Genomic DNA, 57,671 nt, shown 5'->3' on the forward strand with positions numbered 1-57,671 from the left:
GGCATCGCGGGCACGTGTGTCGGCGGCGGCGCGACCGTTGGTACGGCACAGCTTGCGGCGATGGCCGGCCTCTCGGCCTGGTGGTTCACCATCGGCTCGGGCGTCGGCCTCATCATCATGGGCCTTTTCTACGCCAAGCCGCTGCGCCGCACGGCCCTTGAGACGATCCCGCAGTTTCTCGCGCAGAACTTCGGCCTGACCTGTGGCGTCTTCTCGAGCATCGTCTCGTCCATCGGCATCCTGTTCAGCGCCGTGGCGAGCTGTCTGCCGGCCATCTACATCATCGCTGCAATCTTCGGCATCTCCTTCCTGCCCGCGACAATCCTGCTCGTGCTGGCCGTCGCGGCCTACGCCTTCTTCGGCGGCATGAAGAGCGCCGGCGTCGGCGGCATCCTCAAGATGATCGTCATCTGGATCACGATGGCCATCGCCGGCACCATGGCGGCGCATTCGCTGTTTGCAGACCCCGCCATCTCCGCGGCTCTGCCAGCTGGCGCCTTCAACCTGCTGCACGGCGACATGAGCCATATCCTCGCGAACTTCTCGTCCGTCGTCATCGGCATGCTCTGCACGCAGTCGTACATCCAGGCCATCTTCTCCGCGTCGAACCCGCGCACGGCGTCCGTCGCGGCCTTTACGGCGGCGCTCATCAGTCTGCCGGTCGGTCTGCCGTGCGCGATGGTCGGCATCTACATGGGCGCGGCCCATCCAGAAGTTACGCCAATCCTCTCGCTGCCGACCTACCTATTGACGGAGCAGCCTTCCCTGCTCGGCGGCATCGCGATGGGCGGCATCATGCTCTCACTCATTGGCTCGATTGCCGGCCTCTCGCTCGGCATCGGCACGATGCTCTCGCGCGACATCTTTCATCGCGCGCGCGTGACGCTGCGCGCCCGCAAGATCCACAAGATCGCCGAAGACCCCGAGAGCCAGGAGATCGACATCACGGAGATTCCGACGGTCAACCATCCGTACCATCTCTCTGAGCTCTCCGTCACGCGCCTGATTGTCCTGCTGACGATCGCGCTCGCCGCCTTTATCGCGATGGTCAACGAGGGCAGCCAGGTCCTGTTCTGGAACTACCTGTCCATGGCCCTTCGAAGCGGCGGCATCTTCCTGCCGCTGAGCTTCGCCATCTTCGCGCCGGGCACCATCACCAATCTGAGCGCCACGCTCTCGATGGTGCTCTCGACCGCCGCGGCCCTCCTTGCCGTCTTCCTCGGCGCCGCCGGCAACCCGCTGTTCTTCGGCCTCGCCATCAGCGCCCTCTGTCTCGTCCCGTGCTGGCTGCGCCATCGCTGAGATGCGCTCTCGACACAGGGGAGAAGTTCACGCGGGCATTCGCCATCTCGCTGTTCTTCGGGTAACAGCCTTTCGAAAAAGTGCAGTGAGACTGCAAAAGTGAGACTGCAAATATGTTATTGATTTCACACGCTCGGCGTCGTATAATCTTATTGGTGATATACACGAACCACATTTTTATGGTTTTTAATTGGGAGGATCTTATCAATGAAAAAATTCCAAGTCGTCGTGAAGTGCTCACTCGGTATCCATGCGCGTCCCGCAGCGCAGATCGCGCAGGCATGCAGCAACCTGCGGGCAGCGGTAACGCTCGAGGCCGACAATGAGACTGCCCAGGGCAACAACGTGCTGGAGATCCTGAATCTCCATGTCGCGAAGGGCGCAACGGTCAATGTTACGGTGGACGGCCCCGACGAGGAAGAGGCTGCAAAGCAGATCCAGGCAGTCTTTGAGGCGATGGGTCCGAAGGATAAGAAGATCCCTGTACTCAAGGTTGCCTTCTTCGGCACGAAAGACTATGACCGCCTCTATTTCAGCGAGCTCGCGAAGGATCGTGGCGAGGGTACGTACAACGTTGAGCTCAAATATTTCGCGAGCCGCTTGACGGATGAGACGGCACATCTCGCCAACGGCTATGACGCCGTCTGCATCTTCGTCAACGACGAGGCACCGCGCTCTGTCATCGAGCAGCTGCACGATGGCGGCGTCCGCCTGATTCTCCTGCGCTGCGCCGGCTTCAACAATGTCGACAAGAAGGCCGCTGCCGAGTACGGCATCACGGTCCTGCGCGTACCGGCTTACTCCCCGTACGCGGTGGCAGAGCATGCGATGGCGACGCTGCAGGCCGCGAACCGCCGCCTGCACAAGGCGTACAACAAGGTGCGCGACAACAACTTCGACCTCACGGGTCTGCTCGGCGTCGATCTCCACAACAAGGTCGCTGGCATTCTCGGCACGGGCCGCATCGGCCAGTGCATGGCGCGCATCTGCAAGGGCTATGGCATGACGGTCATCGGCTGGGATGCGTTCCCGAACAAGAAGCTCGAAGAGGAGGGCCTGCTCACCTATGCCTCGAAGGAGGAAGTCCTGAGCCGCTCCGACCTCATCTCCATTCACGCACCGCTCATCATGGGCGAAGGCGGCACGTATCATCTCATCGATGAGAAGGCCATCTCTCTCATGAAGGACGATGTCATGCTCACGAACGCTGCACGCGGCGGCCTCATCGATACGGAAGCGCTCATCGCTGCTCTCAAGAAGGGCAAGTTCCATGCGGTCGCGCTCGATGTCTACGAGGGCGAGGACGCCAATGTCTACACGGATCACAGCTCCGACGTTCCGACGGAAGACATCACGGGCCGCCTGCTCATGTTCCCGCAGGTCATCCTCACGAGCCATCAGGCATTCTTCACGCGCGAGGCCCTGCAGGCCATCGCAACGGTGACGATGGAGAACGCCCGCAATTTCAACGAGGGCTGCCCGCTCGGCGCTGCTGAAGTAAAATAAGCATAAGTTCAACTGGTCCTGTCTGCATGAATGCAGGCAGGATTTTTCTTTTTGCCGTGGAATTAGATTATTAGATTAAAAGAATACGAAAGAGTTCAAGAGCCCCTGCTGTCTCTCACAGCGGGGTCTCGTGCTACATGATACAATGCGTGATAGGACCAGGATGGGGGGGAGTGGTATGGATAAAGATTGGACGCCGGACATCTACGGCGATGTCCCGGTGGCGTATGCTGTCTATAAGCTGCTCTTTGCGAAGGACGGCAGGACGGTCCGGGACACGGAGTACGTCTTTGTCAACGAGATCTACTGCGAGATGGCGGGGGTGAAAAAGGAAGATCTTTTGGGGAAGTCTTTCTTCTCTGTCTATGCGAATGGAGATCCGATCTGGATGACGTACTGCACGAAGGCCTACCAGGAGGGGAAGGCCTTTCATGACTGCATCTATGCGCCGGAGATCGGGCACTGGCTCGACTTCACGATCATGCCGCTCAAGATCCCGGGCTATGTCGCCTATACGTTCACGAATGTCGACCTCGACCGTGCGCAGCAGCTCAAGATGAAGCGCGAGTACACGACGAATGATGTGATCCTGCGCATCTCGAAGATTCTCAACGGCGAGGACGACTATGAGACGGCGATGAACCACGCACTGCGGGAGCTCAGCCGCGTGCTGCGTCCCGACCGGCTCTACATCCTCGAGACGGACCGCAAGACCGTCTCGAACACCTTTGAGTGGTGCGCGGCCGGTGTCAAGTCGGAGCTGGCGACGCTGCAGCAGCTCGACTATGCGAAGTACATCGGCGGCTGGGAGAGATTCCTCGAGACGGCGTCGAGTGTCGTCATCGATGACATCGAGGTCCTCAAGGATGACGACCCCGTCGACTACGAGAACCTCAGGCGGCAGGGCGTCGAGCGCCTCATCGCGACGCCCATCTACCACGGTGGCAGGCTCATCGGCTATCTCTGTGCCGACAATTACGAGTGGGACAGCCGCGTCAACACGGTCGCCGTCTTCGAGACGGTGTCGTACTTCATCGCGGCCAAGCTCGCGAACCACCGCCTCTTGGAAGAGCTCGACCATCTGAGCCGCTACGATACGCTGACGGGCCTGCGGAACCGCAATGCGTTCAACCTGGCGGTCGACACGCTGATGCAGCGGCGCGGCGCTGTGGGCGTCGTCTACGCCGATGTCAACGGCCTCAAGGAGATCAACGACAAGTACGGCCATCGGGCTGGCGATGAGGCCCTAAAGCGCACGGCCGACCTGCTCGCGGACTGCTGCGGCCGCGAGCATGCCTACCGCGTCGGTGGCGACGAGTTCCTCGTCCTGATGCCGCAGGTCGCTAGGCATGAGTTCGAGGCGCGCTTCGCGCAGCTGCGCGCGCGTGTCGCGGACGACGTCTCGCTGGCCATCGGGGCCGACTGGCTCGCCGATGCGGCCGAGCTCGACGAGGCCATCTCCAAGACGGACCGCCGCATGTACCGCGACAAGGTCGCGCACTACGAGCAGGTCGGCAAGAAAGAGCTGCCGCGCCATGAATTCTATCTGACGGTGAAAAAAAGTTTACAAGATAAGGTGAATGATGTTAAGATAGAATAAGAAAATAAAAGCGGATTGTTTTGTTCGGATTGCAGAGCATGACGTGATTTTAGGCAAGGTGATCACGATGGAGAATCTTTGGATGCCGGACATCTATCACGACGTCCCGGTGGCGTATGCAGTCTTTGACTTGATCTTTGCGGAGGATGGCAAGACCGTTCAGGACACGAAGTACGTCTTTGTCAACAAGATTTACTGTGAGATGGTGGGGAAGACGGAGGAGGAGCTCGTGGGGAACTCCTTCCGGTCCATCTACGAGAAGGTGAACCCCATCTGGATGACGTACTGCGCGAGAGCCTGTCACGAGGGCAAGGCCATCCGCGACTGCATCTACGCGCCGGAGATCGACCATTGGCTGGATTTCACGATCATGCCGCTCGCGCAGCCGGGCTATGTCGCCTACACGTTCATGAATGTCGACCTTGACCGCGCACGGCAGATGGAGATGAAGCGCGAGTACACGACGAACGACATCATCCTGCGCATCTCGAAGATCCTCAGCGGCGAGGAAGAGTATGACGTGGCGATGAACCACGCGCTGCGGGAGCTCAGCCGCGTGCTGCATCCGGACCGGCTCTACATCCTCGAGACGGATGGTAAGACGGTCTCGAATACGTTCGAGTGGTGCGCGCCGGGCGTCACGCCGGAGATTGACACGCTGCAGAATCTCGACTACGCGCAGTACATCGGCGGCTGGGAGAAGTTCCTCGAGCATTCGACGAGCGTCATCATCGAGGACATCGAGATCCTGAAGGACGATGATCCCGTCGACTACTGGAACCTCAAGCGGCAGGGCATCGAGCGCATCATCGATGCGCCGTTCTATCACGACGGCAAGCTCATCGGCTACCTCGGCGTCGACAACTACGAGAAGAGTGAACTGGTCAATACGGTCACAGTGCTCGAGACGGTGTCGTACTTCATTGCCTCGAAGATCACGAACCACCAACTGATGGTCGAACTCGAGCATGCGAGCCGCTATGATGCCTTGACAGGGCTGCACAACCGCAATGCCTGCATCGAGAAGATCGACTTCCTCATGCAGCACTCGAGCTCGATCGGCATCGTCTACGCCGATGTCAACGGCCTCAAGGAGATCAACGACACGCGCGGCCATCAGGCGGGTGATGAAGCGCTCAAGCGGGCGGCCCACCTGCTCGCGAAGTGCTACGGCAGTGAGAATGCCTACCGCATGGGCGGTGACGAATTCCTCGTGCTGATGCCGCTCGTCAAAGAGCTCGACTTCAAGGCGAGCTTCCGCCGCCTGCGCGAGATGGTCGGCCGCGAGCAGGAACTGTCCATCGCCCTCGGCAGCGACTGGGTGGCAGACACCACGCACCTGAACGAAGCCATCTGCCGCACCGATCGGCGCATGTACGGCGACAAGGTCGAGTACTACAACCGCCGCGGCAAGCAGTACGAGAACCGCCACGACATCCGCAGCTGCCGCCGCATCCTTGACACGACCCTTCCCCTCGAAGACTGACGCGGCACGGTCGGACTCCTGCGCGGCTTTGCGTTGCATTTTGGCGCGCGTTGTGATAAGATGGTTCCGTATAAGGCAAAGACGATGACGAAGAGGAGTAGGGATCTTCCCTGGCAAAGAGACGGGACGGCTGGTGCGAGTCCTGGCAGGGAGATGCGGAAGGTCGCTTCGTAGTCGCTCCGCTGAGGCTCGTGCTTAGGCGGGGACGTGGGCGGCGTTAACGCGAGAGTCATGCGGCAGTGCTGCATGAGAAGATTGGTGGTACCACGAAGGCAGGCGCTTTCGTCCTTTTGGACGGAGGCGCTTTATTTTTTGAGGAGGATTACAATGCCAGAGAAAGAAGAGCTCGGGAACAACATCCCGAAGGTTTATGACCCGCAGTCGTTTGAGAAGAAGTGGTATGAGTTCTGGGAGAAGAATAAGTTCTTCCACGCGGAGGTCGACAAGAGCAAGAAGCCGTACAGCATGGTCATCCCGCCGCCAAACGTCACGGGCCAGCTGCACATGGGCCACGCGCTCGACAACACGCTGCAGGACATCCTGATCCGCTACCACCGCATGCAGGGCTACAACACGGTCTGGATCCCGGGCTGCGACCACGCCGGCATCGCGACGCAGGCGAAGGTCGAGGGCGCGCTGCGCAAAGAGGGCACGAACCGCTATGAGCTCGGCCGCGAGAAGTTCCTCGAGCGCGTCTGGGACTGGAAGGAGAAGTTCGGCAGCCGCATCATGTTCCAGCTGCGTTCGCTTGGCTCCTCGCTCGACTGGGACCGCGAGCGCTTCACGATGGACGAGGGCTGCAGCCGCGCCGTCCGCGAAGTCTTTGTGAGCCTCTACGAGAAGGGGCTCATCTATCAGGGCACGCGCATCACGAACTGGTGCCCGTCGTGCAACACGGCCATCTCGGACATCGAGGTCGAGCACGAGACGGAGCAGGGCCATCTCTGGCATCTGCGCTATGAAGTCGAGGGCGAGCCGGGCAAGTACGTCGAGATCGCGACGACGCGCCCAGAGACGATGTTCGGCGATACGGGTGTCGCCGTCCATCCGGATGACGAGCGCTACAAGGACCTCGTCGGCAAGACGCTGATCCTGCCAATCGTCGGCCGCCGCATCCCGCTGTTCGCCGACGAGTACGTCGACAAGAACTTCGGCACGGGCGCCGTCAAGGTCACGCCGGCCCACGACCCGAACGACTTCGAGATGGGCCAGCGCCATCACCTCGAGGAGATCAAGGTCATCGGCAACACGGGCAAGATGCTCGAGGGTGCCGGCAAGTATGCGGGCATGGACCGCTATGAGTGCCGCAAGGCGCTCGTCAAGGAGCTCGAGGAGACGGGCGTGCTCGTCTCGGTCGAGGAGCATGAGCACTCCGTCGGCCACTGCTCGCGCTGCCATTCGACGATCGAGCCGCTCGTCTCGAAGCAGTGGTTCGTCAAGATGGAGGGCCTCGCAAAGCCGGCCATCGAGGCCGTCAAGGACGGGCGCATCCAGTTCGTGCCGGAGCGCTTCACGAAGACCTACATCAACTGGCTCGAGAACATCCGCGACTGGTGCATCTCGCGCCAGCTCTGGTGGGGCCACCGCATCCCGGCCTGGTACTGCGACGACTGCGGCGCGACGAGCGTCTCGCGCACGGACCTCACGAAGTGCCCGCACTGCGGAAGCCACCACATCCATCAGGATGAGGACGTGCTCGACACGTGGTTCAGCTCGGGCCTCTGGCCGTTCGAGACGTTCGGCTGGCCGGACAAGACGCCGGAGCTCGAGCAGTTCTACCCGACGGCGACGCTCGTCACGGGCTACGACATCATCTTCTTCTGGGTCGCGCGCATGGTCATGATGGGCCTCGAGTTCGGCAAGGATATCCCGTTCCACCATGTCTTCATCCACGGCCTCGTGCGCGACAGCCAGGGCCGCAAGATGAGCAAGTCGCTCGGCAACGGCATCGACCCGGTCGAGGTCATCGAGAAGTACGGTGCTGACACGCTGCGCTTCATGCTGATCACGGGCAACACGCCAGGCAACGACATGCGCTTCTACTGGGAGCGCGTCGAGAGTGCGCGCAACTTCGCCAACAAGATCTGGAATGCCTCGCGCTACATGCTCATGAACTTCGAGGGCTTCGACAAGAGCTTCAAGCCGGAGGCCGCGGACTTCACGCTTGCCGACAAGTGGATCCTCTCGCGCTACGCCAAGACGGCGGAGGGCGTGACGAAGAGCCTCGACAACTTCGAGCTCGGCGAGGCTGGCCGCATGATCTACGAGTTCATCTGGAACGAGTTCTGCGACTGGTACATCGAGCTCACGAAGGCGCGCCTCTATGACAAGGAGAATGAGCGCGCGAAGAACACGGCGCTCTACGTCCTCTCGTACGTCCTCGAGCACACGCTGCGCCTGCTGCATCCGTTCATGCCGTTCCTCACGGAGGAAATCTGGCAGAAGGTGCCGCATGACGCGCAGTGGAAGAGCATCATGATCGCCGACTGGCCGACGGCCGACGAGGCACTGCGCGACGACGCTGCCGAGGCGCAGATGACGGCCATCATGGAGACGATCAAGACGGTCCGCAACCTGCGCGCCGAGGTCGGTGCGGCTCCGGGCCACAAGAGCGAGGTCATGCTGCACTTCACGGAGAGCAGCCTGCGCCCGGTCTTCGCGGAGAACGAGGGCTACCTCAAGGCACTAGCCGCAGCTGAGCCGGTCACGCTGCTCGCAGACGATGCCGAGAAGCCGGAGAACGCCATGGCCGGCGTCGTCGGCGGCGTCGAGATCTACCTGCCGCTCAAGGGCCTCATCGACGTGGAGAGGGAGACGGCCCGCCTGCAGAAGGAGCTCGACAAGCTCGAGAAGGAGATTAAGCGCCTCACGGGCAAGCTCAGCAACGAGGGCTTCCTCAAGAAAGCGCCGGAGGCTGTCGTCGCCAAGGAGCGCGAGAAGCTCGCTGGCTATGAGGAGAAGAAGCAGGCGGTCGAGGGCCGTATCCAGGACCTCGCCAAGCTTTGAGAATGGAGCGACGCGCTATGAATTATCAGGAAGCCATTTCCTATCTGGAAGGGCTCAAGATCTTTGGCATCCGCCTGGGCCTCACGCGCATCGAGCGGCTCTTGGAGCTTTTGGATATGCCGCAGGACCGCTACCGCACGATCCACGTGACGGGCACGAATGGCAAGGGCTCGGTCTCGGCGATGGTCGAGGGCGTCCTGCGCCGCAGCGGCATCCATACGGGCTTCTACAGTTCGCCGCATCTCGTCTCGTACACCGAGCGCATCCGTGTCGATGGGCAGAACATCAGCGAGCAGGACTTCGCCGAGGGCATGACCGTCATCCGCGCGAAAATCGATATGATGCTCGCGGAGGGGGCGGAGTGCCCGACGCAGTTCGAGGTGCTCACGGCACTGGGCTTCTACTACTTCGCGAAATGTCAGGTCGAGTACGCCGTCATCGAGGTCGGCCTCGGCGGCACGCTCGACTCGACGAATGTCATCACGCCGGAGGTCTCGGTCATCACGAATGTCACGATGGAGCACGCCGACAAGCTCGGCGGCACGCTCCAGAGCATCGCGGAGAACAAGGCCGGCATCATCAAGGAGGGCGTGCCCGTCGTGACGGCCGCTAAGGGAGAGCCGCTTGAGGTCATCCGCGCGGTGGCTGAGGAGAAGAACGCCGACATCTTCGTGGCCGGCGAGGATTTCTGCTCGCAGTTCCTCTCGTGTGATGGACGGACGCAGAAGCTCGAGTTCACCTCGGAGCTTTTAGGCATCGACCATGAGCCGTACGAGCTGCACCTGCTCGGCGTCCATCAGGTGGAGAACAGCGCCGTCGCGCTGATGACGATACGCCTGCTCCACAACATCGATGACCGCATCACGATGAAGACGGTTACCGAGGCCCTGCGGCTCGTGAGCTGGCCCGCCCGCTTCGAGCGGCTCGAACTCGGGCAGCAGGCCATCGTCGTCGACGGCGCGCACAACCCCGCCGGCATGAAGGCCCTGCGCGAGAGTCTCGACGAGATTTTCCCGGCCGAGGAGCGCGTGCTGCTCTTGGGCATCCTCAAGGACAAGGACATCGACACGATGCTCGATATCCTCTTGCGCCCGAATGACACCGTTGTCGTGACGGTGCCGCAGTCGGAGCGCGCCGACTCGGCCGCAGATCTCTTGCGCCGCGTCGCGCCGGCTGTGCAGCACGTCGAGGCTTTTGAGAACAACACAGAGGCGCTCAATCGCGCCCTGGAACTCGCCAACGGTGAGAAGCTGCTCGTCATCGCGGGCTCTTTATACCTCGTCGGCGGCGTGCGCCAGATGCTGCTGAAGCGGGAGGGATGAGTGCATGAAGCGAAATAAGACAAGTGAGACGGGCACGCACATCCGCGAGAAGCGGCGTGCCCTCGCGCATGACCGCTGGAAGCGGCGCGCGACCGCGATTGCCTGGTATGGCCTCTTGGCCGAGGTGTTCTTCCTGCCACTCTCGCCGAGTGTGGCGACGGTCGCGCTGCTCATCGGCATCGCGGGGACGGCCTTGCGGTTCTACGTGGACAAGGAATTCCACTTCCGCCACCTGCGCTTCGACGTGCCGGCGGTGCTCTTCGTGGCCGTCAGCGGCCTGTCGGTGCTGTCCTCGCCGGACCGCGGGTTCAGCTTTTACAACTATTACAACCTCGTCGGCGTCTACGTGCTGACGTATCTCCTGATTGGGCAGAACGTCCGGGAGCCCGGGCAGATGAAGTCCATCCTGCGCATGGCCTGCGCGGCGGCGGTCATCGTCCTGCTCTACGGCTACTACCAGTTCCTGTTCGGCATCGACATCAGCTCGATGAAGTGGGTCGACGGCGATGCCTTCCCGGAACTGCGCAAGCGCGTCTTCTCGACCTGGGAAAACCCGAACATCCTCGCAGGCTACCTCGACATCATCATCTGCCTGGCCTTCGGCCTCTTCATGAAGTGCCGTGACCGCGAGCGCCGCATCCTCCTGGGTGCCTTCATGCTCGCGGCGGCGGCATGCCTCGCGATGACGTACGCGCGCGGGGCCTGCCTCGTCATCGCTGTCATCCTCGCGGGCTACGGCGTGCTCCGCGACCGCCGCGTGCTCGTCGCCTGCATCCTCGTCGTCGCCATCCTCTTCGTCCTCGACCCGATGCTCTACGAGCGCATCACCTCGGTCTTCACGAAGGTCGACACCTCGACGGAGATGCGCCTGGCCTTCTGGGAGAGCACGGTCGCGATGATCCAGGACCATCCGTTCCTCGGCATTGGCTGGGGCGCGTACTGGATGGTCTATCCCGAGTACGACTTCTACCTGCAGGGCGCCAACGTCCTGATCGTCCATGCCCACAACATCTACCTCAACTACATGGCAGAGATCGGTATTCCCGGTGCTGTCGCGTTCTTCTGGTTCTTCTTCGGCACGATGATCATGGCCCTGCGCACGCACTTCCCTGCGGATACTGGAGCCGCCGAGCAGGCGACGCCGTTTGGCAAGTACCAGATGCCGTTCCGCTGGAACCGGCTCTGGCATGACTGGAAGGAACACGACATCCTCGCCGGCCTTAGCCTCGGCATCGGTCTCGCCGTGCTGTCCGTTGCGCTCAACGGCCTGACGGACGACCTGCTCTTCAACATCCCGTCGTCGATGCTGCTCTGGATGCTCGCGGCGCTTGCCGGCGCGCTCTCCTGCATGTGTCCCGAGAAAGTGGACACAGCGGAAAACGAAACCAGCGGCAACGACTTCCTGAAGAAATTCCAAGTGACGGTCCGCAAAGGCGCCAAGGACGCAAAGGAAGCCGCAATGGATGCGAAGGATAAGGTGCAGGACAGAGTCCAGGACAAGGTCCACGGCATGCTCTACCGCGAGCTGCCGGCCGACGCCGATGCATCCGATAAGGATAAAGCGGAGGCATCTGCGGTCAAGCCTGCTCCGCGCAAAGAAGCGCCTTCAGGCGATAAGGCACCGGCAGCAGAGCAGCCGGAGACGCCGCGCGACCCGATGGACGAGCTGGCCGAAGAGGTCCGCAAGGCCCTCTTGCAGCGCAAGCAGGAAGAAGAAGCCGCGGCCAAGGCTGCAGAGGAAGCCGCAAAGCCGGCAGAAAAGGCAGCTGAGACTGCTGAACCGGTTGAAGCTACTGAAGCCGCGCCGGATGACAAGCCTCAGAAGCAGGAACCGGCAGAGCAGTCCGCAAAGCCGGCTGAGCCGCAGGAGGCAGAAGCAGAAGCGCCGGAAAGCGATACTGCTGCAAAAGACACAGACGAAGTAAACGAAGCAGCAGAAGAAAAAAATGCAGAGAAGAAAGCAGAGAAGGAGGCAGGCAGCCATGAAGAAACCAAACGCGATATCAAAGGCGACGATTGACCGTCTGCCGCTCTATTTCCGCACGCTGCGCCTGCTGCAGGATGAGGGCCGCGACATCATCTCATCGGATGAGCTCGGCCGCCGCCTCGGCATCACGCCGGAGCAGATCCGCAAGGATCTCGCGTCCTTTGGCCAGTTCGGCAAGAAGGGCGTCGGCTACTACGTCAATGAGCTCAAGCGCAACATCGGTGGCATCCTCGGCCTCGACAACCACTGGAATATCGCGATTGTCGGCATCGGCCATCTCGGCGTCGCGCTCGCGAACTACCAGAATTTCGTGACGCTCGGCTTCAACCTCGTCGCGCTCTTCGACCAGGACCCCAACGTCATCGGCCGCACGGTCAACCACGTCAAGGTGGAGGATGTCCGCCGCCTCAAGGCCATCGTCAAGGAGCGCAACATCCAGATCGGCATCATCGCGGTGCCGGCTGCCTTTGCGCAGGGCGTGGCCGACCTGCTCGTCGATGCCGGCGTCAAGGGCATCTGGAACTTTGCGCCGATCAAGATGAAGGTCCCCGAGACGATGCACATCGTCAACGAAGACCTCTCAATCGGTCTCAGCACGCTCTCGTATCACATCACGCGCATGTGATACCGCAGACAAGAAGCACGCTCTTAGGGCGTGCTTTTTTGCTGTCAGGCAGGAACTCAGAAGAAAAGCGAGAATAATAAGAAGCAGGATACATAGGCAATGTCAGAAACGATAAATCATTTTTATGGAACTGCCCGGAGCGCGGCTCTGAGCAGGCAAATAAGGAGGTCTTTCTATGGTTGATATTCTCGATCGTGTGCGCAACAAGGCGCTGCAGTCCAAGATCGTGACGCCGGAGGAGGCAGTGGAACTCATCAAGCCGGGCATGACGATCGCGACGAGCGGCTTCACGTCCTCGGCCTACCCGAAGGCGGTGCCGCTCGCGCTCGCGGAGCGCATGAAGAAGGACCCGTTCACGGTCAACATCATGACGGGTGCCTCGACGGGACCGGAGTTTGACGAGGCGCTCGCCTCGGTCCACGGCATCAAGAAGCGCCTGCCGTTCCAGACAGACCGGACGCTGCGCAGCCAGATCAATGACGGCACGGTCGACTACATCGACATCCATCTGTCGGAGGTCGCACAGCTCTCGCGATGTGGCTACCTCGGTCATATCGACGTCGCGGTCATCGAGGCCTGCGCCATCACGGAGGAGGGCAACATCATCCCGACGACGGCCGTCGGCAACTCGGCTTCGTTCATCCAGTCGGCGGACATCGTCATCGTCGAAGTCAACAACGCGCAGCCACTGGAGTTCGAGGGCATGCACGACGTCTATCTGCCGCTCGACCCGCCGAACCGCCTGCCCATCCCGATCATTCACGTCGACGACCGCATCGGCACGCCGTACATCCCGTGCACGCCCGACAAGATCCGCTGCATCGTGCCGTGCGACATCGCGGACCACACGCGCTCGCTCGCGCCGCTCGATGCGACGTCGCAGAAGATGGCTGACCTGACCATCGAGTTCCTCAAGCGCGAGATCGAGGCGGGCCGCATGCCGAAGAACCTGCTGCCGATCCAGTCGGGCGTCGGCAATGTCGCCAACGCCGTCACGGCGGGCTTCGTCCACTCCGACTTCCGCGACCTCACGGTCTATACGGAGGTCATCCAGGACGGCATGCTCGACCTCATCGATGCGGGCAAGCTCAGCTTCGCGTCGGGCACGGCCTTCTCGCCGTCGCCTGAGGGCATGGCGCGCTTCTTCAAGGACATCGATAAGTACAAGAAGTACATGATCCTGCGCCCGCAGGAGATCTCGAACAGCGCGGAGGTCATCCGCCGCCTCGGCGTCATCGCGATGAACACGGCCATCGAGGTCGACATCTACGGCAACGTCAACTCGACGCACATCGCGGGCACGCAGATGATGAACGGCATCGGCGGCAGCGGCGACTTCGCGCGCAACGCCTACCTGACCATCTTCTACACGCCGTCGGTCGCCAAGGGCGGCGCCATCTCGGCCGTCGTGCCGTTCTGCTCGCATGTCGACCAGCCGGAGCACGATGTCGACGTCATCATCACGGAGCAGGGCGTGGCCGATCTGCGTGGCAAGTCCCCGCGTCAGCGCGCCAAGGAGATCATCGAGAACTGCGCGCATCCCGACTACCGACCGCTGCTGCGCGACTACTTCGAGCGCGCCGACGCGAAGACAAACCACGCGCACACGCCGCATCTCCTCGATGAGGCGTTCTCGTTCCACCAGCGCTATCTGGAGACGGGCAGCATGAAAATGTGACGTGTGACCAGAATTTAGTATCAGCTTGCAATTTCTGGCGAAATAGTGCACAATAAGAGAGCAGAACTATGCTCATGACTCATATAGGAGGGTTCTAATTGGCAAGCGTCCAGGAAAAAATCGCTCAGATGAACGCGATGAAGGAGCACATCCGTCAGGGTGGTGGCGCCGCTCGCGTTGAGAAACAGCATGCTCAGGGAAAATATACGGCGCGCGAGCGCCTCGAGAAGCTCTTTGACGAGAATTCTTTCGTCGAGCTCGATATGTTCGTCAAACACCGCTGCACGAACTTCGGCATGGACAAGAAGGACATGCCGGGCGACGGCATCGTCACGGGCTACGGCACGGTCGACGGCCGTCTGATCTACGCCTATGCGCAGGACTTCACGGTCTCGGGCGGCAGCCTCGGTGAGAAGCACGCCCACAAGATCTGGAAGGTGCAGGACCTCGCGCTCAAGATGGGTGCGCCGTGCATCGGCATCAACGACTCGGGCGGTGCCCGCATCCAGGAGGGCGTCGATGCGCTCTCGGGCTTTGGCGGCATCTTCTTCCGCAATACGGCCGCCTCGGGCGTCATCCCGCAGATCTCGGTCATCATGGGACCGTGCGCGGGCGGCGCCGTCTACAGCCCGGCCATCACGGATTTCATCTTCATGGTCAAGAACACGAGCCAGATGTTCATCACGGGCCCGGCCGTCATCAAGTCGGTCACGGCTGAGGAAGTCACGCCGGAACAGCTCGGCGGCGCGCTGACACACAGCACGCGCTCGGGCGTCGCGCACTTCGCCTGCGAGGATGAGGACGACTGCATCGCGAAGATCCGCGAGCTGCTCTCGTACCTGCCGAGCAATAACCTCGAGGATGCGCCGGCTGTTGAGCCGACGGATGACCCGAACCGCCAGGATGAGAGCCTCAACTCCATCGTGCCGGACAATCCGAACATGCCGTACGACATGAAGGAGGTCATCCGCTCGCTCGTCGACAACGGGGAGTTCTTCGAGATCCAGAAGCTCTTCGCGACGAACATCATCATCGGCTACGCGCGCCTCGACGGCAAGGTCGTCGGCATCGTCGCGAACCAGCCGAAGGTCATGGCGGGCTGCCTCGACGTCGACGCCTCGGACAAGGCAGCGCGCTTCGTCCGCTTCTGTGATGCCTTCAACATCCCGCTCTTGACGCTCGTCGACGTCCCGGGCTTCCTGCCGGGCGTCAACCAGGAGCACACGGGCATCATCCGCCACGGCGCGAAGATGCTCTACGCCTACAGCGAGGCGACGGTGCCGAAGGTCACGGTCATCACGCGCAAGGCGTACGGTGGTGCCTACATCGCCATGTGCTGCCACGAGCTCGGTTCGGATCAGGTCATGGCTTGGCCATCGGCTGAGATTGCCGTCATGGGTCCGTCGGGCGCGGCCAACATCATCTTCCGCCGCGACCCGGACAAGGAAGCCAAGACGCAGCAGTACATCGATGACTTCTCGAACCCGTACGTCGCAGCTGAGCGCGGCTACGTCGACATGGTCGTCGAGCCGAAGGAGACGCGCCCGCTGCTCATCACGGCCTTCAGCGCCTTGGCGAGCAAGCGCGAGGTCGGCCCAGCGAAGAAGCACGGCAATATCCCGCTTTGATTTGGATTCGGAGGATATACGATGAGATTTGATGTAAGAGGTGTCAAGCCGGAGGTCGTCGCGGCGATTGCGGCAGCCATCCAGATGATGACACGGCCAGAGCACAAGGTCGTCGCACTGCGCATCCGCCGCAGCGACGAGTGGTCGCTCTCCGCGCGCGGCGGCAGACGCGGCTAAGCGATAAGGCAAAGCGTAAACGAGTAGATTCAGGGAATCGACAGATATACAGGTTGGAGGAAACGTTTCATGAAAAAGTTCAACATCAAGGTCAACGGCATCTCGTATGAAGTCGAGATCGAGGAAGTCAAGGAAGGCGCTCCGCAGGCTGCCGCACCGCAGGTCACCAAGGTGACTCCAAAAGTTGCTGCTCCGAAAGTCGCTGCCCCGAAGGTCGAGGCACCGAAGGCCCCGGCGAAAGAGGCCGTCGCTGCAGGCGCTGGCGAACACTCCATCGATGCGCCGATGCCGGGCAAGATCGTCAAGGTCCTCGTCGAAGAAGGCCAGAGCATCAAGGCCGGCGATGTGCTGCTCGTCCTCGAGGCCATGAAGATGCAGAACGAGATCACGGCCGATGCCGACGGCACGGTCAAGGCCGTCAACGTCGAGGCGGGCCAGAACGTCAAGGTCAAGGAATCCCTTGTGATCCTCGGCTGATTGGGCAAACGGTTATAGGGCAATGCGAGAAGGGGCTGTCAGGGATGATGGCCTCTTTTTCTTGACAGCATCGCGCGCTCTCTCTTATAATTGAGAGGATATTTCAATAAAATTTGCTGAAGAGAAGGGAGAATCCTTTTGAAAAAAATCCTTATGGCCATGCTGCTCGTGCTGCTGGCGGTCACAGCGGCTGGCTGCGGCACGCAGCAGCAGGGCAGCCACGACAAGAAGTTCCGCATCGTCACTTCGTTCTACCCGATGTACATCGATGCCATCAACATCACGAAGGGCGTCGACGGCGTCGAGGTCATCAATATGACGAAGCCGCAGACGGGCTGCCTGCACGACTACCAGCTGACGACGGAGGACATGAAGACGCTCGAGAAGGCTGACGCCTTCATCGTCAACGGCGCGGGCATGGAGAGCTTCCTCGACAAGGTCATCAAGCAGCAGAAGAACCTCAAGGTCATCGACGCCTCGAAGTCGGATGAGATCAACTTCCTCAAGGACGGCGATGAGATCAACCCGCATGTCTGGCTCAGCGTGACCTACAGCATCGCGCAGGTCGAGGCCATCACCTCGCAGCTCTGCGAGGCCGACCCGGAGCACGCTGACGCCTACCGCAAGAACGCGCTCGACTACGTCACGAAGCTCACGGCCCTGCGCGAGGAAATGCACAAGGAGCTCGATGACCTGCCGCACAAGGACATCGTGACGTTCCACGAGGCCTTCCCGTACCTTGCCAAGGAGTTCAAGCTCAACATCATCAGCGTCATCGAGCGCGAGCCGGGCACGGAGCCGACGCCGCACGAGCTCGAGGAGACGGTCGCCAAGGTCAACGCGCTGCCAGTCAAGGTGCTCTTCACCGAGCCGCAATACTCGCCGGTCGCCGCGCAGACGATCGCGAGCGAGACGGGCGCTAAGATGTACGAGCTCGACCCCGTCGTCACGGGCGAGGCCAACGAAGAGGCGATGGACGCCTACATCACGGCGATGAAGAAGAATATGGAAGTGCTCAAGGAGGCATTGCAGTGATTGCCTGACTGAGCTTGATTGGTCAAGGAGAGAAGTCTCCCGCACGGATTGTGCGGGAGGCTTTCTTTGTTTGCGAAATGCAACTGATGAGGATATAATAAAACTTATTGAAGATTAGGGGAGAACCAGAAAACGGAGGACCATATGGAGTCATTCAGGAAATTCTTGGTACAGGGGACAAAGCGCAGTCTGCTGACCTTGTCGGCGCTCTGCCTGCTCAGCGCCCCGGCGGCGGCGCAGTCGGTTGTCGTCGACGGTGTCGGCGCAGATGAGCGCGCCGCACTCATCGATGCTTCGCGCGCGGCTGTCGAGCAGGTTGCGGGCACGTTCATCGACTCGCGCACGCTCGTCGAGAACGCCGCGGTCAAGCTCGACCAGATTTACACGAAGGCACAGGGCTTCGTCACGGGGACAGAGATCCTCGCGAAGGAACAGCAGGGCGGCCTCGTCCATCTGCGGGCCCGCATCGATGTCGACACGGACCCCGATGCGCAGCTCATGAACAACCTCAGCATGATCATGATGCTCAATGACCCGCGCATCGCCGTCGTCGTGCGCGAGGCGGGCGGCGGCCACGACCGCGCGGCAGAGTCGGCGCTCGACGACAAGCTGCTCGACCTCGGCTTCTCACATGTCGTCGCCTCAGAGCGCACGGCGGGGATTGACCTCAGCGGTCTCGGCTCTGCCGCTTCGCGCACAGCAGCCGGCCAGTCGCTCGGTGCCGACTACCTCGTGCTTGGCCGCGTCCAGTCGCAGGCCGTCGACATCTCCTTGCCCGACGGGGAGGACGGCAACTACCGCAAGACGCAGCTCAAGTCGGGCCACGCACGCCTGACCGTCGATGTCATCCGCACGGCGACGGGCGAGGTCGTCGGGACCTTCACGACCTCGGCGAAGGGCGTCGGCACGAGCGAGACAATGGCGCAGGCCAAGGCCGTCGAGAAGGCATCAGCCAAGGCGGCCGAGCGCCTCGAGGAGAAGTTCCGCCACCTCGGCTCCGAGGCCGGCATCCACGAATGGTGAGTGATATCTTGCAGGAGAGGAGAATCCTTATGATAGAGAACGTAAGCGGACGGCTTGGTCGCACGATTGCCGCGCTCTGCATGTGCCTTGCCTTCATGGCGGGCACGTGCATGGCGGCGAGCCTCAAGAGCCATCCGACGGTCGGCATCCTGCCGCTTGAGAACCGGGGCCTCGTCTCAGAGGGCTGGGACCGCGAGGAGATGGGGGCAGCCGTCGAGTACGTCTATACAGACCTTCAAGATTCCGGACGATTCAAGCTGCTCGACAGGACGCGCCAGCGCGCGCTGACCGATGAGTACGCGCACGACATGTCCGGGCTCGTCGACGAGGATACGGCGCCTGTCATCGGCGATCAGTACGGCGCGCAGTATCTGCTCATGGGCAGCATCATCGGCGTGACGACGCGCCGCTCGGAGACGACGGTCGTCGGCGCGGGCACGAAGCGCGCGCAGGTCACGGCGACTGTTAGCCTGCGCCTCGTCGACACGGAGACAGGTGAGGTCGTGCTGGCGGCGACGGGCCGCTCGCGCAAGAACAACACGCTCGTCAAGGCACCGCTCGGCCTCATCCGCATCGGCACGGAGCAGGTCGACAAGGAGCAGGTCAATGAAGCGCTCGAAGATGCCATCCACGATGCCGTCGACGGTCCGCGCGGCCTGCTCGCGCGCATGGACGGCAAGGCAAAGTCGAAGCGCTGATGGCTGCGTGCTGTGTTTATAAACTGTGTTTATCGATGGAGGACAAGCGATGCAGATTTCACTCAAGCGACTATTCCTGCTGATGGCCCTGCTGCTGTCTCTTGCTCTGACGAGCACGCCTGCTCAGGCTGCCGGGCTCTTCGGCGGTCCATCGGGCAGTGCTGTCTTTGTCGGCGAGGTGCAGAGCTACGGCGACTATGAGCTCAAGGCGGATGCCTGCGCGACGTTCGTCGACAAGCTCGCCGATGCCTTGCGCCAGCAGGGGATAGCGGTCAGCGGCCGCGCGGACCTCACGAACGAGGAAGGGCGCCACGATGCGATCGGCAGCGGCGATGAAGCGGCGAAGCTTTCGGAGATCCACATGGACGCCATCGTCCACGGCCACCAGTTCGACCGCGGCTACACGGCGGCCAAACTCGCGCACTACGCGGACATGACGATGGGCCGCGCCTACTTCCATCAGGAGGACCGCTTGGCCGCCTGGAAGAAGAGCACGCAGACGTATCGCCTCTCGCCTGAAAAGCAGCGCACGGCGGCGGCCATCGCCGGGAAGTACGGCGCGAAGTATCTGCTCTTCGTCAACCTCAAGGATTTCGACGTGCGCCTCAAGCACAGCATCTTCGCGACGCATACGGAGCGCGAGACGAAGGGCAAGAAGCTCAGCGCTTCGCTCGACTACTACCTCGTCAATGCGCAGACTGGCCGCGTCTACGAGAAGCACATCGAGAACAAGAAGACGGCGCAGATGATCAACTTCGGCCTCGGCAAGACGGGCAAGGGCATGGACGTCGATACCCTCTTGGGTGAGGTCATGGAGACCTCGGCGAAGGACATTGCCGTGGATATCAAGAAAAAGGGCTTGGACGAGGTGAAGAGCGATGGCACGGCGCAGCAGTAATCTCTCATGGAAGTGTCTGACCGCCTTACTGCTGGCCGCCCTGATGATCGTCCTGTTCAGCAGCATCACGGCGGAGGCGGCCCAGCCGCGCGTTGCCATCGTCGGCTTTACGAGCCGCATCCACAAGACGGACCTCACGCTGACGGACCTCAAGGAGCCGCTGCCCGAGCTGCTGAGCGTGGCGCGCGACCAGCTGACAGCAGAGCTTGCGGGCGAGCAGAAATTTGCGCTCTACGACTTCGGCGAGCAGACAACAAAGGCGCGATGCGATGAGGCTGCCTTTGTCGATGCGCTCGGCGAGGGTACCATTGCGCCGGAGCTCGCAGGCAAGGCCGACTACTACGTCTTCGGCTACTTGACGACGCTCGGCAAGGTCAAGGCGCAGAGCGGCGCGCTCGGCCTTTCGGGCAGGGACAAGACGGTCTACGCGGAGCTCTCCCTGCGCGTCATGGACGCGCACACGGGGGCCATCGTCTTCGTGACGAAGGCCGACTCGCGCCGCAAGGCGGAGCTCTCGTACAACGCCATCTGGCAGCGCCACGACAGCGGCGAGGAAGATGCGATACGCGCAGCCCTCGAGGACGCCGCCATCAACCTCGCGGCGCAGTTCAAGCAAGCCATGTGAGAGGATTGGAGGATAAGGCATGATCGGTAGGATTGGTAAGAGAGGAATATGGCGCGGTCTGGCGCTCGGCTGCCTGCTGGCGGCCGCACTGCCGCTCGTGCAGCCTGCAGCATCTGAGGCGGCGGGCAATATCTGGATGGATGAGAATGCGGAGGTACAGGCGAAGTCCTTCAAGAAGGTCGTCCTGTTCCCCGTCCGCTACCTCGATGCGCCGGACGGCCGCGTCGATCAGTTCCGGGGCTACAATGCTGCCCTTGCGAAGCGCATCCAGAAGCGCATCAAGCGCACGAACTTCATGAACTTCGAGGACCCCGGCGATACGAAGGCGGCCGACAAGAAGCGCGAGAAGCGCGAGATCCTGCGCGACAATCCGGCCTATCACGAGCTCTTGCGCCACTTCGGAAGCGAAACAGAGCGCGCGAAGGCCGTCTACGACACGACGGGTGCGGAAGGGTACCTCTTGCCGCACATCCGCTATGAGCAGGAGCGCGTCGACCACTCGCCGGCGACCTGGACGCGGGTCAAGATGGAGCGGTACTACGACATCGAGAACGGCCCGTATGGCGACAAGTCGAAGTGCAATTACCAGAGCTGGTATGCCGACCACCTGATCCCCGCGCACGACTCGACGCTGCAGATGCTCGACATGGACTTCCGCCTCTACGATGCGGCGACGGGCAAAGAGGCCATGACGCTCATCGACTACTACCGCAACTATGGCGTCGACCAGTGGCATGCGTTTGATCAGATCGCCAAGAACTTCACGGGCGACTGGAACCGACTCAAGAAGGACGGCGACCGCAAGGTACCCGCGGGCGCGCCGACGCTGGGCTTCCGCAATCTTGAATTGCCGTGGAATGCTTCGCAGGACGAGTTCGCCATCAAGACCATCTACTACGCCTGCAAGGATGAGGCGGGCGACGACCTGCGGCGCGTCAAGGTCGACTATGCGCCAAACGGCGGCCGCTACTACGTGACGGGCGCCATCACGGACTACGCGCGCGGCGAGACCTGGTGTCCGCCCACGGCCTCGGCCGTCACCGTGCGCGACCGCACTGAGGAATTCAAGTGGTACGACGACAAGGGCACGGAGCACAAGGGGCGCCGCATCTACTACAAGACGGAAGTGTCGGACTCGTACGGCTATTACCGCTTCTGGTACCGCGTGGCGGCAAAGCTCTCGCTCGTCGATTCGCGCACGGGCGATGTCGTACTCTCGCGCTATCTCGAGGCAGAAGACTCCGACCGCTACGCCAATGCCCTGCGCGAGATCTTCAAGCGCTTCTATAAGGATGTCGACAAGGCCATCGGCGTATCGGGCGATTGACAGTCCGACTACTCCCGACTGTTTCGGCCTACGGTCCGACTGAATCAACCAGGGTCACCGCAGCGATGTTTTTCGCTCTGCGGTGACTTTTTTCTTGCAATAAGTCAAAAAAACAAATATAATAAAGATGATAATAGTCAAATAGTCAATAAAAAATGAAGGTGATTATCTTGAGTAATATTGCAGATCTGATCGAGGCCTACATCCTGCGCCAGCTCGCAGCGAAGCAGGATGGCAAAGTGGAACTACGCCGAACGGATATCGCCGATGAGATATCGTGCGCACCATCGCAGATCAGCTACGTGCTGTCGACGCGCTTCACGCCGGCTAAGGGCTTTGTCGTCGAGTCGCGCCGCGGCCTCGGCGGCTACATCCGCATCGTGCAGGTGCCGCTCAAGAATCTCGTCTATCAGGATATGATGGACAAGATCACGGAGGAGACGGATTACGCGACCGTCCAGTCGATGGTGCATTACCTCTTGCAGCACGCGATGATCACGAACCGCGAGGCTGCGCTGATGATGCAGGTCGTCTCCTCGGTCTACCAGTCGGAGGGCATGTCACCAAAGGAACGTGTCCACCTCTTGAAGTCCATGCTGCTGACGGTGGAGAATTTCTCGTAGGACCGTCGGCTGCCATGCGGCCGGCTGACGGGAAACGCAGAGAATCGTCATCAAGGGACAGGAGAATAGGTCAGAAGGAGGAGTATTATGTTATGTGAGGATTGCGGCCGCAACCGCGCGGTCGTCCATATTACACAGATCGGGCCGGATGGCAAGATCGAGAAGAACCTCTGTGAGAAGTGCGCGGCGAAGTACGGCGAATTCCTCATGGAGAACCAGAGACAGCGGAATGTATCGATGAATGACTTCCTCAAGGGCGTCTTCAGCGCGCCGACGAAGGAGACAAAGCCGCAGGGCGGGGCGGCGACGGAGCTCGTCTGCTCGAATTGCGGCATGAGCTACCGCGACTTCCAGCAGACGGGCAAGATCGGCTGCAGTGTCTGCTACGCGACGTTCCGCCGCCAGCTCGAGCCGCTCTTGCGCCGCATCCACGGGTCGAGCACGCATAGCGGCAAGATCCCGCACCGCACGGGCGGCACGCTTGAGATGAAGCACACGATCGAGAGCCTGCGCAAGTCGCTCAAGGAGTGCGTCGCGCAGGAGGAGTACGAGAAGGCCGCGGAGCTCCGCGACAAGATCCGCCTGCTCGAGCATGAGCTGGCAGAAAAAGAGAATGCGGAAGGAGGCGAGAGCCATGTCGGTCAATGAACTCCTGCGCAGCAGCCGTCTCTCATGGCTCGCCGCTTCAGGCAAGGAGAGCGATGTCGTGCTCTCGAGCCGCATCCGCCTTGCGCGCAATTTCCGCGAGATCCCGTTCCCGAACCGCGCGGACTTCAACCAGCTCGCCGAGGTGCGCCTCGAGGCCGAGAAGCTCTTGCCGGGCATCGCGGCCGACCTCGGGCAGGACTTTGACCTTCTCGACCTCGAGCGCATCACGCCGTTGCAGCGCGATGTCCTCATCGAGAAGCAGCTCATCAGCCGCAACTTCATCCAGAATCCGCAGCACCGCATCGTCTTCATCACCGCAGACCGTGCGACGAGCATCATGGTCAACGAGGAGGACCACCTGCGCATCCAGTGCATGGCGCCGGGGCTCGACCTCGACACGCCGTTTGCGCGCGCTTCGCATATCGACGACATGGTCGAGTCGCAGGTCGACATCGCCTTTGACGAGAAGATGGGCTACCTGACCTCGTGCCCGACGAATCTCGGCACGGGCCTGCGCGCCTCGGTGCTGCTGCATTTGCCGGGCCTCGTCTTCACGCGCAATATCCAGAGCATCATGAATATCTCGCCGCAGCTCGGCCTCGCCATCCGCAGTGTCTACGGTGACGAGACGGAGAGCGTCGGCAACCTGTTCCAGATCTCGAACCAGCTGACGCTCGGCTTCTCGGAGGCGGAGATCATCGAGAACCTCAAGACGGCCGTCATGGAGATCGTCTCGCACGAGCGCCAGGCGCGCAAGGCGCTGGCCCTCTACATGAAGGAGCGCCTCGAGGACGAGGTCTGGCGCGCCTACGGCACGCTGCGCTACGCGCGCTTGCTGTCGGAGAAGGAAGTGCTTGAGCTCTTGTCGAAGGTGCGCCTCGGCATCGACCTCAAGCTCATCAACGAGGTAGAGGCCGGCTGCTTCTCGGAGATCCTCATCAGCAGCCGCACGAGCTACTTGCAGAACCTCGCGGAGAACGAGAACTTATCGAAGAACGAAATAGACAGGCTGCGGGCGGAGCATGTGCGCAAGGCCTTGCTCTCCTACGCCCGCGGTCAGGAGAACCAGAAATGAACTATCGCAATCACTTCACGAGCCGCGCCATCAAGGCGATTGAGTTCGCTCAATACGCCGCGCGCGAGCTCGAACAAGATTATATCGGGACGGAGCACATCCTGCTCGGCCTGCTGCACGAAGAGGGCAGTGTCGCCTTCGCGGCGCTGCAGGCTGCCGGACTGACCTTTGACGCGGTCATGCAGCGCGTCGAGGCCATGGTCGCGGGCGATGCGGAGTACCCGTCCGACAATCCCTACTACACGCCGCGCGCCAAGCGCGTCATGGAGGGGGCGGTCGAGGAGGCACAGACGCTCGGCCACAACTACATCGGCACGGAGCACATCCTGCTCTCCTTGCTCGAGGAAACGGAGGGCGCGGCGGCAGAACTGCTCATCGGCATGGGCGTCGATATCGATGCCCTGCAGGGCGAGGTGCTCGACCGCATCGACCACCCGCATCCGGAGGGCGACGGCGAGCCGAGCCGCGCGGAGAAGGCGAAGGGGCGCCAAGCGCCGCAGCTCATCAAGAAGTACGGCCGCAACCTCAACGACATGGCCAAGGAAGACCGCATGGACCCCGTCATCGGGCGCGATAAAGAGATCCAGCGCGTCATCCAGATTCTCGCGCGCCGCACGAAGAACACCCCGATCCTCTTAGGCGAGCCGGGTGTCGGCAAGACGGCCATCGCCGAGGGACTCGCACAGCGCATCGTCGAGGGTTCGGTGCCGTACATGCTGCAGGACAAGAAGGTCGTCTCGCTGTCGCTCGCCTCGCTCGTCGCCGGCGCGAAGTACCGCGGCGAGTTCGAGGAGCGCCTCAAGGGGCTCATCGACGAGGTGCGCCAGGACGGCACGATCATCCTGTTCATCGACGAGATGCACACGCTCGTCGGCGCGGGCGCGGCGGAGGGCGCACTCGATGCGGCCAATATCTTGAAACCCGCCCTGTCGCGCGGCGAGATCCAGATCATCGGCGCGACGACGCTCGACGAGTACAAGAAGCACCTCGAGAAGGATGCCGCGCTCTCGCGCCGCTTCCAGACCATCCTCGTCGAGGAGCCGAGCATCGAGGACGCCAAGAAGATTCTCATGGGGCTGCGCGGCAAGTACGAGGCCTTCCACTGCGCCCATATCGAGGATGCGGCCATCGAGGCGGCCGTGCGCCTCTCGCACCGCTACATCACCGACCGCTTCCTGCCAGACAAGGCCATCGACCTCATGGATGAAGCGGCCTCGAAGGTCCGCATGAAGCAGGTCGCCCAGCCGGAGAAACTGCAGGAGATCCGCGCGCGCCTCGAGAAGCTCGGCGTGGAGAAGGAAGCAGCAATCTCCGCGCAGGACTACGAGCGCGCCGCGCGCATCCGCGATGATGAGCAGAAGGTCAAGGACGAGCTCGAGGAGGCCAAGCGCCGCTTCGAGAAGCGCGGCAAGAGCCGCATCACGGTCACGGCCGACGATATCGCCGACGTGGTCGCGCAGTGGACGGGCGTGCCCGTGCGCCAGATCGCGGCGAAGGAGTCCGACCGCCTGCTGCACATGGAGAAAATCCTCACGCGCCGCGTCGTCGGCCAGCAGGAGGCCGTCGAGGCCGTCAGCAAGGCCATCCGCCGTGCGCGCGCCGGCCTCAAGGATCCGAAGCGCCCAATTGGCTCCTTCCTGTTCCTCGGTCCGACGGGCGTCGGCAAGACGGAGCTTGCGAAGGCACTCTCGGAGGCGCTTTTCGGCACGGAGGACGCCATCATCCGCTTCGACATGTCGGAGTACATGGAGAAGTACGCCGTCTCGCGCATGGTCGGCGCGCCCCCGGGCTACGTCGGCTACGAGGAGGGCGGCCAGCTCACGGACGCCGTGCGCCGCAAGCCGTACTCCATCATCCTGCTCGACGAGATCGAGAAGGCGCATCCTGACGTCTTCAACGTGCTGCTGCAGGTACTCGACGACGGCCGCCTGACGGACGGCAAAGGTCGCACCGTCGACTTCCGCAACACCGTCATCATCATGACGAGCAACGCCGGTGCAACCCTCCTGAAGAAGAGCGCGCCGGCTCTCGGCTTTGCCGTCGGCTCCGGCGACGAGAAGCAGGAGGCGGAGGATGCGGCCAAGAAGCGCGTGCTCGGCGAAGTGCGCCATATCTTCAAGCCGGAATTCCTCAACCGCATCGACGAGCTCATCGTCTTCCATCCGCTCGGCCGCGAAGAGCTCTCGAAGATCATCGACATCCTCTTGCGCGACGTCCGCACGCGCCTCGCGGAGAAGGAGATCCGCCTCGAGGTCAGCCCCGCGGCCAAGAACGTGCTCGTCGAGAAGGGCACGGACTTCAAGTACGGCGCGCGCCCGCTGAAGCGCGCCATCCAGAAGCTCATCGAGGACGAGATCGCCGAGCACCTGCTCGCGCGCGACTTCAAGCGCGGCGACACGATCCAGGTGCGCAAGAACGGCGCGAAGCTCGACTTCGTGCGCAAGGAGACGGAGAAAGATCGCAAAGACAGTAAAGAGAAGAACGTACAGGATAAGGCCGAGAAGCCAGTGGAGGCATGATGGGGCGAAAGAACACACTGCGCCCGGAAGGCCTCTGGGCGAGGCTGCAGAACTTCATCCTGAACGCCGTATGGTCCATCGCCTGGCTCGGGCGGTGGACCATACGTCTGCTCAGGCGCCTGCTGCAGCGCTGAACTTTGTGAGATACACGAGAAGATTGGAGGATGTATCGTGCCAAAGAAAAAGAAAACCGTCTACGTCTGCCAGGAATGCGGCTACGACACCCCGAAGTGGATGGGGCGCTGCCCGGGCTGCGGCGCTTGGAACACGCTCGTCGAGGAGACCGTCGCGCCGGAGCCGACGACGAGAGGAGGCGGCCTGCGCCTCGGGCTCTCCGATGCCCAGAAGCCGCAGCCAATCGCTGAGGTCAAGCTCGAGGACATGCCGCGCTTCCTGACGGGCTCTGGCGAGCTCGACCGCGTCTTGGGCGGCGGCATCATCCCGGGCTCGATGGTCCTGATTGTCGGCGACCCGGGCGTCGGCAAGTCGAGCCTGACGCTGCGCGTCTGCGCCGACGTCGCGCGGCAGGGCAAGAAGGTCCTCTATGTGACGGGCGAGGAGAGCACGCGGCAGGTCCGCATGCGCGCCGACCGCCTGCAGGCGCTTGCCGACGACCTGCTCGTCGTCAGCGAGACGAACCTTGAAACGATCGAGACGCATGTGGAGAACGTCAAGCCGGAGCTGCTCGTCATCGACTCCATCCAGACCATCTTCAAGCCGGATGTGCAGAGTGCGCCGGGCAGCGTCTCGCAGGTGCGCGAGTGCGCCGTCGACCTCTTGCGCATCGCCAAGACGAACGGCATCGCCGCCTTCGTCATCGGTCACGTGACGAAGGACGGCACGCTGGCCGGCCCGCGCGTCCTCGAACACATCGTCGACACCGTGCTCTACTTCGAGGGCGAGCGCAACGCCGAGTACCGCGTCTTGCGCGCTGTCAAGAACCGCTTCGGCAGCACGAATGAGCTCGGCCTCTTCGAGATGCGCGACGTCGGCCTCGTCGACGTGCCCGACGCCTCGAAGCTCTTCCTGTCGGACCGTGAGCAGGACACGGGCACCGTCATCATCCCGACAGTCGAGGGCACGCGGCCGCTGCTCGTCGAGCTGCAGGCGCTTGTCGCGCCGACGCCCTACGTGCCGCCGCGCCGCACGGCCGATTCCGTCGACATCAAGCGCATCCAGCTGCTCTTGGCCGTGCTCGAGAAGCGCGTCCACCTGTCGGTCGGCGCCTGCGACGTCTACGTCAAGGTGGCGGGCGGCATCCGCATCGACGAGCCGGCGGCGGACCTCGGCATCTGCGTCGCGATGGCCTCGAGCTTTGCGAACAGGCTCTTGCGCCCCAAGACCATCGTCTTCGGCGAAGTCGGACTATCGGGCGAAGTGCGCGCCGTGAGCCAGGCCGACCTGCGCATCCACGAGGCGAAGCGCCTCGGCTTCCGCCACGTCGTGCTGCCGATGAAGAACTACCGCCAGCTCAAGGGCAGCGTCGAGGGCATCACGCTCTACGGCGCCGAGACCATCGGCGACGCACTGCGCCTCGCCATGCCGCGCGAGTCGTGAGGCAGATGACTGCTGTCCGTTCCATCTGTCCGTTATCCGTGCTATAATGAGACCGTAATCATCAAAGCAATCGGTAATGAGTAATTATGGGTAATCATGGAAGGAAAGGGTGATTCTTTGGGAATCCTGCGGTATATCCGTAAACTGGGCCGGATGGGAGTCGGCACCATGCTGCTAGCTGTCTGCCTGTCGCTGTCGTCGATGACGTCGGTGCGAGCTGCAACAGCAGAGCCTGACATCCAGGCAGAGGCGGCCATCCTCATCGACGCCGACACGGGGCGCGTGCTCTGGTCGAAGAACGGCGAGGAGCGCCACTATCCGGCCAGCATGACGAAGATGATGACGTGCCTCTTGGGCATCCAGCTCCTGCCGCCCGACGCGAAGATCACAATCTCGCAGGCAGCGGCCAGCACGGAGGACCTGCCGCTGCACATCGCGCGCGGCGACGTCCTGACGTCGGAGGAGCTCATGCGCGGCATGATGATGGTCTCCGACAACGGCGCAGCCGTCGCCATAGCGGAGCACATCGACGGCAGCGCGGCCGTCTTCGCGGAGCGCATGAACGAGAAGGCACAGGAACTCGGCATGGTGAACACGCACTTCGCCAATCCGAACGGCCTGACAGACCCCAATCACTACTCGACGCCGCACGACATGGCGCGGCTCGCGCAGTACGCGATGAAGAACCCCGTCTTCCGGGACTTCGTGCGCCAGAAGGAGCGCCGCGTCACGTGGATCGCGCCAGCGGGCAAGACGCTCTTAGCGGAGAACACGAATGAGCTGCTCGGCCACTACGAGGGCATCACGGGCATCAAGACGGGCTGGACGAGCGCGGCGGGCGGCTGCCTCGCGGCCTCGGCCGAGCGCCAGGGCGTGCACCTCATCGCCGTGCTGATGAAAGCGCCGAGCGAAGACGCGCGCTTCCCCGAGATGCGCGCGATCCTCGACTACGGCTTTGCGAATGTGACGCTCGCCAAGGGGCCGACGGCAAAAGAGGCCTCGCGCCACGTCTGGGTCAAGGGCGGCACGCAGGCGCGCACCGTCGTGCGCCCGGCGACCGACATCGAGTACCCACTGCTGCCGGGCGAAGAGGCGAGCCATGTCAAGGTCAACTACGACGTGCCGAAGGTCATCGATGCGCCGCTGACGGCCGGCACAAAAGTCGGCTCGGCCATCCTCACCTATGACGGCGAGGAGATTGGCCGCGTCGATATGGTGGCCGAGGCTGTGCCCGAGGGGTTCAGCATCGGCTCCTGGCTCGTCGGACTCTTCGAGGGTCCGCTTTCCTGGTTCTGAGCAATCCTTAGAAATTGACAGCGAATTTAAGGATATGGTATAATTATCTGCGTTGATTTGAGCGGATGTGGCGGAACTGGCAGACGCGCTGGATTTAGGATCCAGTGCCGCAAGGCGTATGGGTTCGAGCCCCTTCATCCGCACCAGCCAAAGACGACAGGCAGCATCTTTGATGCTGCCTGTTTTTATTTGCGGAGGTTTTCATGAATATCTTTTCCCTGCTGCGGCGGCTCTCGTCGTTCCAGATCATCGTGCTGAGCTTTGCCCTGCTCATCGGCTCCGGCACGCTTCTGCTGATGACGCCATGGGCGACGCAGGACGGGCAGGGGGCCGCACTGCTGCCCGCCTGCTTCACGGCCGTCTCGGCTTCGTGCGTGACGGGCCTGACGGTCGTCGACACGGCTTCGTACTGGTCGCACTTCGGGCAGCTCGTCATCCTCATGCTCATCCAGGTCGGCGGCCTCGGCGTCGTGACGATGGCTGTCGCCATCACGGTCGGCATGGGCCAGCACGTCGGCCTCATGCAGCGCAGCACGATGCAGGACGCCATCTCAGCCCAGCAGATCGGTGGCATCGTGCGCATGCTGCGCTTCGTCCTGAAGTTCACGGCCGGCACAGAGCTCTTGGGCGCCTGCCTGCTGCTGCCCGTCTTCGCGCGCGACTACGGCTGGCTGCAGGGCGGCTGGATGGCGGTCTTTCACTCTATCTCGGCCTTCTGCAATGCCGGCTTTGACCTCATGGGGCCGCGCGGCGGTTCGCTGATGGCCTATGCCGGCGACCCGCTCGTCAACCTGACGATCATGGGGCTCATCATGGCCGGCGGCCTTGGCTTCTTGACCTGGGCGGACCTCTCGGTCAATCGGCTGCACTGGCGCCGGCTGACGTTCCAGACGCGCATCATCCTCATGATGACGGTCGTCCTCGTCGCCGTGCCGGCGCTCGTCTTCTTCACGCAGGAGCCGATCAGCGGCTGGCAGGCGCTCTTCCAGTCGGTCACGACGCGCACGGCAGGATTCAACACGATGGACATCGAAGATTTGAGCGAGGGGAGCCGCTGCATCATGGTCCTCTTGATGATGACGGGCGGCGCGCCGGGATCGACGGCCGGCGGCATCAAGACGACGACGGCCTTTGCGCTGCTCATGGCGATGGTCTCCGTCCTGCGCATGCGCGGCGACGTCGAGTGCCAGTCGCGCCGCATCCCGCTGGAGACAGTGCGCCAGGCGCTAGCCATCTTCGTGATGTACGCGCTCCTGTTCTTCGGCGTGAGCATCGCGATAGGTTTTGTCGACCACGCGGAGATGATCGACGCGATGGTCGAGGTCTCGTCGGCGCTCGGTACAGTCGGACTGTCAATCGGCCTGACGGAGAAGCTGTCGCCCGTCTCACAGGTGATGCTGATGCTCCTGATGTACTTCGGCCGCGTCGGCGCGCTGACGATGATCTACGCGCTGCACAAGCGCCAGAAAGCCGTGCCGTGCCGCCTGCCGGAGGGCAAGCTGACCGTCGGCTGATGGCAGGATAATCCCTTTACTGATACAATGAGGTAACAAAGATGAAATCCATATTATTGATTGGCCTCGGACGCTACGGCCGCCATGTCGCGCGCAAGCTCCACGCGATGCATCACGAGATCATGGCGGTGGACAAGAATGAGGAACTCGTCAACGAGGTGCTGCCCTACACGAACAGCGCCCTGATCGCGGACAGCACGGACGGGCACTTCCTCGAGTCACTCGGCGTGCGCAACTTCGATGCCTGCATCGTCGCGATCGGCGACGACTTCCAGAGCTCGCTCGAGACGACGCTGCGCCTGCGCGAGCTCGGCGCGAAGTACATCGTCGCGCGCGCCTCGAGCAGCATCCACGAGAAGTTCCTCTTGCGCAACGGCGCCGACGAGGTCGTCTACCCCGAGAAGCAGCTGGCCCTCTGGACGGCCACCCGCTGTGGCTCGGACCATCTGCTCGACTACTTCGAGCTCAGCAAGAACTACGCCATCTATGAAATCGCCATGCCAGAGGCGTGGGCAGGCCACACGGTCGGCGAGCTCGCCATCCGCCGCGTCTACCACGTCAACGTCCTCGGCGTCCGGCACGAGGGCAGCCTCGACGTGGAGATCACGCCGAAGACCGTCCTGCAGGCGGACGATTCCATCCTGCTGCTCGGCGCGCAGGAGTCCATGAATAAGCTGATGCACATCTGATGCAGGCTTGTATCGCATTGAAGAATAGAAAGGAAGAGGCAAAGTGGAGACAAGGCGTTTATTCGACGAAGATGTCATGCAGAAGGAATGTGAGGCAGAGGTCGTGCGCACGGAACCGTATCACGGGGGCTTCGCCGTCGTGCTCGACCAGACGGTGTTCTTCTCAGAAGGCGGCGGCCAGCTCAGCGATACGGGCACGCTGACGGCGGCGGGCAAGGTGCTCGCCGTCACGCATGTCCACGAGAAGGCGGGCGAGATCTTCCACGAGACGAAGGAGCCCTTGGAGCCTGGCACGAAGGTGCAGGCAAAGCTTGACTGGCAGGTCCGCTTCGACCACATGCAGCAGCACTGCGGCGAGCACATGCTCTCATATGCCTTCTACAAGCTCTTCGGCGCGCACAATGTGGGCTTCCACATGAGCGCGGACATGGTCGGCATCGACCTCGACAAGGAGGTCGACTGGCAGCAGGCCCTGCAGGCCGAGCGCTTCACGAACCGGCAGATTCAGGAGGACCGCCCAATCACGACGAAGCTCGTGCCGGCCGAAGAGGCGGCCAAGATGAACCTGCGCAAGTTCAATGACAAGCTCACGGGTATCCTGCGCATCGTCTCGGTAGAGGGCAGCGACTCCTGCACCTGCTGCGGCACGCATCCGACCTCGAGCGGCATGGTCGGACTCGTCAAGATCTTCAAGGTCGAGAAGCACAAGGAGGGCTCGCGCGTCAGCTTCCTCTGTGGACGCGAGGCGCTCGAGCGCGTCGAGCAGTACATGCTCGCGGCCCTCGATGCCTCGAACCTCCTGTCCATCAAGGAGACGGAGCTGCCGGATGGCGTTGCGCGCCTGCAGCAGGAGAAGAAGGAGCTCTCTGAGCGCCTGACGGAGTGCACGGGCAAGCTCCTCGAGTACCGCATCGCGGAGATGCAGGCGCATCCGACCGCGACAAAGGCGGGCCACAAGAAATTCGTCTTCCTCGAGCCAGACATGATGCCGAAGGAGGCCAAGGCCCTTGCCAAGCGCCTCGGCGAGATCCCGGAGTCGTTCTCGGCCATCTTCTACCGCAACGGCGAGCGCCTCAACTACATGTTCCTCGCAACAGACGGGGCAGAGCTCAGTTGCCAGCAGGTCATCCGCACGGTCAACGAGGCCTTCGGCGGCCGCGGCGGCGGACGCCCCGAGTCGTGCCAGGGCAGCGCCGCCTGCCCCGAAGATTGGCAGGCCAAGGCAGAGGCGCTTATGTCGGTCCTTTGAGCCATGACCCCATAAAAAAAGAGCCCCATTCGGGGCTCTCTTTTTTATGGGATATGAATCAGGCAAAGTAGTTCTTGCCGTTCTCCTTCTGCGCCTCGTACGTGGCGATGCGCTTCTTGATGAACTGCGTGTCGATGTTGCCCGTGCGGAAATAGCTGTCGCTGAGGATCTTCTGGTGCAGCGAGATCGTCGTCTTGACGCCGTCGATGCGGAACTCCTTGAGGGCGCGCTGCATGATCTTGATGGCGTCGCCGCGCGTGCGGCCGTGGACGATGAGCTTCGCGATCATCGAATCGTAGTACGGCTCGATCGAGAGACCGGCCGTCACGCCCGAATCAAAGCGGACGCGCGGGCCGCTCGGTTCGTGCAGGAACGTGATCTGGCCCGGCGACGGCATGAAGTTGTTGTCCGGGTCCTCGGCGTTGATGCGGCACTCGATGGCATGGCCCTGGAAGTGGACGTCAGCCTGCGTGATGTCGAGCGGCTCGCCGGCAGCGATGCGGATCTGCGTGCGCACGATGTCGATGCCCGTGACTTCTTCCGTGACGCCGTGCTCGACCTGGATGCGCGGGTTGATCTCCATGAAGTAGAACTGGTTGTCCTTGAGGTCCAAGAGGAACTCGACCGTGCCGACGTTGGAGTAGTGGACGCTCTTGGCGGCCTTGACGGCCAGCGTGCCGACCTGCTTGCGCATCTCATGCGTCAGCGCGATCGACGGGGACTCCTCGAGGAGCTTCTGGTTGCGGCGCTGGATGGAGCACTCGCGCTCGCCGAGGTGGATGACCTCGCCGTAGTTGTCGGCGACGATCTGGACTTCGATGTGGCGCGAACGCTCGATGTAGTGCTCGAAGTAGTAGTTCGTCTTCTTGAGGTCGACGAGTGCGTCGAGGATGTTCTTGAGGTCATCCTCGTTGTGGGCTACGTACATGCCCTTGCCGCCGCCGCCCGAGACCGGCTTGAGGATGACGGGGTAGCCGACTTCCTTGGCCATCTTGATGGCTTCTTTGTTGTTCTTGAGCGGCTCGCTGCCCTTGGCCATCGGGATGCCGGACGGCTGCATCGAGGCGCGGGCGACATCCTTGTCGCCGACGAGGCGGATCGTCTCCGGCATCGGGCCAATCCAGGTGATGCCGTGCGCGGTGACCTGCTCCGCGAAGTCCGCATCCTCCGAGAGGAAGCCGTAGCCTGGATGGATGGCATCGGCGCCCGTCTCGAGCGCTGCGCGCAGGATCGAGTCTTTATTGAGGTAGCTGTCCGTGGCATCGGCGCTGCCGACGCAGACGGCGTGGTCGGCCAGCTGGACGTGAAGTGCATTCTCGTCTGCTTCCGAGAAGATGGCAACGGTCTCGATGTCGAGCTCTTCGCAGGCGCGGATGATGCGCACCGCAATCTCGCCGCGATTGGCGATCAGAACGCGTTTGAACATAGGGGAATCCCTCCTGTATCACAGTATTACGATAGCAGATATTATAACCAGCTGCTAATTCTAAATCTGCCTTGATTTTATCACATGCCCCGTGGAAATGCAATGCCTCTGGCCATCCCCTCGCGGAATCCAATGGAAACCTTAGTGATTTGCATGAGGATTTGCGGTATAATGGAATGAAATTCAACAGAAAGGTCGTGAGCGATTGACGGACATCGTCGCGGAGAAACTCAAGCTGCTGCCGGACAGCCCCGGCGTCTACATCATGAAGGATGCCAATGGGCGCATCATCTACGTCGGCAAGGCGGTCGTCCTCAAGAACCGCGTGCGGCAGTACTTCCAGCACAACAAGAACCATTCGCCGAAGGTCAAGGCGATGGTCTCACATATCGCGGACTTCGAGATTATCATGACGCACTCCGAGGTCGAGGCGCTGATCCTCGAGTGCAACCTCATCAAGAAGCACCGCCCGCATTATAACATCAGCCTCAAGGACGACAAGAGCTATCCCTACGTCAAGGTCACGGTGCAGGAGGAGTACCCGCGCGTCTTTTTGACGCACCGCGTGACGAAGGACGGCGCGCGCTACTTCGGCCCCTACACGGACGTCACGGCCGTGCACCAGAGCCTCAAGCTCCTGCGCAAGCTCTTCCCGCTGCGCACCTGCCGCCACCTGCAGGAGCGGCCGTGCCTCGAGTATCACATCAAGCGCTGCCTCGCACCGTGCGTCGGCAAGGTCACCGAGGAAGACTACGCGGCGATGATCCGCGCCGTGCTGCTCTTCCTCGAGGGGCGCACGGCGGACGTCGAGCGCGAGCTCAAAGTCCGCATGGAGCAGGCGGCCGAAGCCTTCCACTTCGAAACGGCGGCGCGCCTCCGGGATCAGCTGCGCGCCGTCCAGAAGATCGCGGAGAAGCAGAACATCGTCACGGGCGCGGGCGACCAGGACGCCATCGGCCTCGCGCGCTCGGAGATCGGCGTCTGCGTGCAGGTCTTCTTCATCCGCGCGGGCAAGATGATCGGTCGCGAGCACTTCCTCTTGCAGGGCAGCGAGGAGGAGAGCGACGCCGACATCCTCGCCGCCTTCCTCTCGCAGTACTATCACCGCGCCGCCTTCGTGCCGCGCGAGATCCTGCTGCCGATGGCCATCGCCGAAGCGGAGCAGGCACTGCTTGAGAGCTGGCTGACCGAGAAGAAGCAGGGCACGAAGGTGCAGCTCCTCTTGCCGCAGCGCGGCACGAAGCGCGACATCGTCGCGATGGCCGAGAGCAATGCGGCAAAATACCTCGCCGACGAGGCCGCGCGCATCAAGCAGGCCGACGAGAAGACGATGGGCGCCGTGCGCGAGCTCGGCCACTACCTCGGCCTCAAGAAGATGCCTTACCGCATGGAGTGCTTCGATATCTCGCATATCCAGGGCTCGGAGACGGTCGCCTCGATGGTCGTCTTCGAGGGCGGCCTGCCCAAGAAGTCGGACTACCGGCGCTTCAAGATCCAGAGCACGGAGGGCAAGCCCGACGACTTCCTCTCGATGCGCGAGGTCACGACGCGCCGCTATGTCGGACTGCCCGAGGAAGAACTGCCCAACCTCATCGTTATCGACGGCGGCAAGGGGCAGCTCTCGTCGGCGCTCGAGATCATCCGCGGGGCGGGCGGGCACAAGGATGTGCCCGTCGTCGGCCTCGCCAAGCAGTTCGAGCTCGTCTTCAAGGAGGGCGAGAGCGAGCCGGTCGTCCTGCCGCGCCACAGCCAGGCGCTCTACCTCATCGAGCGCATCCGCGACGAGGCGCACCGCTTCGCCATCACCTACCACCGCAAGCTGCGCGGCAAGCGCAACCTCGTCTCCGTTCTCGACCACATCGTCGGCATCGGGCCGAAGCGGCGCCAGGCGCTGCGCAGCCACTTCGGCACGATCGCCCGCATCCGCGAGGCGAGCGTCGAGGAGCTGCAGCAGGCACCGGGCATGAACCGGCCCGCCGCCGAAGCCGTCTACCACTTCTTTGAGGCTCAGCGCGACCTTACGCGCTATCACGCAGATGAAGAAGATAGAGGAACTAGAAAGGAAACCGATATATGAACATCATTGACCTGCACGTCCATTCGCTCGTCTCGGACGGCAGCTATACACCGCATGACCTCGCGCGCCACGCCAGGGAAGTGGGGCTCTCGGCCTTCGCACTGACAGACCACGACAATATCGCAGGCAACGAGGAGGCCGCCGCTGCGGCCAAGGAGCAGGGAATCGACTTCATCAATGGCATGGAGCTCACGGCCGACTTCATGGGCCGCAAGCTCCACATCGTCTGCCTCGGCTTCGATGCGGAGCACCCCGCCTTCCAGAAGCTTTACGAAAGGATCCGCAGCGTCAAGGAAGGGAAAATCCCGGAGATCATCGACTACGTGCGCGCGAAGGGCATCGACATCTCGCTCGAGAAGGTCCAGCCGTTCGCGTTCGGCAAGCTCGACCGCTACGCCATCATGCGCTACCTCGTCTCGCTGCACCTCTACGACAGGGCGCAGCCGCTCTGGGACAACTACCTTGACCCGGCCGTGCGCGAGCTCGGCCTCGACCAGAACATGCCCGCAGAAGAAGCCCTGCCCGCCATCCACGCGGCGGGCGGCGTGACCTCGCTCGCGCACTTCCACAAGAACATCGGGCTCAAGGGGCTCTCGCGCGCCGAACAGGAAGAGGCCATCGCGCGCCTGCACGCATTGGGGCTCGACGGCATGGAGCGCTGGTACCCGAACTACACGGCAGAGGACAGCGCCTTTGCCGCCCATATGATTGAGAAGTACGGCCTGCTCGTGACGGGCGGCACGGACTTCCACGGCAGCAACCGCCCGCAGATCGAGATGGGCCACGGCATTGCAGGCAACATGGCCATCCCATATGAAGTCTATACGAAAATCATTCTTACCTGCAAAAAATTTCGCAAGGAGCAGCAGGAGAATGCAGGGGCGACCGCGAATTAAAGAGCCGAAGAAGTATTTAGTGTAAGATATTTTTTAGGATATCAAGAGTCAAAGGAGGCTTTTCTGATGAAAGTTTGGGTTTGCACGGTCTGTGGCTGGATCTATGATGAGGCAAAAGGTGATCCCGATTACGATCTCGCACCGGGCGTTCCGTTCGCGGACCTGCCGGATGATTTCGTCTGCCCGCTCTGCGGCGTAGGCAAGGACATGTTCGAGGAACAAGCCTGACAAGCGCATAGCAATAGGGAAGGGGAGCCATTGGGTTCCTCTTTTTCATGTATCCTGCCAGATTCTGCGGCATCGTATCACACTGGGCATCGTGACATCGGGCCATCCATTTCCAGATGAAATTGCATGGCATGAATAAATTATGCTAATGATGCAATAAAATGTACACAGAATCCATTGATTTTTTGAGGTTACTTTGCTATAATTTACACGTAATGAATCATAAGTCTGATGCATACTTTGTTGGCATTCCGAAAGCGGATTCTGACAAGTTGCGCAGAATGTCGCTTTCAAACTATAAGGAGGCAATTTATTATGAAGGTAACAGTTGTTGGTGCAGGTAATGTTGGTGCAACGGTTGCAAACGTTCTTGCCACGAAGAAGTTCTGCAGCGAGGTCGTCCTCGTCGATATCAAGGAAGGTGTTCCGCAGGGCAAGGCCATGGATATCATGCAGACGGCTCATATGCTGAACTTCGACACGACGGTAACGGGCGTTACGGCTCTGCCGAACGATCCGGAAGGCTATGCTCCGACGGCTGGTTCTGATGTTGTCGTTGTCACGTCCGGTATGCCGCGCAAACCGGGCATGAGCCGCGAGGACCTCATCGGCGTCAACGCAAAGATTGTCAAGAGCGTTGTTGACCAGGCCCTCAAGTATTCCCCGAATGCTTACTTCATCATCATCTCCAACCCGATGGACGCTATGACGTTCCTGACGCTCAAAGACACGAAGCTCCCGCGCAACCGCATCCTCGGCCAGGGCGGCATGCTCGACAGCAGCCGTTTCCGTTATTTCCTCGCACAGGCTCTGACGAAGGCTGGCTATCCGGCTACGCCGGCTGACGTTGATGGCATGGTCATCGGCGGCCATAGCGACAAGACGATGGTTCCGCTCGTCAGCTATGCAACGCTGCGCGGCATCCCTGTAACGCAGCTGCTGAGCAAGGAAGCTCTCGACGACGTCGTTGCCAACACGAAGGTCGGCGGCGCTACGCTGACGAAGCTCCTCGGCACGTCCGCTTGGATTGCACCGGGCGCTGCAGCTGCAACGATGGTTGAAGCCATCGCTCTCGATGCCAAGAAGCTCATCCCGTGCTGCGTCTACCTCGAAGGCGAGTATGGCGAGAAGGACCTCTGCATCGGCGTACCGTGCATCCTCGGCAAGAACGGCCTCGAGAAGATCGTCGAGATCAAGCTCGATGGCGAGGAGAAAGCAAAGTTCGAGGAAAGCGTCCAGGCTGCTCGCAACACGAACGCAAAACTCGGCGATGCCCTCAAATAATTGCCTCTTGCAAATCGCAAACGCATAAGAAAAGCTCCTGCTTCGGCAGGAGCTTTTTTCTGTCCGGTTGACGATGGTAGCGGGACTGGGCTATGATATTCGTATCGAGAATGGAATGACCGTACTAGACAGGAGGATATTTAATGCAGGAGGATGCCTACTACATGAGGCTTGCGCTCGAGGAGGCGCAGAAGGCCTATGACCTCGAGGAGGTGCCGATCGGCGCGGTGCTCGTCGACCGCGAGGGGGAGGTCGTCGCGCGCGGCCACAACATGCGCGAGGTCTGGCACGATGCGACGGCGCATGCCGAGATGATCGCGATACGCGAGGCCTGCGCGAAAGAGGGCCGCTGGCGCCTCTCGGGCCTCACGCTCTACGTGACGATCGAGCCGTGCCCGATGTGCGCCGGTGCCATCGTCATGAGCCGTGTCGACCGCGTCGTCTACGGCAGCACCGACGCGAGGGCCGGCGCCTGCGAGTCCGTCTTCAACATCCCGGGTTGCCCCGCGCTCAACCACCGCCCCGAGATGACCGCCGGCGTCCTGCAGGAAGAGTGCGCCGGCATCATGAAGCGCTTCTTCAAGGAGCGCCGCGCGAAGCGCAAGGCACTCAGGCAGCAGGCTGCTGGATCGCCTGAGACTGCTGAGCGCTGAGCCAGTCGCTCCAGCGCTGCGCGAAGTCGGTCGCGCGGTTCTCGCGCACGTATTGGGCGAAGCGGCAGATGCCCTCGTAGCGCGCGCCGCTGCTGAGGTCGGCGCCGCCGAGGGCCCGCTGATGCGCGATGGCTTCGTCTGCCGTGCGGTCGGGGCGCTCCAAGATCTCGTAGAGCACCATAAAGGTCGTCGTGCGGCCCTGACCAGCCTGGCAGTGGAAGTAGAGCCAGCCGTGCTCTTTTGGCAGGCTGCGGTAGAAATTGACGAAGTCGTCGATGGCTTGCGGCTCGGGCCAGCGCATGTCCGTCGCGGCGATGCGCACGTAGCCGAGGCCGCTCTTGCGCGCGACATGGCGCTCGGTGGCAAAGCCCGTGACGGACTCGGCAAATGTGTAGGGGATATGGGCTTCATCGTAGTGGCCCATCGGCACGGCCCGCACGTTCGTGCCCACTGCATCTGCAAGCCGCTGCCGCTCATCCTGCTCGACAGCGGCGGCGGACATGCCTCGATTGGCCGCATTGGCCACCCCATGCCAGCTCACGGCATCTTCATTGAGGTAGCCATGCGACTCCTGCCGCAGGTCGATGACCCAGAGGGGCGTATCGTCAGGCAGGCCGAGCTGTTCATGGAGATGCACCAGCGCAGTCTTTGAAGGCTGCCCGCCGCCCGCCATCCGCAGCGACTCGTCCCTGCGGAAGTGGATGGGCGGGGCCGCGCGGTCGTCATCGAGCCGCCACGCCGGCTCTGTGGGGATGGCAGCTTCTGCTGCCGGTGCGGCGAGCAGTGGCAGGGCACAGAAGCAGGTGAGCAGTAAGAACAGTAAGGACAGGGTTCTTTGGGGCGATGGTCGTGCAATCAATGAGAAACCTCCTTTGAGCGTTTGTTGATTTGACTCTTAACTTTTTGGTAGTACGGCTTGTGATGCTGATATACTATAATAGTAGAATCCTGTCAGAAAGGAGTCAAGCAATGCATTTTGGGAAACATCTGCAAATCGACATGCTGCACGGACCCATCATCGGGCCGATGATCTTGTTTGCGCTGCCACTGGCCATGACCGGCGTCCTGCAGCAGCTCTTCAACACGGCCGATGTCCTGGTGCTCGGCCAGTTCGTCAGCACGGAAGCACTGGCGGCCGTCGGCAACAATTCGCCGATCATCGGCCTGCTCGTCAACCTGTTCATGGGCGTCTCGCTTGGCGCCAATGTCGTCATCGCGCGCTTCATCGGGGCGCACGATCTCAAGGAGACCATCCGGGCGGTGCACACGTCCTTCCTGCTGGCACTGATTTTCGGCGTGCTGGTGGCCGTCATCGGCGAGCTCATGGCCCGGCCGATGCTCGAGGCCCTATCGGTCCCAACCTCCGTGATGCCGCTGGCGGAAACGTACCTGCGCATCTACTTCCTCGGCATGCCGGCCATCGGCCTCTACAACTTCGAATCCGCCATCTACCGGAGCCGCGGCAACACTTGGATGCCACTGCAGGCGCTGGCGGCGGCGAGCGGCCTCAACGTCGTGCTGGACCTCCTGGCCGTGCTCGTCTTTGACTGGGGCGTGGCCGGCGTCGCGGCGACCACGGCGCTGTCGAATTACCTGAGTGCCTGGATCCTCTACCGCGGCCTCTGCCACGAGCACGGCATCATCCGGCTGGAGCCCGGCGCCATCCGGCTCGAGCGCAGCTACGCCAAGGAGATCCTGCGCATCGGCCTGCCGGCCGGCATCCAGGGCATGGTATTCTCGCTCTCGAATCTCGTCATCCAGGCGGCCATCAACAGCCTCGGGGCGGTCGTCATGGCCGCATCGACGGCAGCATTCACGATTGAGATCAACATCTACGTCCTGCTCATCGCCTTCGGACAGGCCGTCACGACGTTCGTCAGTCAGAATTACGGCGCGGGCAATCTGCCGCGCTGCCGCCGCGTGACGCAGCTCGGCCTGCTTGTGACGATGGTTGTGACCGTCGTGCTCTCTGCGCTGGCCTGCATCTTCGCAGACCCCTTGCTCGCGCTCTTCAACGACAATCCGGCCGTCATCGACGTCGGCCGCATCCGCATCTACTACATCATCGGCTTCTACTTCCTCTGCGTCTTCATCGAGATCCTCTCGGGCGCGATGCGCGGCTACGGCCATTCGCTGCCGCCGGCACTCCTGATGCTCGTGACCGTCTGCGGCGTGCGCATCACCTGGATCTACACAGCCTTTGTGGCCGAGCCGACGTTCGCGACCATCATGATCTCCTATCCGCTGAGCTGGGCCGCTACGGTCATACTGCTCGTCTTCATCTACCTGTTCTACCGGCGCCACATCACGGCGCGGAAGGTCCTCATCTGAGTATCAGGAGGTATAAAAACAGCCTGCATCGTGCGATGCAGGCTGTTTGTTTCAGGCGAGGCCGTGTGCCTTGCCCCATGTATCGATCTTAGTGTAGAGCGGAACGGGCACGTGGTACTTCTGGCCGAGCGTGACGATGCGGGAGACGAGTCCTGCAAATTCAGACGGACCGCCGCTGGCGACGTCGCGCTGCATGGAGGTCGTGAGCCCCGGCGCGAAGGCGTCCATGAGCCGCAGGTCGGTCGCGACGAGGTCGCGGTCGAATGTGATGCCCATCGCGTGGCCGAGCGCTTCGACTTCCTTGATGAGTCCGATGAAGGTCTCGCGGACCTCGCCGGGCACCTGGAACGCTTCGCTCGTGACATCGAAGTAGAGACCCGCTGCGCCCATCGGCGAGACGAAGGAGAACTTCGTCAGGGCGTCGCGCTGGATGTCATCCGTGAAGTGCGCGTGGATGTCGGCCGCGCGCATGATTTTCTCGAGCGCTTCGGCCTTGGCGGCGAGGCGGCGGTCCTCTCCGGGACGGAAGCCGTAGAAGACGCGCAGGATCTCCTGCGGCTGCTCGATAATGCCGGGGCCGCCGCGCTTGGCGAAGACGTAGATGCAGCCGTCGAGCACGGTGAGGCCAGCGAGTTTCTCCTGCATGACGGCGCCTGTGCCGAAGACGTTGAGAATCGGGATGATGAGCGTGTCGGGGCCGGCGACGCGGCGCGCGAGCGCGATGGCCGTCTCGAGGCTGTAGTACTTGACGCAGACGAAGAGCACATCGGGCGTCTCGTGGTAGTCGGCGGCATTGAGCGCCTTGACCTTCGGGATGCAGATATCGCCGCGGTGATTCGTGTGGATCGTCAGCCCTTTTTCCTGCATGGCGGCGAGGTGTGCGCCGCGCGCGAGGAAGGTCACATCATTGCCGGCGTTCGCGAGGTAGCCGCCGATGACGCCGCCCGTGCCGCCGACGCCGAAGATGGCAAATTTGAGATTCGTATGGTTTGTCATGTCCATGGGGGATTCCTTTCTTGTAGCTGCGGTGGGAAGCATCTCAGAACTGCCAGATGTTCAATCCTGTCTCCTCGCTCTTGCGGCGGTCGACGCTGCCCGCGAGCTTCGTGATGACAATCTCGGCCGTCGCGCTGATGATGGCCTCGTTGAGGTGGCCACCGTGTGCCGCGCCCTGCTCGTCGCCGACGGCGATGTGGAAGTGGCTGTAGGGCTTGCCCGCCATCGTGTCGATCGTGCCCGTCAGCGAGAGCATCTCGAAGGCGCCCTCGAGCGTATTGGCCTTGTAGTGCTGCTCAGGTACGTTGTAGACGCCCATGACGACTTTCTTGACCGCGCCTAGTCCCTGGACCATGGCGAGCGCAATATGCTCTTCCTTGGCGACCTGCATCAGCGAGGTGACAATCTCGTCGTTCGGGTCGAGACGCACGAGGATGTGCTGGCTGTCGATATTCTTGTATTCCATTTTGCATCACTCCTTTATTGGATGGATTCGCTTTTTCCGCGCGAAATCCTTCCAGGTGTGACTTAACACATTTTTTACAAGGGGATGCTGGACAAGATCGCGGCGTTGGTAATATAATGAAATGCGGAAAAGCTGCCAGCACGCACGGCAGCTGCATTTTTCTTGTGAATTGTGACAGAGAAGAAAGGCTGGTGAGATCATGGACGATCACCCTAGTGCGATAGATCCCAAACGAAGGTATACGAGTGGGGGAGTGGTCTCCATGGCCCGCCGGTAAGAGCAGCAGGCAGGAGCCTCCCCGAGAAAGGAGATTCTATCCATGCTGCAGATCTACAAATCCCTGGAGAGCGGTCCTCTCCAGGAGCTGACGCTCAAGACACTCGAGAAAGGAGCCTGGATCAACATCGTCGACCCGACGCCGTACGAGCTCAAGGTCGTCAGCAACCTCACCGAGGTTGACCCCGACTTCCTGCGCTCCGCACTCGATGATGAAGAGCGCTCGCATACGGACGTCGAGGAGAACTCAGTCATGGTACTGACGAATGTGCCGGTTTTCCGCGGCGAGGACAGCTACGACGCTCTGCCGCTGGCCATCATCGTGACGGATGAGTTCATCATCACCGTCTGCCTCGAAGAGACGCCGGTCATCACAGAGTTCAACGAGCGCACGTCGCGCCTGTTCCGCACCTACAAGAAGACGCGCTTCTTGTTCCAGATCCTCTACAAGTCGGCGACGTACTTCCTGCGCTACCTGCGCCAGATCTCGAAGCTCTCGGAGGAGATCGAGGACCAGTTGCGCCACGACATGAAGAATAGCGAGATCCTGCGCCTCCTCGAGCTGCAGAAGGGCCTGACGTACTTCAACGCGGCCATCCGCTCGAACGGCGCTGTGCTCGACAAGCTGCTGCGCATGCGCAACAACACGAGCCTGACGCCCATCCTCAAGGCGTACGAAGAGGATGAGGACCTCCTGGAGGACGTCATCATCGAGAACAAGCAGGCGAAGGAAATGGTCGAGATGTACAGCAAGATCCTCGCGCGCCTCGCCGATACGTTCTCGTCGATCATCTCGAACAACCAGAACCTCGTCATGAAATTCTTGGCCGCGATGACGATCATCCTGGCCATCCCGACGGTCGTCTCGAGTTTCTTCGGCATGAACGTGCCCGTGCCGTTCGCCGACAACGCGCATGGCTTCCTCTACGTCATGTGCATCGCCTTCAGCATCAGCATCGTCAGCGCCTATGTGCTCTGGCACCGCGATATGTTCTGAGGAGGAGAGCTATGGTCCTTGCCGAATCAAAACTCCGGGTCGGCGTCATCTACGGCGACCCCGAGAATAACGAATACGTCTACATGCCGGGCAGCGAGCTCGGCGTCAAAGACCCCCTCTGCGTCTACGAAGCAGAGGGCCTGCGCGAAGATGTCGACATGCGCGAAGCCCTGCGCCTCATCTGCGTGCGGAGCCTCAAGCCCACACGCCACCCCGTCTGGGGTGAGAGCTCCTGCTGAAGGAGCTCTTTTTTTAGCGAGACGAAAAGACACATGCTGCAATTGCGATTGCTTCATGTGTCTTTTTTGTGTGATGCAGTTGAGGCGAAGTGAGGATAGGAAAGTCCGACAAGAACCTGCCAGAAGTTCGCGTGGCAGAATCTTGTCAGGTCGTATCGTCTTCGCCGCGGTAGAAGCGGGTCGGCCCCGTCTCAAAATCGTGTTCATGGTCAGCCGGGACAGACAGGTCTGAGAGCCGCTGCCAGTCGAGTTCGAGCATCCGCGTCGTCGGCATCATCGCGATGACATTCTCGACGTCCGTGCGGACCTCGTGCCAGATGGGAACACCGTCTTCATCGCGCTCGTCGCGGTAGAAGCGGATTGTGTGCGTCTCAAGGTCCTGCGTATAGGCAGCCTTGAACCACAGGTCCGTCGCGTGCGCGCGCTTGCCGGACCAGGCGTGGTAGCTCCAGGTCATCGTCGCGATATCGAGGTAGAGCAGCCTGTCCTCGGTCACCCACATCTCGCCGCTTGGGTCGCCCTCTGGATAGAGATTGTAGATCTTGCCGTCCTTCCATGTATAGGCCTGCCAGACATGCCAGCCCTCCGGATCGCCAATCAGGAGCTCCGGCACGGTGTCCTCATCCATCCAGACGAAGGCGTAGCCCGTCCCCTCGGGGCCGGCCACCTTGGCCGCAGCGCTCAATGGCCAGTCGCCAATCGTATCACGGTTTTCGGCAATGGCTTCGCGGTACCCGCTCAGGAACGCCTGATAGTCCATCCAATAAGGCAACGGGCTTTCTTCACAAGCGCTTGCTGTTGGCACATACAGCAGGCATCCCCAGATGAGCACCAGTATCGTCAAACATCGCTTTAACATAGCATCACCTCCGCAACATAAAATCCTCTCATCAATAGTATATGACAGGCGGCTCTCATGCCGTCCTGTATGAAATGACAGGTCAGCCCGATGTTTTTTGCTGACCTGTCATTTTGTACAGTACGGTCGGGATTCCCTGCATTGTATACTGGAAGTGAATCAAGAAGCGATTATAAGGAAAGGGGAGAAAGGGAAATGAGCAATGTGAAGCGGATGTTCCTGGTCCTGCTGCTCGTCGCGTTCTCTGTGGCAGCAGCAGGCTGTATCAAGGCAGATGAGAGCGTGACCATCAAGGAGGATGGCTCCAGCACGATGGTGACGCGCATGGTCGGCAATATGTTTGCCGCGGAGGCACTGAAGGGCTCGAAGGATGAATTCGTCAAGGAGAATCCCGATGCCGTCGTCAAGGAAATCCAGGACGGCGATATGACAGGCTACGAGGTTGAGGTCTCCTATCCGGACATCGAGACGCTCGCGGCCAAGGGCGGCGATATGTTCACGGCGGTGGAAGGCCGCAATGTTGGCGCCGTAGTGGCGAAATCGTGGTTCTACGACACCTATACCTTTGACCTCTTCGTCAAGGGTGAAGAAATGGATACGGGCGCGCAGGACCCCGAGAGCAAGAAGATGGTGCAGAGCATGCTCGACCAGATCCAGTACCGGTTCACGCTGAACCTGCCCGTCAAACCGGAGACACAGAACGCAGACCGTGTCTCGAGTGACGGCAAGAGCCTGACCTGGGACCTCAAGGCGACGATCGCAGAGGGCAAGGATATCCAGATGCAGGCGAGCTATCGCATCTACAACCAAGCGCACATCGCCATGACGGTCGGCGGCATCGTGTTCCTTCTGCTGCTCGCGGGCGGCTTCCTCTATCTGCGGCGCAGGAAACAGGCAGATGAGCTGGCATAAGGACAGACTGAATCCGAACACCCGGTACGAAAAACGTACCGGGCTTTTTTTGATGCAACAGAGTTGCTCCTTGAGAAAGAGTATGCTATCCTATTAGCCAATCAGAGGTGGGATCTTGGATATTTGATTTGCTTAAGTGGGGAGGAATCATTATGGAACTGCGCGTCCTCAAGTATTTTCTGGCCGTCGCGCGCCATCGCAATATCACGCGGGCGGCAGAGGAGCTTCACTTGACGCAGCCGACGCTCTCGCGGCAGCTGCAGGACCTCGAGGAGGAGCTTGGCACGCCGCTCTTCACGCGCGAGAAGCGCCGCATGGAGCTGACGGAAGCCGGCCTCTTCCTCAAGGCGCGCGCCGAGGAGATGACGGCCATCGAGACAAAGACGCTCGACCAGTTCGCTCATCTCGAGGACTTCATCGCGGGTGACGTCTATCTCGGCTGCGGCGAGATACAGGCCGTGCGGCTCGTCGTGCAGGCCCTGACGCCTTTGGGCCGCGCCTACCCGCAGATCCACTTCCACTTCGTCAGCGGCAATGACGAGCAGACCTTCGACGCCCTGCAGAAGGGCGTGCTGGACTTCGGCCTCTTGTGCCAGCAGACGCCGCCGGCGGACTTCGTCTACCGTCAGGTTCCGTTCGACGACGAATGGGGGCTCTATCTGCGCAGGGACCATCCGCTCGCGCAGAAGCAGGCCATTGCGCCGCAGGACCTCTACGAGGAGCAGCTCATCCTCTCGTGCCAGCTCCTGCGCGACCACGTCTTTGCGCACTGGCTCGGCAAGGACCCCGAAGAACTCGACATCCGGGCGACCTACAACCTCGTCTACAACGCCGCCTTCCTCGTCGAGCAGCGCCTGGGGCTCCTGCTGTCCTTCAAGGGACTGGTTCCCATCGAAGGGCCCGAGCATCCCGACCTGACCTTCCGGCCGTTTTCACCGGCGTTTTCCTCCCACAACTACCTGATCTGGAAGAAAGAGCAGGTCTTCTCGCGCGCCGCCGCCATCGTGCGCGCCCGCATCGAAGAAGCCTTCGGCTCACATGATTGATGAATGGGTCAATGCCTGATAGGCATGAAATGGAATTTAAACCAAGTATTGGTAATACAAACACCTCTTGCTATATAATAAAACCAGTTCAAGGAATGAGTTGAAATGGTTTTATTATATAGCAAGAGGTGCTTTTTATGGTAAAGAAAAAAATCTGGAAGAAGATGGCGGCGATGGCCGTGCTTGGCACTGCTTTTGTCCTTGGCGGTCACGCCATGGCAGCAGAGGCAGCGGCGAATCCGGCAGCTGCGGCAAACGAGACGAAGACTGTTGTGGAGCAGAAAGGGGCAGAGAAATTGCATCTGACAAATGAGTGGGATAAGACGTTCCCCGAGAGCAAGGAAGTCAATCATCGGAAGGTCACCTTCCACAACCGCTACGGCATCGAGCTCGCGGCAGATCTCTATGAGCCGAAGAACGCCAAGAAGGGCAGCCTTGCGGCCATCGCTGTCAGCGGTCCGTTCGGCGCAGTCAAGGAGCAGGCTTCGGGCCTCTACGCGCAGGAACTTGCGAAGCGCGGCTTCCTGACGATTGCATTCGACCCGTCCTTCACGGGTGAGAGCGGCGGTGTGAACGGCGTGCGCAATGTCGCTTCGCCGGACATCAACACGGAGGACTTCTCGGCAGCCGTTGACTTCCTTTCGACGGAGTCAGACGTCAACCCGGACCGCATCGGTATCCTCGGCATCTGCGGCTTCGGCGGCATGGCGCTCAATGCAGCGGCCATCGACACGCGCATCAAGGCGACCGTCACCTCGACGATGTACGACATGAGCCGTGTGATTGCCAACGGCTACTTCGACTATGAGAAAGATGCGGGGACACTCGCCAAAGAGCGTATGGCAAACCGCAAGGCCTTGAACGCCCAGCGCACGGAAGACTATCGCACGGGCACCTATAAGCGTGCGGGCGGCGTCGTCGACCCGCTGCCGGCCGATGCTCCGCAGTTCGTCAAGGATTACTACGCCTACTACAAGACGAAGCGCGGCTATCATCCGCGTTCCGTGAACTCCAATGAGGGTTGGAACGCGACGAGCGCGCTCTCATTCATGAACATGCCGCTGCTCTCCTACGCCGGTGAGATCGAGATTCCGGTGCTCGTCATCCATGGCGAGAAAGCCCATTCGCGCTACTTCAGCGAGGGTGCCTTCAAGAAGCTCAAGGGCGCGAACAAAGAACTCATGATCATCCCGGGTGCCAACCACACGGACCTCTACGACAACATGGAGAAGATCCCGTTCGACAAGATCACGGCGTTCTTCCAGAAGTACCTGAAGTAAGCCGTAGGTACCAATCCAGTCCCCCAGCGAGCGCATCGCTCCCCCGCGCTGCGCTCGCTTCTTTTGCCCCGTCTGTCCCATCTCCGATGCGGACAGGCGGGACTTTTACTATGAATTTCTTTGTGCGACAGCAATACGCAAGCATTTGATACCTAGTCAATGAAAAAATCGTTCTTGTGTCTATCACATACTTTATATATCATATAAGTAGATAATAAATATCCGTTAAATATTGTGATAGAAATAAGGAGCGATTATCATGAAATCATTGCAGTACATCAACAGCATCATCGCGTCGAAGAAGGACATTGGCCTTCTCGTCTTCCGCATCTTGATCGGCCTTGCCTTCATCTGGCACGGCGTGCCGAAGCTCTTGAGCGGCCCTGAGGGGTGGACGGCGCTCGGCTCGATGATGGGCGCACTCGGCATCCATCTCTTCCCGACGTTCTTCGGCCTGCTCTCCGGCATCGCAGAGACATTCGGCGGACTCTTCATCCTGCTCGGCCTGTTCTACCGCCCGATGGCCCTTTTCCTCGTAGGCAATCTCATGATGGCGACTTCCATCGAGCTCGCCTCCGGCGCACCGCTCTTACAGGCCTCGCGTCCGTTTGAGGAAGGCGCATTCTTCCTCGGTGTCATCTTCGCCGGTCCTGGCCGCTACAGCCTCGACTACCTGCTTCACAATGAAGTCGGTGAAGAAGAGCACCGCTTGATCTGATATCGGTTTTTTTGATGTAAGTTTCTTGCTTGTGCTATGCGTAAAAAAAATAGCAGATGATTTTCGATAAGCATTTCACAGGAAATGCTTATTTTGCTATCATGGAGAGGATGAAATGACGGAAACAGAGACGGAATGGAGAAAAAGATGAATCGACGGACTTTTATACTGGGGGGATTGGGTGTGCTCGGCGCGGCTGCGGTCGGAGGCGCGGGGTATCTGCACTCCGCGCGCTTCGGGCGGCCATTCCGGCCGGAGCGCTTGGCGCGCATGCAGGCATCGCCTCATTACATCAATGGGCGCTTTGAATGCCTCGAACCTGTGCGCGTCTTGGAGGACGAGAACCAGAATCTCGTGACGGGCTGGCTGAACTACTTGACGGAAGACAAGACGGGCTCGGTGCCGGATGCACCACTGCCGAGCGCGAAGACGGACCTCTGGGCACAGGACGCAAGCGAGGACTTCGTCGTCTGGATGGGCCATTCGACGTTCTACTTGCAGCTCGCCGGCCGGCGCATCCTCATCGATCCGGTCTTCAGCAGCTATGCCTCGCCGGTGTTTTTCCTCAATCGCGCCTTTCCGGGCAGCAACGTCTACAGGGCGGCGGACATCCCTGCCGTCGACCTCCTGATCATGAGCCACGACCACTGGGACCATCTCGACTATCCGACCATCATGGCGCTCAAGGATAAGATCGGGGAAATTGTCTGCCCCCTGGGCGTCGGGGAGTACTTCGAGGCTTGGGGCTTTGACCCCGCGCATCTCCATGAGGAGGACTGGGATACGGACATCGAGGTCTTCCCGGACTTCCACGTCCATGTGCTGCCATCCCAGCACTTTTCCGGACGCCTGCTCGAGCAGAATGCGACGCAGTGGGCCTCCTTTGCCATCGTGACGTCGGAGCACAAGGTCTACTACAGCGGCGACGGCGGCTATGGCGCGCACTTCCGCGCCATCGGCGAGCAGTTCGGCGGCTTTGACCTAGCCCTGATGGAAAATGGCCAGTACGACCGCCGATGGCACCGCATCCACATGCTGCCAGATGAGACAGCGCAGGCGGCAACGGACCTGCGGGCGCGCTATGTCATGCCCGCTCACAATTCGAAGTTTGCCCTGGCCAAGCACACCTGGCAGGCCCCGATGCAGGATCTGACCGCCGCCAGCACAGGAGCTCCGTGGCAGCTCCTGACGCCCGAGATTGGGGATAAGGTCGCCCTGTGGTCGCCAGACACCTTTCCTGCGTGGTGGGTTTCCTGAGAGAAAGCTCACCGGCTGTGCGTCAGACGGTAAAATCTGGATGCTGTCTGTATATCTGTTGCAGCAGTTGAACGAATTCCATAATAGCAGGACGATGGTCATTCTTATGCGTGTAGAGCGCGCAGGGAATGGCCGTTTTTGTTTGGAACAGTGTCCAGGAGAATTCACCATTGTGGTCATTGAGGAAGCCCGGCGCGAGGCAGATGCCGCGGCCTGCGGCGACATTCGTAAGCGTGGTCGCATGGTCGTGGCTGTTGAAGTAATCGAGATGGTAGTTGGCAATCAGCTCCTGTTGCAGCCTGCGCAGGGCCGGTGGCGAGCCGCCGCCGACCATCAGCGTGCGGCCGATGAGGTCTTCGGGCAGCAACGGCGTTTTATTGGCCAGCGTGTCGTCTTTCTGGCTGATCAGGTAGATGCGGCTGTCGAAGAGGGGATGGGTGACAAGGTCGGGGATCTGCCGGATCTCGTATGTCATGGCGAAGAGGATATCCTGTTCTTGGCGCAGGAAGGCATCCTTGCCATGATACCAGTCAAAGGCCGGCTGGATGAGGATTTCCGGATGCATCTCGGCAAAGGTGCGGATGGCCTGCGGCAGGAAATAGAGCGCCGACCGGATGGGCAGCACGATGCGGATGCTGTCCTGGTATTTGGCGCTGAAGTTCTGGCCCTGTTCGATTGCCGCTTGCAGCGCTTGCTGGATGGTCTGGAGTGTCGTGACGAATTGTGCCCCGGCCGGCGTCAGGGAGGCGCCGCGGGCGGAACGCGAAAAAATCGCAAAGCCGATTTCTTCTTCGGCAGCCTTGAGCTGATACGTCAGCGTCGGCTGCGAGATGAAGAGATTCTCAGCAGCGCGGTTGAAATTCTGTGTCTGTGCCAGTTCCAGGATACAGCGGATCTGTTTCGTGTTCATGTGAGGCTCACTCCTTTAATCAAATAATTAAATCGATAATATAATATATCGATTAGAAAAATAAAACAACAGGCCGTATAATAAAAGCATCAAACAGCGCTGCTGTGATGAGGTGGAACGAAAGACAGGAGCCCCGCACAAGGCGGGAGCAGGAGGAGTGGATTTTTGATGGAATATGTAAAATTCGGCAATACGGGCATGGATGTCTCGCGCATCTGCCTCGGCATGATGAGCTTTGGCAAACCGGGCAAGGAGAACGGCGTCTTCCCTTGGGCGAAGGATTACGAGGAAGGCAAAGCGATTTTCAAGAAGGCGATCGACCTCGGCATCAATTACTTCGACACGGCTAATGTCTACCAGATGGGCACGAGCGAGAAAATCACGGGCCGTTACATCAAGGATTTCGGCCTGAACCGCGATGAGATTGTCGTCGCGACGAAGGTCAATTTTGAGATGCGTCCGGGACGGCCGAATGGCGGCGGTCTTTCGCGCAAGAACATCATGGCGGAAATCGATCACAGCCTTGAGCGTCTGGGGCTCGATTATGTCGATGTATACCAGATTCACCGCCTCGATCCACACACGCCGATGGAAGAGATCATGGAGGCTCTGCACGATGTTGTGAAGAGCGGCAAGGCGCGCTACATCGGCGCTTCGACCATCTTCGCCTGGCAGCTGGAACGTTTGCAGCAGATTGCCGAGCAGCATGGCTGGACGAAGTTCGCCTCCCTGCAGCCGCAGTACAATCTCATCTATCGAGAGGAGGAACGCGAGATCCTGCCGCTCTGCGCGGACCGGGAGATGGCCGTCGTTCCTTGGAGCCCTCTGGCCGGCGGACGCTGCGCGCATCCCTGGGGCACGGTAACGGAGAGAAACAAGATGGATGATGTATCGCCTATGGTCTGGGATGCCACCAATGACGTGGACAAGGTGGTCGTGGACAATCTGGAGAAGATTGCCAGGGAACATGGCCGCACCATGGCGCAGGAGTCCCTGGCCTGGATGCTCTCGAAACCATACATCACCGCGCCAATCGTCGGCACGACCAGCGTGCAGCATGTGGAAGAAGCTGTCGCTGCCCTTGACATCAAGCTGGACGAAGATGAAATCGAGGCCTTGGAAGCACCGTATGTCCCCCATGTCAAGACGGGTGCGTATTGAGGAATTGGAGGAAGCGAATTGGAAAAAAAGGAGAAGGTATTGTCATGAAAAAAGATGTGATGCTTGTAACAGGTGCCGGACAGCTTTCGATGGCGATTGCACGTCGCATGGGATATGGGAAGAAAATCATTCTCGGCGATAAGAATCTGGGCCATGCCGAAGCAATTGCCAAGATCATGAATCAGGCAGGTTTCGATGTGGAACCCATGGAGATGGATCTGTCCTCGCGTGAGGATATCCGGGCCATGATTGCCAAAGCGCAGTCGTACGGTGAGATCAAGGCGCTTGTCAACGGGGCGGGTGTCTCGCCATCGCAGGCGCCCATCGAGGTGATTCTGAAGGTCGATCTCTACGGCACGGCGGTGCTGATGGAGGAAGTGGGCAAGGTCATCGCCCGCGGCGGCGTCGGCGTGGTCATCTCGAGCCAGTCCGGCCACCGCATGCCGGCACTCACGCCGGATCAGGACAGGGCACTCGCCATGACGCCGACCGAGGAGCTTTTAAGCCTTGACTTCCTGCAGCCGGACAAGATTCGCGACACGCTCCACGCGTATCAGCTGGCGAAGCGCTGCAACGAGAAGCGCACGATGTACGAAGCCGTCCGCTGGGGCGAGCGAGGTGCGCGCATCAACGACATCGCTCCGGGCATCATCGTGACGCCGCTGGCAATCGACGAGTTCAATGGCCCGCGCGGTGACTTCTACAAAAACATGTTTGCGAAATGCCCCGCTGGCAGACCGGGCACTGCGGATGAGGTCGCAGATGTGGCAGAGCTCTTGATGAGCGAACGCGCACAATTCATCACGGGCGCGACCTTCCTCGTGGACGGCGGTGCAACGGCATCCTTCTACTATGGCCCGCTGCAGCCGTAAACCACGAGAACAGGAGAACATGTACAATGAAGAGGATGAGCAAGAAGGCGTGGCAGTCCGTAGCATTGGGAAGTCCAAGAAACTGCCGCTGATCTTCCAGCATGGCGGAGCTCAGTCAAAACGCACCTGGGAATCCGGCCCTGATGGTAGGGAAGGCTTCAATACGATGTTTGTCCGAGCCGGTTACTCTGTATATCTCGTAGATCAGCCTCGCAGCGGCGAGGCCAATCTTTCTACGGAAGCTGTGACGCCCGATACTCCTTGGGCAACGAACCCCATGTACGGCGACAAGACACTCTATGTACTGTCCCGCGTCGGTCATTATGATGAGGCAGGCAATCCCGTGCCCAACGCCCAGTTCCCTGCAGGCGAGGAGAATTATCAGGCTTTTGAGCAAAGCTGGACGATCGGCTCCGGTCCTCTGAATAATGACCTGAATGCTGATGTGCTGGCCAAGTTGGTGAATAAGCAGCAGGATGGCGCCGTGCTGGTCACTCATTCGATGGGCGGCACCATCGGCTGGCGTACCGCTATCCGCACGGACAAAGTAAAGGCCATTATTGCCTATGAGCCGGGTGGTACGCCCTTTGTCTTCCCAGAAACAGAAATGCCGAAAACCACGGAGGCGAGGTTTTCGGCATTATCGGCCTCTGCCATGGGCGTACCGATGGAAGACTTCTTGAAACTCACAAGGATCCCGATTGTCCTCTATTATGGGGATTACATCAAGATCGGTTCGGAAAATGTCGGCGAGGATAAATGGGGCACAGAGTTTGCCATGGCCAAGCAGTTCGTAAAGGCCATCAACCGCCACGGCGGCGATGCAACACTCGTGCATCTGCCAGATATTGGCATCAAGGGCAATTCCCACTTTCTCATGCAGGAGAAAAACAACAAGGAGATCCTGAAGCTGGCACTGGACTGGCTCCATGAAAAGGGGTTGGACAAGTAAGCCAGTGCGAAAGGAGAGCGGCATTCTGTGAAGGTGTTATTGGTCAATGGAGGAAGAATATGTCAAAAATACTGATTGCTTATTATTCCCGCAAGGGACAGAACTATGTAAACGGCAGTATCAAGAATCTAGCCAAAGGCAATACGGAGCGGGTCGCGGAGTTCATCCAGCAGGCCGTCGGGGGAGATTTGTTTGAGATTCAGACGGTCAAGGAATATGCCGCAGATTACACGCAGTGCACGCTGGAGGCTAAGGCGGAGCTGCGGGCTAAGGCAAGGCCGCAGCTGAAGGAATATCCGGACAGCCTGGATGGCTACGACACGATTTTTCTAGGCTATCCCAACTGGTGGGGCACCATGCCCATGGCCTGCTACACCTTCCTGGAGAAGTATGATTGGGACGGCAAGACCATGATTCCCTTCTGCACCCATGAAGGCAGCGGCATGGGAGGCAGCGAGCGGGAGATAAAGAAGACCTGCCCGGAAGCTGTGTTGAAAAAAGGCCTGCCGATTCATGGGGCTGAAGCTGCCGCATCTGAAGCTGAGGTCGCTGCTTGGGCCAAGGGCAGCATCTGATGAGACGCAGAGAGGAAAGAACGGGACTATGCTGTGACGGCTTGTGGCAGCAATACCGCCCAAAGGGGCTGGAAGAAAAGCGTGTACAGGAACAGCCGGATACCGTTCGTCCCCAGGTAGACAAGTGGCTGGCATCATTAGGATACCCAAAATAATGGACGTGATTTTCCAGTGCAATGCGTGCTGATCTATACGTTTAAGGAATATCAGATAATTTTCGATAAGCATTTCAAATGAAATGCTTATCTTGCTATTATAAAGGAAAAGGAAAACAACTGTGCCGCAGTTGGCGGCACGGGACATACGAGAAAGAAGGATGTATCTATCATGGAGAAACAGACAGCAGGACGCAAGGCATTGGGCGATTTTGCACCGCAGTTCGCGGCACTCAACGACGATGTGCTCTTCGGTGAGGTGTGGGCAAAGGAAGCCGAGCTTTCGCCGAAAATCCGCAGCATCGTGACGGTTTCGGCGCTCGTCGGCAAGGGAACTGCTGGCGATGCACTGCGCTACCATCTGCAGACGGCGCGGCAGCACGGTGTCACGAAAGAGGAGATGGCCGCACTGCTCACGCATCTGGCCTTTTACGCCGGCTGGCCAAACGCCTGGGCGGCGTTCCCCGTGGCCAAGGAGGTCTACGCCGATGCCACTGATGCGGAGAATCGCGGCGGCTTCTTCGGCCTCGGTGAGCCCAACGATGCCTATGCCAAGTACTTCACGGGCCAGTCGTACCTCAAGGTCCTCTCGAAGAAGGGCGACCCGCTGACCATCAGCAACGTCACGTTCGAGCCGGGCTGCCGCAATTTCTGGCACATCCACCACGCCAAACAGGGCGGCGGCCAGGTCATCATCTGCGTCGACGGCGAGGGCTGGTATCAGGAAGAGGGCAAAGCGCCGCAGAGCCTGACCCCAGGTGACATCGTCGAGATCCCGGCAGGCGTCAAGCACTGGCACGGCGCCAAGAAAGCGAGCTGGTTCTCCCATCTCGCCTTCGAGATCCCAGGCACGGAGACGAGCAACGAATGGTGTGAGCCCGTCACGGATGGCGAATATCCGCAGGACTGATCTTGACACTCCCCATGCCTAAAGGCAGGGGATTCTTGGTTCAACGATCACTGCGCCGCCTCCGAGGAATTGGCGTCTTACACGATCTCCCCAAGCGTGAATTCCCGTGTGCCCCACGGTATGTTTTATTTCCGTTCATGCAACTTTGGATTTGTCTTCCAAAGCCTTGCGCAGGATGTTCTTTGCGGCGTTCACATCTCTGTCGTGATGGGTTCCGCACGCTGGGCAATCCCATTCGCGGACACTCAAATCTTTGGTCAGTGGGTTCTGATAGCCACAAACAGAGCATGTTTGACTCGACGGGTAGAATGTATCGACCTTGAGCAATTCGCCCCCGTGCAGTTCCGTCTTGTATGTGAGTTGGCGGAAGAACTCGCTCCAGCTTGCATCGGAAATGGACTTCGCGAGTCTGTGATTTCGCAACATCCCCTTGATGTTCAGATGTTCTACAGCTACTGTTTGATTTTCACGAGCAAGCCGTGTCGATATCTTGTGAAGGAAATCCCTGCGGATATTTGCGATACGCTCATGAACGCGAGCAACACGGACACGCGCTCTTTCACGATTCACCGACTTCGGCATCTTTCGGGAAAGCCGCCGCTGCTCTCGGCGGAGCTTGCGCTGG

Annotated in this window: 53 protein-coding genes and 1 tRNA gene (1 of these 54 running past the window's edge); 47 read left to right on the plus strand and 7 right to left on the minus strand. The window is 60.7% G+C overall.

Features of this window, described 5'->3' with window-relative positions; all coding sequences use genetic code 11:
• The 29 genes from MITSMUL_RS08745 to MITSMUL_RS08880 form a co-directional block, all read left to right on the plus strand.
• The coding region (locus tag MITSMUL_RS08745) for a sodium:solute symporter family protein (protein ID WP_005841880.1) at positions 1–1,302 on the plus strand (1,302 nt) is incomplete at its 5' end.
• A gap of 207 nt (positions 1,303–1,509) precedes the next feature.
• On the plus strand, positions 1,510–2,808 hold the full coding sequence (locus tag MITSMUL_RS08750) for a fused HPr family phosphocarrier protein/2-hydroxyacid dehydrogenase (RefSeq protein ID WP_005841882.1): 1,299 nt from the start codon (positions 1,510–1,512) through the stop codon (positions 2,806–2,808).
• Between the two features lie 178 nt (positions 2,809–2,986).
• Positions 2,987–4,408 carry a sensor domain-containing diguanylate cyclase gene (locus tag MITSMUL_RS08755; RefSeq protein ID WP_244944588.1) on the plus strand — a complete coding sequence of 474 codons (1,422 nt, stop codon included), beginning with the start codon at positions 2,987–2,989 and terminating at the stop codon, positions 4,406–4,408.
• A 67-nt stretch (positions 4,409–4,475) separates the two neighbouring features.
• Complete coding sequence (locus MITSMUL_RS08760; protein ID WP_040636120.1) at positions 4,476–5,894, plus strand: sensor domain-containing diguanylate cyclase; 1,419 nt, start codon at positions 4,476–4,478, stop codon at positions 5,892–5,894.
• A 327-nt stretch (positions 5,895–6,221) separates the two neighbouring features.
• A complete protein-coding gene (locus MITSMUL_RS08765; protein ID WP_005841888.1) occupies positions 6,222–8,900 on the plus strand; it encodes a valine--tRNA ligase in 2,679 nt (892 codons plus the stop codon).
• Between the two features lie 17 nt (positions 8,901–8,917).
• Positions 8,918–10,222, plus strand: a complete 1,305-nt coding sequence (locus MITSMUL_RS08770; protein ID WP_040636121.1) for a bifunctional folylpolyglutamate synthase/dihydrofolate synthase — start codon at positions 8,918–8,920, stop codon at positions 10,220–10,222.
• A 4-nt stretch (positions 10,223–10,226) separates the two neighbouring features.
• On the plus strand, positions 10,227–12,242 hold the full coding sequence (locus MITSMUL_RS08775; protein ID WP_005841892.1) for an O-antigen ligase family protein: 2,016 nt from the start codon (positions 10,227–10,229) through the stop codon (positions 12,240–12,242).
• Positions 12,205–12,834, plus strand: coding sequence for a redox-sensing transcriptional repressor Rex (locus MITSMUL_RS08780; protein ID WP_005841893.1), 630 nt, complete (start codon positions 12,205–12,207; stop codon positions 12,832–12,834). Before MITSMUL_RS08775 ends, MITSMUL_RS08780 begins: the two co-directional genes overlap by 38 nt.
• A 175-nt stretch (positions 12,835–13,009) precedes the next feature.
• Positions 13,010–14,512 carry an acetyl-CoA hydrolase/transferase family protein gene (locus MITSMUL_RS08785; protein WP_005841895.1) on the plus strand — a complete coding sequence of 501 codons (1,503 nt, stop codon included), beginning with the start codon at positions 13,010–13,012 and terminating at the stop codon, positions 14,510–14,512.
• 98 nt (positions 14,513–14,610) lie between these two features.
• Positions 14,611–16,140, plus strand: coding sequence for a methylmalonyl-CoA decarboxylase subunit alpha (gene mmdA / locus MITSMUL_RS08790; protein WP_005841897.1), 1,530 nt, complete (start codon positions 14,611–14,613; stop codon positions 16,138–16,140).
• Positions 16,141–16,161: 21 nt separating this feature from the next.
• Positions 16,162–16,317 (plus strand): hypothetical protein, encoded by a 156-nt coding sequence (locus MITSMUL_RS08795; RefSeq protein ID WP_005841899.1) that lies wholly within the window; start codon positions 16,162–16,164, stop codon positions 16,315–16,317.
• 69 nt (positions 16,318–16,386) lie between these two features.
• A complete protein-coding gene (locus MITSMUL_RS08800) occupies positions 16,387–16,794 on the plus strand; it encodes a biotin/lipoyl-containing protein (protein ID WP_005841900.1) in 408 nt (135 codons plus the stop codon).
• Between the two features lie 153 nt (positions 16,795–16,947).
• Positions 16,948–17,829 (plus strand): metal ABC transporter substrate-binding protein, encoded by an 882-nt coding sequence (locus MITSMUL_RS08805; RefSeq protein WP_005841904.1) that lies wholly within the window; start codon positions 16,948–16,950, stop codon positions 17,827–17,829.
• 144 nt (positions 17,830–17,973) lie between these two features.
• On the plus strand, positions 17,974–18,852 hold the full coding sequence (locus MITSMUL_RS08810) for a hypothetical protein (RefSeq protein WP_005841906.1): 879 nt from the start codon (positions 17,974–17,976) through the stop codon (positions 18,850–18,852).
• Positions 18,853–18,881: 29 nt separating this feature from the next.
• Positions 18,882–19,550, plus strand: a complete 669-nt coding sequence (locus MITSMUL_RS08815; protein ID WP_040636125.1) for a CsgG/HfaB family protein — start codon at positions 18,882–18,884, stop codon at positions 19,548–19,550.
• Between the two features lie 49 nt (positions 19,551–19,599).
• The gene (locus MITSMUL_RS08820; RefSeq protein ID WP_005841909.1) at positions 19,600–20,448 is read left to right on the plus strand and encodes a hypothetical protein; all 849 of its coding nucleotides are present in this window, start codon (positions 19,600–19,602) and stop codon (positions 20,446–20,448) included.
• Positions 20,429–21,073 (plus strand): hypothetical protein, encoded by a 645-nt coding sequence (locus MITSMUL_RS08825; RefSeq protein WP_005841911.1) that lies wholly within the window; start codon positions 20,429–20,431, stop codon positions 21,071–21,073. The genes MITSMUL_RS08820 and MITSMUL_RS08825 overlap by 20 nt, the downstream gene beginning before the upstream one ends.
• 19 nt (positions 21,074–21,092) lie before the next feature.
• Positions 21,093–22,400, plus strand: a complete 1,308-nt coding sequence (locus MITSMUL_RS08830; RefSeq protein WP_005841912.1) for a hypothetical protein — start codon at positions 21,093–21,095, stop codon at positions 22,398–22,400.
• 170 nt (positions 22,401–22,570) lie between these two features.
• Entirely contained in the window at positions 22,571–23,023 is a 453-nt protein-coding gene (locus MITSMUL_RS08835; RefSeq protein ID WP_040636127.1) for a CtsR family transcriptional regulator, read from the plus strand.
• A gap of 87 nt (positions 23,024–23,110) precedes the next feature.
• The gene (locus MITSMUL_RS08840; protein ID WP_005841916.1) at positions 23,111–23,671 is read left to right on the plus strand and encodes a UvrB/UvrC motif-containing protein; all 561 of its coding nucleotides are present in this window, start codon (positions 23,111–23,113) and stop codon (positions 23,669–23,671) included.
• A complete protein-coding gene (locus MITSMUL_RS08845; RefSeq protein WP_040636129.1) occupies positions 23,658–24,746 on the plus strand; it encodes a protein arginine kinase in 1,089 nt (362 codons plus the stop codon). The genes MITSMUL_RS08840 and MITSMUL_RS08845 overlap by 14 nt, the downstream gene beginning before the upstream one ends.
• The gene (locus tag MITSMUL_RS08850) at positions 24,743–27,265 is read left to right on the plus strand and encodes an ATP-dependent Clp protease ATP-binding subunit (protein WP_005841920.1); all 2,523 of its coding nucleotides are present in this window, start codon (positions 24,743–24,745) and stop codon (positions 27,263–27,265) included. Before MITSMUL_RS08845 ends, MITSMUL_RS08850 begins: the two co-directional genes overlap by 4 nt.
• Entirely contained in the window at positions 27,262–27,399 is a 138-nt protein-coding gene (locus MITSMUL_RS12875; protein WP_005841922.1) for a hypothetical protein, read from the plus strand. The genes MITSMUL_RS08850 and MITSMUL_RS12875 overlap by 4 nt, the downstream gene beginning before the upstream one ends.
• 37 nt (positions 27,400–27,436) lie before the next feature.
• A complete protein-coding gene (gene radA / locus MITSMUL_RS08855; RefSeq protein ID WP_005841924.1) occupies positions 27,437–28,822 on the plus strand; it encodes a DNA repair protein RadA in 1,386 nt (461 codons plus the stop codon).
• A gap of 168 nt (positions 28,823–28,990) precedes the next feature.
• Positions 28,991–30,118 (plus strand): D-alanyl-D-alanine carboxypeptidase family protein, encoded by a 1,128-nt coding sequence (locus MITSMUL_RS08860; RefSeq protein ID WP_040636131.1) that lies wholly within the window; start codon positions 28,991–28,993, stop codon positions 30,116–30,118.
• A gap of 61 nt (positions 30,119–30,179) precedes the next feature.
• Positions 30,180–30,264, plus strand: a tRNA-Leu gene (locus MITSMUL_RS08865).
• A gap of 57 nt (positions 30,265–30,321) precedes the next feature.
• Positions 30,322–31,632, plus strand: coding sequence for a TrkH family potassium uptake protein (locus MITSMUL_RS08870; RefSeq protein WP_005841928.1), 1,311 nt, complete (start codon positions 30,322–30,324; stop codon positions 31,630–31,632).
• Between the two features lie 41 nt (positions 31,633–31,673).
• Positions 31,674–32,321 carry a potassium channel family protein gene (locus MITSMUL_RS08875; protein ID WP_005841930.1) on the plus strand — a complete coding sequence of 216 codons (648 nt, stop codon included), beginning with the start codon at positions 31,674–31,676 and terminating at the stop codon, positions 32,319–32,321.
• A gap of 76 nt (positions 32,322–32,397) precedes the next feature.
• The gene (locus MITSMUL_RS08880) at positions 32,398–33,570 is read left to right on the plus strand and encodes an alanyl-tRNA editing protein (protein ID WP_005841932.1); all 1,173 of its coding nucleotides are present in this window, start codon (positions 32,398–32,400) and stop codon (positions 33,568–33,570) included.
• 58 nt (positions 33,571–33,628) lie between these two features.
• Here the strand turns inward: MITSMUL_RS08880 and accC are convergent, their stop codons facing one another.
• The gene (gene accC / locus MITSMUL_RS08885; RefSeq protein ID WP_005841934.1) at positions 33,629–34,996 is read right to left on the minus strand and encodes an acetyl-CoA carboxylase biotin carboxylase subunit; all 1,368 of its coding nucleotides are present in this window, start codon (positions 34,994–34,996) and stop codon (positions 33,629–33,631) included.
• A 205-nt stretch (positions 34,997–35,201) separates the two neighbouring features.
• Here accC and uvrC point away from each other — a divergent pair, with 205 nt between their 5' ends.
• From uvrC to tadA, 5 genes are all read left to right on the plus strand, one after another.
• Positions 35,202–37,073 carry an excinuclease ABC subunit UvrC gene (gene uvrC, locus MITSMUL_RS08890; RefSeq protein WP_005841936.1) on the plus strand — a complete coding sequence of 624 codons (1,872 nt, stop codon included), beginning with the start codon at positions 35,202–35,204 and terminating at the stop codon, positions 37,071–37,073.
• Entirely contained in the window at positions 37,070–37,969 is a 900-nt protein-coding gene (locus tag MITSMUL_RS08895; RefSeq protein ID WP_005841938.1) for a PHP domain-containing protein, read from the plus strand. Before uvrC ends, MITSMUL_RS08895 begins: the two co-directional genes overlap by 4 nt.
• Before the next feature lie 66 nt (positions 37,970–38,035).
• A complete protein-coding gene (locus tag MITSMUL_RS08900) occupies positions 38,036–38,197 on the plus strand; it encodes a rubredoxin (protein WP_005841940.1) in 162 nt (53 codons plus the stop codon).
• Positions 38,198–38,512: 315 nt separating this feature from the next.
• Positions 38,513–39,481: a malate dehydrogenase gene (locus MITSMUL_RS08905; RefSeq protein ID WP_005841943.1), complete on the plus strand. Its 969-nt coding sequence runs from the start codon at positions 38,513–38,515 to the stop codon at positions 39,479–39,481.
• A 143-nt stretch (positions 39,482–39,624) separates the two neighbouring features.
• On the plus strand, positions 39,625–40,134 hold the full coding sequence (gene tadA / locus MITSMUL_RS08910; protein ID WP_005841945.1) for a tRNA adenosine(34) deaminase TadA: 510 nt from the start codon (positions 39,625–39,627) through the stop codon (positions 40,132–40,134).
• Here tadA and MITSMUL_RS08915 read toward each other — a convergent pair.
• On the minus strand, positions 40,091–40,993 hold the full coding sequence (locus MITSMUL_RS08915) for a phosphatase domain-containing putative toxin (protein WP_005841947.1): 903 nt from the start codon (positions 40,991–40,993) through the stop codon (positions 40,091–40,093). The genes tadA and MITSMUL_RS08915 overlap by 44 nt on opposite strands.
• Before the next feature lie 110 nt (positions 40,994–41,103).
• On the opposite strand from MITSMUL_RS08915, the gene MITSMUL_RS08920 reads away from it, so the two are divergent.
• On the plus strand, positions 41,104–42,465 hold the full coding sequence (locus MITSMUL_RS08920; protein WP_040636133.1) for an MATE family efflux transporter: 1,362 nt from the start codon (positions 41,104–41,106) through the stop codon (positions 42,463–42,465).
• A gap of 51 nt (positions 42,466–42,516) precedes the next feature.
• Here the strand turns inward: MITSMUL_RS08920 and MITSMUL_RS08925 are convergent, their stop codons facing one another.
• Positions 42,517–43,461 carry a ketopantoate reductase family protein gene (locus MITSMUL_RS08925; RefSeq protein WP_147653035.1) on the minus strand — a complete coding sequence of 315 codons (945 nt, stop codon included), beginning with the start codon at positions 43,459–43,461 and terminating at the stop codon, positions 42,517–42,519.
• 43 nt (positions 43,462–43,504) lie between these two features.
• Positions 43,505–43,927 (minus strand): PPC domain-containing DNA-binding protein, encoded by a 423-nt coding sequence (locus tag MITSMUL_RS08930; protein ID WP_005841952.1) that lies wholly within the window; start codon positions 43,925–43,927, stop codon positions 43,505–43,507.
• Between the two features lie 319 nt (positions 43,928–44,246).
• Between MITSMUL_RS08930 and MITSMUL_RS08935 the strand changes: the two genes are divergently transcribed.
• A complete protein-coding gene (locus tag MITSMUL_RS08935) occupies positions 44,247–45,200 on the plus strand; it encodes a magnesium transporter CorA family protein (protein ID WP_005841954.1) in 954 nt (317 codons plus the stop codon).
• 11 nt (positions 45,201–45,211) lie between these two features.
• Positions 45,212–45,439 carry a hypothetical protein gene (locus tag MITSMUL_RS08940; RefSeq protein WP_040636134.1) on the plus strand — a complete coding sequence of 76 codons (228 nt, stop codon included), beginning with the start codon at positions 45,212–45,214 and terminating at the stop codon, positions 45,437–45,439.
• 145 nt (positions 45,440–45,584) lie between these two features.
• On the opposite strand, the gene MITSMUL_RS08945 is transcribed toward MITSMUL_RS08940, so the two are convergent.
• A complete protein-coding gene (locus MITSMUL_RS08945; protein ID WP_005841956.1) occupies positions 45,585–46,199 on the minus strand; it encodes a hypothetical protein in 615 nt (204 codons plus the stop codon).
• A gap of 294 nt (positions 46,200–46,493) precedes the next feature.
• Here MITSMUL_RS08945 and MITSMUL_RS08950 point away from each other — a divergent pair, with 294 nt between their 5' ends.
• The 5 genes from MITSMUL_RS08950 to MITSMUL_RS08970 all read left to right on the plus strand — a co-directional run bounded on the left by MITSMUL_RS08950 (position 46,494) and on the right by MITSMUL_RS08970 (position 51,511).
• On the plus strand, positions 46,494–47,210 hold the full coding sequence (locus MITSMUL_RS08950) for an LPXTG cell wall anchor domain-containing protein (protein WP_005841957.1): 717 nt from the start codon (positions 46,494–46,496) through the stop codon (positions 47,208–47,210).
• 152 nt (positions 47,211–47,362) lie between these two features.
• The gene (locus MITSMUL_RS08955) at positions 47,363–48,256 is read left to right on the plus strand and encodes a LysR family transcriptional regulator (RefSeq protein WP_005841958.1); all 894 of its coding nucleotides are present in this window, start codon (positions 47,363–47,365) and stop codon (positions 48,254–48,256) included.
• A 137-nt stretch (positions 48,257–48,393) separates the two neighbouring features.
• Positions 48,394–49,536, plus strand: coding sequence for an alpha/beta hydrolase (locus MITSMUL_RS08960; protein WP_005841959.1), 1,143 nt, complete (start codon positions 48,394–48,396; stop codon positions 49,534–49,536).
• 259 nt (positions 49,537–49,795) lie between these two features.
• On the plus strand, positions 49,796–50,254 hold the full coding sequence (locus MITSMUL_RS08965) for a DoxX family protein (protein WP_005841961.1): 459 nt from the start codon (positions 49,796–49,798) through the stop codon (positions 50,252–50,254).
• A 147-nt stretch (positions 50,255–50,401) separates the two neighbouring features.
• Positions 50,402–51,511: an MBL fold metallo-hydrolase gene (locus MITSMUL_RS08970; protein ID WP_040636342.1), complete on the plus strand. Its 1,110-nt coding sequence runs from the start codon at positions 50,402–50,404 to the stop codon at positions 51,509–51,511.
• 22 nt (positions 51,512–51,533) lie between these two features.
• Here MITSMUL_RS08970 and MITSMUL_RS08975 read toward each other — a convergent pair whose 3' ends face one another.
• The gene (locus tag MITSMUL_RS08975) at positions 51,534–52,421 is read right to left on the minus strand and encodes a LysR family transcriptional regulator (RefSeq protein ID WP_005841965.1); all 888 of its coding nucleotides are present in this window, start codon (positions 52,419–52,421) and stop codon (positions 51,534–51,536) included.
• Between the two features lie 168 nt (positions 52,422–52,589).
• Between MITSMUL_RS08975 and MITSMUL_RS08980 the strand changes: the two genes are divergently transcribed.
• The 5 genes from MITSMUL_RS08980 (at position 52,590) to MITSMUL_RS09000 (ending at position 57,046) form a co-directional block, all read left to right on the plus strand.
• Positions 52,590–53,582, plus strand: a complete 993-nt coding sequence (locus tag MITSMUL_RS08980) for an aldo/keto reductase (protein WP_005841967.1) — start codon at positions 52,590–52,592, stop codon at positions 53,580–53,582.
• 44 nt (positions 53,583–53,626) lie between these two features.
• Complete coding sequence (locus MITSMUL_RS08985; RefSeq protein WP_005841968.1) at positions 53,627–54,454, plus strand: SDR family oxidoreductase; 828 nt, start codon at positions 53,627–53,629, stop codon at positions 54,452–54,454.
• A 19-nt stretch (positions 54,455–54,473) separates the two neighbouring features.
• Positions 54,474–55,406 carry an alpha/beta hydrolase gene (locus MITSMUL_RS08990; RefSeq protein WP_050751668.1) on the plus strand — a complete coding sequence of 311 codons (933 nt, stop codon included), beginning with the start codon at positions 54,474–54,476 and terminating at the stop codon, positions 55,404–55,406.
• 59 nt (positions 55,407–55,465) lie between these two features.
• Positions 55,466–55,981 carry a flavodoxin gene (locus MITSMUL_RS08995; RefSeq protein ID WP_005841970.1) on the plus strand — a complete coding sequence of 172 codons (516 nt, stop codon included), beginning with the start codon at positions 55,466–55,468 and terminating at the stop codon, positions 55,979–55,981.
• A 327-nt stretch (positions 55,982–56,308) separates the two neighbouring features.
• The gene (locus MITSMUL_RS09000; protein WP_005841971.1) at positions 56,309–57,046 is read left to right on the plus strand and encodes a carboxymuconolactone decarboxylase family protein; all 738 of its coding nucleotides are present in this window, start codon (positions 56,309–56,311) and stop codon (positions 57,044–57,046) included.
• A 135-nt stretch (positions 57,047–57,181) separates the two neighbouring features.
• Here the strand turns inward: MITSMUL_RS09000 and tnpB are convergent.
• The coding region annotated (tnpB, locus tag MITSMUL_RS09005; protein ID WP_005841972.1) for an IS200/IS605 family element RNA-guided endonuclease TnpB crosses the window boundary (this coding region is incomplete at its 5' end): on the minus strand, positions 57,182–57,671 show 490 of its 1,038 nt. 548 nt of the annotated region lie beyond the right edge of the window.

Source organism: Mitsuokella multacida DSM 20544 (genome assembly GCF_000155955.1).
Taxonomy (GTDB): Bacteria; Bacillota; Negativicutes; order Selenomonadales; family Selenomonadaceae; genus Mitsuokella; species Mitsuokella multacida.

Excerpts from the sequence above, each read along its gene's own strand:
- MITSMUL_RS08750 (WP_005841882.1), top strand. The coding sequence starts at position 1,510 with ATGAAAAAATTCCAAGTCGTCGTGAAGTGCTCACTCGGTATCCATGCG.
- MITSMUL_RS08755 (WP_244944588.1), top strand. The coding sequence starts at position 2,987 with ATGGATAAAGATTGGACGCCGGACATCTACGGCGATGTCCCGGTGGCG.
- MITSMUL_RS08760 (WP_040636120.1), top strand. The coding sequence starts at position 4,476 with ATGGAGAATCTTTGGATGCCGGACATCTATCACGACGTCCCGGTGGCG.
- MITSMUL_RS08765 (WP_005841888.1), top strand. The coding sequence starts at position 6,222 with ATGCCAGAGAAAGAAGAGCTCGGGAACAACATCCCGAAGGTTTATGAC.
- MITSMUL_RS08770 (WP_040636121.1), top strand. The coding sequence starts at position 8,918 with ATGAATTATCAGGAAGCCATTTCCTATCTGGAAGGGCTCAAGATCTTT.
- MITSMUL_RS08775 (WP_005841892.1), top strand. The coding sequence starts at position 10,227 with ATGAAGCGAAATAAGACAAGTGAGACGGGCACGCACATCCGCGAGAAG.
- MITSMUL_RS08780 (WP_005841893.1), top strand. The coding sequence starts at position 12,205 with ATGAAGAAACCAAACGCGATATCAAAGGCGACGATTGACCGTCTGCCG.
- MITSMUL_RS08785 (WP_005841895.1), top strand. The coding sequence starts at position 13,010 with ATGGTTGATATTCTCGATCGTGTGCGCAACAAGGCGCTGCAGTCCAAG.
- MITSMUL_RS08795 (WP_005841899.1), top strand. The coding sequence starts at position 16,162 with ATGAGATTTGATGTAAGAGGTGTCAAGCCGGAGGTCGTCGCGGCGATT.
- MITSMUL_RS08800 (WP_005841900.1), top strand. The coding sequence starts at position 16,387 with ATGAAAAAGTTCAACATCAAGGTCAACGGCATCTCGTATGAAGTCGAG.
- MITSMUL_RS08805 (WP_005841904.1), top strand. The coding sequence starts at position 16,948 with ATGGCCATGCTGCTCGTGCTGCTGGCGGTCACAGCGGCTGGCTGCGGC.
- MITSMUL_RS08810 (WP_005841906.1), top strand. The coding sequence starts at position 17,974 with ATGGAGTCATTCAGGAAATTCTTGGTACAGGGGACAAAGCGCAGTCTG.
- MITSMUL_RS08815 (WP_040636125.1), top strand. The coding sequence starts at position 18,882 with ATGATAGAGAACGTAAGCGGACGGCTTGGTCGCACGATTGCCGCGCTC.
- MITSMUL_RS08820 (WP_005841909.1), top strand. The coding sequence starts at position 19,600 with ATGCAGATTTCACTCAAGCGACTATTCCTGCTGATGGCCCTGCTGCTG.
- MITSMUL_RS08825 (WP_005841911.1), top strand. The coding sequence starts at position 20,429 with ATGGCACGGCGCAGCAGTAATCTCTCATGGAAGTGTCTGACCGCCTTA.
- MITSMUL_RS08830 (WP_005841912.1), top strand. The coding sequence starts at position 21,093 with ATGATCGGTAGGATTGGTAAGAGAGGAATATGGCGCGGTCTGGCGCTC.
- MITSMUL_RS08840 (WP_005841916.1), top strand. The coding sequence starts at position 23,111 with ATGTTATGTGAGGATTGCGGCCGCAACCGCGCGGTCGTCCATATTACA.
- MITSMUL_RS08845 (WP_040636129.1), top strand. The coding sequence starts at position 23,658 with ATGTCGGTCAATGAACTCCTGCGCAGCAGCCGTCTCTCATGGCTCGCC.
- MITSMUL_RS08850 (WP_005841920.1), top strand. The coding sequence starts at position 24,743 with ATGAACTATCGCAATCACTTCACGAGCCGCGCCATCAAGGCGATTGAG.
- MITSMUL_RS12875 (WP_005841922.1), top strand. The coding sequence starts at position 27,262 with ATGATGGGGCGAAAGAACACACTGCGCCCGGAAGGCCTCTGGGCGAGG.
- MITSMUL_RS08860 (WP_040636131.1), top strand. The coding sequence starts at position 28,991 with ATGCTGCTAGCTGTCTGCCTGTCGCTGTCGTCGATGACGTCGGTGCGA.
- MITSMUL_RS08870 (WP_005841928.1), top strand. The coding sequence starts at position 30,322 with ATGAATATCTTTTCCCTGCTGCGGCGGCTCTCGTCGTTCCAGATCATC.
- MITSMUL_RS08875 (WP_005841930.1), top strand. The coding sequence starts at position 31,674 with ATGAAATCCATATTATTGATTGGCCTCGGACGCTACGGCCGCCATGTC.
- MITSMUL_RS08880 (WP_005841932.1), top strand. The coding sequence starts at position 32,398 with ATGCAGAAGGAATGTGAGGCAGAGGTCGTGCGCACGGAACCGTATCAC.
- accC (WP_005841934.1), bottom strand. The coding sequence starts at position 34,996 with ATGTTCAAACGCGTTCTGATCGCCAATCGCGGCGAGATTGCGGTGCGC.
- MITSMUL_RS08895 (WP_005841938.1), top strand. The coding sequence starts at position 37,070 with ATGAACATCATTGACCTGCACGTCCATTCGCTCGTCTCGGACGGCAGC.
- MITSMUL_RS08900 (WP_005841940.1), top strand. The coding sequence starts at position 38,036 with ATGAAAGTTTGGGTTTGCACGGTCTGTGGCTGGATCTATGATGAGGCA.
- MITSMUL_RS08905 (WP_005841943.1), top strand. The coding sequence starts at position 38,513 with ATGAAGGTAACAGTTGTTGGTGCAGGTAATGTTGGTGCAACGGTTGCA.
- tadA (WP_005841945.1), top strand. The coding sequence starts at position 39,625 with ATGCAGGAGGATGCCTACTACATGAGGCTTGCGCTCGAGGAGGCGCAG.
- MITSMUL_RS08920 (WP_040636133.1), top strand. The coding sequence starts at position 41,104 with ATGCATTTTGGGAAACATCTGCAAATCGACATGCTGCACGGACCCATC.
- MITSMUL_RS08925 (WP_147653035.1), bottom strand. The coding sequence starts at position 43,461 with ATGACAAACCATACGAATCTCAAATTTGCCATCTTCGGCGTCGGCGGC.
- MITSMUL_RS08930 (WP_005841952.1), bottom strand. The coding sequence starts at position 43,927 with ATGGAATACAAGAATATCGACAGCCAGCACATCCTCGTGCGTCTCGAC.
- MITSMUL_RS08935 (WP_005841954.1), top strand. The coding sequence starts at position 44,247 with ATGCTGCAGATCTACAAATCCCTGGAGAGCGGTCCTCTCCAGGAGCTG.
- MITSMUL_RS08940 (WP_040636134.1), top strand. The coding sequence starts at position 45,212 with ATGGTCCTTGCCGAATCAAAACTCCGGGTCGGCGTCATCTACGGCGAC.
- MITSMUL_RS08945 (WP_005841956.1), bottom strand. The coding sequence starts at position 46,199 with ATGGACTATCAGGCGTTCCTGAGCGGGTACCGCGAAGCCATTGCCGAA.
- MITSMUL_RS08950 (WP_005841957.1), top strand. The coding sequence starts at position 46,494 with ATGAGCAATGTGAAGCGGATGTTCCTGGTCCTGCTGCTCGTCGCGTTC.
- MITSMUL_RS08955 (WP_005841958.1), top strand. The coding sequence starts at position 47,363 with ATGGAACTGCGCGTCCTCAAGTATTTTCTGGCCGTCGCGCGCCATCGC.
- MITSMUL_RS08960 (WP_005841959.1), top strand. The coding sequence starts at position 48,394 with ATGGTAAAGAAAAAAATCTGGAAGAAGATGGCGGCGATGGCCGTGCTT.
- MITSMUL_RS08965 (WP_005841961.1), top strand. The coding sequence starts at position 49,796 with ATGAAATCATTGCAGTACATCAACAGCATCATCGCGTCGAAGAAGGAC.
- MITSMUL_RS08970 (WP_040636342.1), top strand. The coding sequence starts at position 50,402 with ATGAATCGACGGACTTTTATACTGGGGGGATTGGGTGTGCTCGGCGCG.
- MITSMUL_RS08975 (WP_005841965.1), bottom strand. The coding sequence starts at position 52,421 with ATGAACACGAAACAGATCCGCTGTATCCTGGAACTGGCACAGACACAG.
- MITSMUL_RS08980 (WP_005841967.1), top strand. The coding sequence starts at position 52,590 with ATGGAATATGTAAAATTCGGCAATACGGGCATGGATGTCTCGCGCATC.
- MITSMUL_RS08985 (WP_005841968.1), top strand. The coding sequence starts at position 53,627 with ATGAAAAAAGATGTGATGCTTGTAACAGGTGCCGGACAGCTTTCGATG.
- MITSMUL_RS08990 (WP_050751668.1), top strand. The coding sequence starts at position 54,474 with ATGTACAATGAAGAGGATGAGCAAGAAGGCGTGGCAGTCCGTAGCATT.
- MITSMUL_RS08995 (WP_005841970.1), top strand. The coding sequence starts at position 55,466 with ATGTCAAAAATACTGATTGCTTATTATTCCCGCAAGGGACAGAACTAT.
- MITSMUL_RS09000 (WP_005841971.1), top strand. The coding sequence starts at position 56,309 with ATGGAGAAACAGACAGCAGGACGCAAGGCATTGGGCGATTTTGCACCG.